We start from the raw sequence: 57,671 nt of genomic DNA on the forward strand, positions 1-57,671 counted from the left end.
GCGGCGGCTTCACCTACATGTTCGGCGACTTCGGCGGAGGGGGCGGCCTTGCCGTCGAAGCGTTCCGCTCGGTCGTCCGCGCTTGGGACGGACGGGGAGAGCAGACTCTGCTGACGGGACTGGTTTTGGAGCAGCTCGGCTACGAAACGGTCGGAGACATGTTCCACGATTTTCTCGACCATAACAAGTCCGTTCCGCTGGAGCTCGCGAAGCTGCTCTTCACGGCCGCAGGCCAGGGCGATCAGGTTGCCCTCGATATTTTGAAGGAGCAGGGCGAGGAGATCGGCCTTTCGATCAAAGCGATCGTAAACAAGCTCGGCATGGCCGAAGAAGAGTTCGATGTCGTGCTCGCCGGCAGCGTGCTGATGCGCGGAAACGGCGACTTCATCGAGAAGTACATCGTAGACGCGGCGAAGAAGGCAGCTCCGGCAAGCACGATCCGCCGTTTGGATGCCGAGCCGGTAGTGGGCTCCGTGCTGCTTGCGATGGAGCGCGGCGGCATGACGGTCAGCGAAGAAGTGAGCGAGAAACTGAAGCAGTTAAGCATGTAAACCAAATCGGGGAGTGAGAGAGATGGACAAAAGTTTGAAAATCGTCGTCATCGGTGGAGGTTCCTCTTATACGCCGGAAATCGTAGAAGGATTTATTCTGAATTACGACAAGCTGCCGATTCGCGAGATTTGGCTCGTCGACATTCCGCAGGGCGAATGGAAGCTGAACATCGTGGGAAGCCTGGCGAAGCGCATGGTCGAGAAATCCGGCCTGCCGATCCAGGTTCATCTGACGCTGGACCGCCGGGAAGCTCTGCCGGGCGCAGACTTCGTCTCGACGCAAATGCGTGTCGGCATGCTGGAAGCCCGCGCCTGGGACGAGTCCATTCCGCTGAAATACGGCGTTATCGGCCAGGAAACGACGGGACCGGGAGGCATGATGAAAGCATTCCGGACGATACCGGTTCTGCTCGACATCTGCCGCGACATGGAAGAACTGTGTCCGGACGCTTGGCTGCTTAACTTCACGAATCCGGCCGGCATGGTGACGGAAGCTATCTCCAAGCACAGCTCCATCAAATCGATCGGCCTGTGCAACGCTCCGATCGGCATGCACAAATGGCTGATGAAAGAATACGACGTTCCGGCGTCGAGCATTTATACCGAGTTTGTCGGTCTTAATCATCTTCACTGGATCACGCAGATCACTGTGGACGGGGAGTCGAAGCTGGAAGAACTCGTCGGCAGCGGCAGCGGATATTCCGCCAAGAACGTGCCCCAGATGGAATGGAACGCAAGCTTTATCCGCGGTCTGGGTGCGGTGCCTTCCTACTATCTCAAGTATTTCTACCTGAAGGATGAAATGCTGGAGGAGCAGATCGAGGCGTCGAAGAAGGACGGCACGCGCGCCGAGGTCGTCAAGCGGGTCGAAGACGAGCTATTCGAGCTGTACAAAGATCCGGATCTGGCGGAGAAGCCGAAACAGCTGGAGAAGCGCGGCGGAGCCTACTATTCCGAAGCGGCGGTTAACCTGATGTGCTCCCTCTACAACGACACAAAGGATATCCAGACCTTGAACGTGCGCAACGACGGCATTCTGGATTTTATTCCGAACGAGTCGAGCATCGAGGTAAACTGTGTGGTGACCCGACAGGGACCGATCCCGCTTTCGGTGACACGCGTGCCGGAGGCTGTTAAAGGCCTGATCCAAGCCGTGAAAACGTATGAGATCCTTGCGATCGAGGCGGCCGTTACGGGAGACAGAAGCATCGCCCTCCAGGCGCTTGCCCATCACCCGCTTATTTCCTCGGTCAATACGGCCGAAAAAATGCTGGACGAAATGCTGGAGCAGAACCGCGCTTATCTGCCTAATTTCTTTCCCGCCGCGGAACATTCGAACGTTTAACGGTTTACGGCCCTAATCATTTCCGCGCACAAGAAAGACCGACAATCGAAGAAACAATTCCGCTGATGGAATGGAACGAAAACGAACCGCCGGGATCTCCCGGCGGTTTTTTGTATGCGCGAAGCGGAGTTTCCGCACCGTGCGGTCACAGGCGTTACATGACAGCGATCTTGCCGGAGGGGCGAATGAAGAAGGTGTCTGAAAGGGGTTGCTTCCAGGCCCATGTTCCTATGAAACTGCTGGAAGAAGAAGGACATTTTAGGCGAAAAAAAGCACAAAAAGTCATGTAAACGCTTCCTATTAAGCGCTTTCAAGAGATTTATTAAGAAAAGCTAGTGTTTTTTGAAAAAAAGGGAGGATTTTCGGCGTTTTTTGTCGTAAAATTATTTTTACACCGAAAAATTGAATTGTGGGAGTGGACCTCATGCGTGTTCGTTCTTTTCGATTGTCTGATTACAGCCTGATCTCCGATCTGCTTCAGGAAGCGCTAAGCGATCCTTGTTACAAGGAAACGATGCAGGCGTTTGCCAAGCAGCTGTCGTGGGACGGCGAATTAGTGTTGGTTGCGGAAGAGCAGGATGAGCTGGTTGGTATGGTAATCGGAACCATTGATGACAACAAAGGTTACTATTACCGTCTGGCAGTTGCACCCGGGCATCGCCGCAAGGGAATCGGCAAGGCTTTGATTGAAGGAATGAAGCAGCGTTTTATGCAGCGCAAGGTTAAACGCATTCTTGTCACAGTCGATCATCACAATGAATTGGTGCTGCCTGTTTACGAGTCGGCGGGATACAATCACTCCGATTTTACGAGAACGGCAAACCGACTCAGCATTGTAAAGAAAGCAAGCATGTAGGGGTCAATTATAGTATAATGAAGGCATATCTTTTTGTCGCTGGCGGACAGGCTCCGCTCCCGGGAGGAAGGTATGCTTTTATTGTAACCACTTCTTTTATGCCGGGAAGAACGGGCTCCGTAGGGAGCTTTTTTAGTCGCTGCGATTTGTTTTTCTACGCGGGTTCCGGTGATTTCGTTTCAACCTGATCGAATTTCGAATGAACCGACAATAACTATGAAGTCATGAGCATAAGCTGCATTAGCCGGATGAGACGGTCTATATAGAGGGGCAATTTTAATGGAATCTTTCGAGCATTTTGTCATTAAGAGCTTTAAGCACGACGGTCATCTGCACCGGATGTGGCTGGAGAACTGGAAAGTGCCCCAGCACGAGCTCCATCCCGAACATCAGAGAGAAAACATGAACGTGTTTATCAACAACCAGACGAAAATCCAGGAAGCGGACGGGAAGGAATGGACAAGCCGGATTCCGGGTGTCTCTTTTTTTATACCGGGGGAATGGTACAATATCGTCGCTCTTCTCGAAGAGGGGGGCGTGCGCTACTACTGCAACGTAGCCTCTCCGTTTTACCGGGCGGGCAATGTCATTACCTACATCGACTACGATCTGGATGTGATCCGGATGGCCGGAGGCGACGTTCATGTCGTGGACCGGGAGGAATACGAGCATCATAAGGCGCTGTACCGGTATACTCCGCTGGTCGAGTCGAAAGTAAAGGCGGGGCTGGACGCCCTGCTGAAGCGAATCGGCAAACAGGACGCCCCGTTCGGGGACGAAAGCGTCCGCCGATACTATGAGCTGTGGAAGGACAGGGAAACGGAGGCGTGAGGTGACGGATTCCGGGCGGGAACCCCGGTCGTCTTCCACACCCGTACCGGAGACGGGCGGAGTGCAGGGAGGCGGCCGCATTTCCGGGAGAAGAAACTGGAGCAGGCTGGGAACGTTCGTGGTAATTATATTGGCTGCTGCCGTTATTCAGCGGTACGGATTCAACATTTCCGCCGTTCGCGGAGTATCGATGGAGCCGACCCTGCATGAAGGGCAGCGGCTTTTTGTGAATAAAACGGCTGCTTGGACCGGGAGTTTCAGCCGGGGAGACGTCGTCGTCCTGAAAGAGCCGGATGGAACGGGTACGGAGAAGACCCACCCCTATCTGGTCAAAAGGATCGTGGCTGCGGCCGGTGACCGGATTGAAATTACGGACGGCCGGGTATTTGTAAACGGGGAGGAACTGAAGGAGCTCTATACGGACGAAAGGATCGAGGACGGCGATTACGGTCCTTTTACCGTAGGAAAAGATTACTGCTTCGTCATGGGCGACAACCGGCGCGGCGGAGCGAGTCTGGACAGCCGGAGTTTCGGTCCGATAGCCGTTAGATCGCTGGTCGGACGGGCAGAATGGATAGTATGGCCGCCAGAGGCTCTAAAAGGTCTCTAGGGAGGCTTTGAGGCCACGATAAGCTTGAGAGAGCAACTGGCAATTTAAAGGGCGCATACGCAGGAAGAAAGGCCCTTGATACGCTGTCCGTCGGCAGAGCTGACTCGGATGGTTCAACTCAGATCATACGGAAGGAGGGATAGAGCATGCGGATAACACTTGCGGATGCTTCCGAAAGAGACCTGCTCCTGCTGAAGCAGGAAATCATCCAGGCGGCGCCGTCGCTCGGAATCGACAAGATCGGATTCGCTTCTGCGGAGCCTTTTCACGATTTGAAGGATATTCTTCTTCGGCATCGTGAGAAGGGGTACGAATCGGGCTTCGAAGAACCGGATATCGACAAGCGCGTCCATCCGGACCGCAGCTTCGAGGGGGTCAAATCCATCCTGGCTATCGCGGTCGCCTATCCCTCCAAGCTGGCAAACCCGCCCCGTTCGGAGGCGGGAGCTTACCGGGGCATGCTCGCCCGGGCCGCCTGGGGCGACGATTACCACCTGGTTCTGCGGGAACGTCTGAAGCGGCTGGGCGCGTTTCTGGAGGAACGCGTCGAAGGGGTCCGGTTTATGGACATGGTGGACACGGGCGCACTCGTGGACCGCGCTGTGGCCGAGCGTGCGGGAATCGGCTGGATCGGCAAAAACTGCGCCGTCATAACTCCCGAGTGGGGTTCCTGGGTTTACCTCGGCGAATTGCTTACAAATCTTCCTTTCCCCGCCGATACTCCTATTATGGACCAGTGCGGGGAATGCCGGATCTGCATCGATGCCTGTCCGACGGGAGCACTTGTCGGGCCCGGGCAGCTGAACTCCAGCCGGTGCATCTCCTTCGTGACACAGACGAAGGGAATGATTCCGGATGAGTTCAAGGAGAAGATCGGGAACCGGCTGTACGGATGCGATACGTGCCAGATCGTCTGCCCGGTGAACAAGGGCAAGAACTGGACGCACCACGAGGATCTCCAGCCGGATCACGAGGTCGTGAAGCCGCTGCTGATCCCGCTGCTCACCATGGGCAACCGGGAATTCAAGGAGCGCTTCGGAAGAAGCTCGGCGGCTTGGAGAGGGCGTAAGCCCATCCAGCGCAATGCGGTGCTCGCGCTGGGCAATTTCAAGGACCGGTCGGCCGTTCCGGTGCTCGCTTCCCTGCTCAAGGACGATCCGCGTCCGGAGCTTCGGGCCACGGCGGCCTGGTCGCTCGGCAAGATCGGAGGCGAGGCGGCGCTGGAAGCCGTGCTCCGGGCGCAGCGCAGCGAGCGCGACGAAGCGGTGCTCGCCGAGCTGGACAATGCGGCGCGGAAGCTCGGCGGGCTTACGCCAAGCGGCGGCGGTGTGGCCGCGGTAGAAGCCGGCGGGCCGCAGGCGGACGGCACCGGAGCGGCACCGGCTGCGGAGTAGCCGACGTGCGTTAAGCCCGGGGCGTGCTGCCGGATATGCCGGGAGCCAACTATGAGAAGCGGAGGGATGCGTGATGGACGACAGCGGCAGAGGAACGGTCGCGACGACAGGAGAACCTGTTCTTATAGAAACCGATACGCTGGAAGATTCCCCGATCGGCCCTCTGCTTCTCGCCAGGACGGAGAGGGGACTCTGCGCGATCGAATTCGGGAGCGGGCCGGAAGCGGCCCGCAAGCTGGAACAATGGACGAACCGCTGGATTCCGGGCGGCACCATTGTTTCGAGTCCCGCAGGACTCCGGGAAATCAGAGAACAGCTTGAAGAGTATTTCAGCGGACAGAGAAGCTCGTTCGACCTCGCATTCGATCTGCGGGGGACGGAGTTTCAGCTCAGGGTCTGGAAGGCGCTGCTGTCCGTTCCGTACGGAGCTACCGCTTCTTATAAAGATATCGCCGCCGCCATCGGATCGCCTCAGGCGGTCAGGGCGGTCGGCGGGGCGAATAACCGCAATCCGGTCCCGATCGTCATCCCGTGCCACCGCATTATAGGCGCAGGCGGGCAGCTGGTAGGATACGGGGGCGGACTTTCCGTCAAGACGGCCCTGCTTGAGCTGGAGGGCCGGTCGCCGGCGGATGTCCGGCATACATCGAAGAATCGGGAGTGGAAAGCATGAAATATGTTCCTATTGATTCCATAGAACCGGGACAATATCTGGGAAAGACGATCTTTACGGCGTCCGGGGCGGTTATGCTGGCCGAGGGGGTTCAGCTTACCGTTTATATGATTAATACGCTGAGGCGCATCGGGGTTTCCATGCTTTATATCCAAGATCAGGAGACGAGCGACATTGAGATTCCCGAAGTCGTCAGCGAGGAAACGAAGCGGATCGTCATCCGGCAGATGCTGGACACCTTCGATTCCATCCGGTCCGGTAAAGATTTCAATACACGCCACATGAGCAAAAACGTGGATACGCTGCTGGACGAAATTTTAAAAAACAAGGACGTTCTGGTCCAGTTGACGGATATCCGCACGAAAGACAATGACATGTATCTGCATGCCCTTAACGTCTGCATGATTTCCACATTGATCGGGATCAATATGAATCTGAATCCCCAGCAGCTTAAAGAGCTGGCTATCGGGGCGCTGCTTCACGACGTAGGCAAGCTCGACGCGATTACGGACGACGAATCCAAGGACGATCGGCTTCATCATACGTGGAGAGGTTTCGAGATGCTGAAAGCCAAGCGGGAATACAGCCTGCTCATCGCGCATGTCGCGTTCCAGCACCACGAAACGCCCGACGGGCTCGGCAAGCCGCGCAGACTCCTGGGTGAGCAGATTCATCTGTACGCGAAGATTGTCAGTGCGGCCAATACCTACGACAATCTGCTTCAAGGCAGCGGCCTGAACGCGGGGCTGCTTCCCCATGTGGCGATCGAGCATATGATGGCTATGGCGGGCACGAAGCTGGACAGGGACATCCTGATCCACTTCCTGCGCACCGTATCGGTCTATCCGACGGGGATTTCCGTTCGTCTGTCCACCCGCGAAACGGGTGTCGTGGTCGGCCAGCACCGGGGCCTGCCGGGTCGTCCGGTGGTCCGCATCATCAAGCAGGACGGCGGCAAAGAGTACGATGTGAAGGAAATGGATCTGGCGAAACACACGACGCTTTTTATCGAACACGTGTTGGCCTGAGAAGCTTGGATTTTCGGCTTTATAATGCTATGATGAGTTTGACTGAAAACAATCTTTGAACGCAGGGGGAAAAGCAGGATGTGGCAAATTATCATTCCGATTCTGACCTTGATCGTAGGACTGGTCGGAGGCTTTTTTATCGGGGTGTTCTATCTCCGTAAGCAGCTCGAATCGATGCAGAACAATCCGGAAATGATCCAGAAGATGGCTAAACAGATGGGCTACAACATGAACAAGCAGCAGATGAACAAAGTGCAGACCATGATGAAGAACCAGAACCTGACCAACAAAAAGCCGAATAAAAATGCAAGATCCAAATAAAAAATCCGCCATGAAAGCGGCCGGGAATCCTGTTTCACAGGCTGCTCGGCCCTTTGAGTAGAACGGACCAGTATTATCCAGAGGTGGTTGGCTTATGCCCAGCAACAAAGACAAGATTATCGCTGCTGCCATGGAACTTTTTCACGAGCAAGGCTTTCAGGCTACGGGACTGGAAGAAATTCTCTCCCGGTGCGGCGTGGTGAAAAGCAACTTTTATTACCATTTTAAGAGTAAGGAAGAGCTCGGCCGGCAAGTCATTCAGCAGAAGATTGCGCTGATGGAGGATCAGATATTCGGGCCGTCGCTGGGCAACCGTACGCTCGGGCCGAAAGAGAGGCTGGGACGGCTGTTCCGCCTCATGCAAGTCTCGGCGGAAGAGCATGATTGCCGCAGGGGATGCTACATCGGCAACCTGGTTGTTGAATTGGGGGACCGGTACGAAGAACTGCGCCGCTTGCTGGTGGATTTTCTCGAAGACATAGAGAGTAGAATCGAAGCCTGCCTGCAGGAAGGGGCAGCTAATCAAGAGATCAACCTTCATGGCATGAAAGCCAGGGAAACGGCCGTTGCGCTGACGGCACTGCTGCAGGGCGGCATGCTTCTCGGCAAAGCCCACCGCAGCAGTTTCGCGCTGCAGTACGGCGGCAAGCTGGTAAGACATATCATAGGGAACGGATGGGAAGGAGAGCAACATGCCGGCTAAAGAATACAAAAACACCAAGGTCGCGGATAACCGCGAAGAGATTGAAGGGCATATCCGGGAAATACTTCGCCTGATCGGCGAGAACCCGGAACGCGAGGGGCTGCTGGATACTCCCGCGCGCGTAGCCCGTATGTATGAGGAAATTTTCGCCGGATACGAAGCGGATTTCCACGATGTGCTCGGCGTAACCTTCGATGAGCAGCACGAAGAGCTCGTTATCATCAAGGACATCGTCTATTACAGTCAGTGCGAGCATCATATGGCGCCGTTCTTCGGCAAAATCCACGTGGGCTACATTCCGAGCGGCAAAATCGCGGGCTTAAGCAAATTCGCCCGTCTGGTTGAAGCCATCACCCGCAAATTGCAGGTGCAGGAGCGGATTACTTCCCAGATCGCCAACACGCTGGACGAGGTTCTGGAACCGCACGGCGTCATGGTCGTCGTAGAAGGCGAGCATCTGTGCATGTGCTCCCGCGGCGTGAAGAAGCCCGGCAGCAAAACCGTCACGTCGGCCGTACGCGGCTCGTTCCGCACGGATTCCGCTCTGCGGGCGGAGTTTTTGTCGCTGATTAAGTAAACGGAACCCGAGATCCAACCAACTGCAACGAAATCAAAGTGAAAGACAGCCTTTATGGCTGTCTTTTTTTGTGCCAACACGATTGAAACACAACTAAAAACAATTAAATAAAATTAAACACACAATCTTTACTTGTATTTAATCGTGAGTTTACAAAACTCATTTACCATAAGAACTGTAAGAAAAACGAATTTAACTGCAGCTTATTTCATTTTACAAATTCGAGAGGATGAACGACGGTCATGAAAAAAACAGCTTCATTATGCCTGACTCTTCTTATGGCGATTTCCCTTCTGGCAGGCTGCGGCAAAAGCGGCAGCGAAGCGGGCGCCGCGACCAAACCCCCGGAAAAGGCCGGCGGCAGTGAGGGCACTTCCCAAAACGCTGCTCTGAAAGGCGACCTGACAGTGTACACCGCACTGGAAGACGACCAGATTAAAGCTTACCTCGAATCGTTCAAAAAAACGAACCCGGATGTAAAGGTAAATATTGTACGGGATTCGACGGGCATCATTACGGCCAAGCTGCTGGCCGAGAAGGATAACCCTCAAGCGGACGTCGTCTGGGGCTTAGCGGCGACAAGCCTGCTTGTGCTCGATCAGAACGGCATGGTGGAAGGCTACTCCCCTAAAGGAATCGAGCGGGTTTCCCCGATGTTCAAAAGCACCGGCGCTCCTGCGAAATGGGTCGGCATCGACGCTTGGGAAACGGCTTTTATCGTAAACACGAAGGAACTCGAGAAAAAGAAGCTTCCGGTTCCGAAGACTTACCAGGATCTGATCAAGCCCGAGTATAAAGGCATGATCGTGATGCCTAACCCGGCTTCCTCCGGAACGGGATTTTTCGATGTGACGGGCTGGCAGCAGCTCTACGGCAAAGGACCGTCTTGGGAGTACATGGACAAGCTTCATGACAATATCGCGGTCTATACGCACTCGGGTTCCAAACCGGCGAAGATGGCGGCTGCCGGAGAATACCCGATCGGCATCTCGTTCGGTTACCGCGGCATTCAGGAGAAGAAGAAAGGCGCGCCGGTTGAGGTTGTATTCCCGCAGGAAGGCTCCGGCTGGGATGTGGAAGCGAATGCCTTGATGAAGAAAGCGACGATCAAGCCGGAAGCGAAGGCGTTCCTGGACTGGGCGATCGGCGACGAGGCGATGAAAGCCTACAACAAGAACTATGCGATTATCAGCGTGAACGACGGCTCCGGCACGATTCCGGAAGGCTACTCCAAAGACCCGCTCAGCCAGCTCATCAAATATGACCTGAATGATGCGGCGAAGAATAGAGACAGCATTTTGAAAGAGTGGGAAAAACGCTACAACGCCAAGAGCGAGCCCAAATCCTAAAATAAAGCGGTCATTCCGCTTGCGGCAACAAGTCCGAACCGTCAAGCCGGCAGCCGGGAGGAGAGAAACACACATGAATCAGGCTCACTTATCGATCCGGGGCATCCGCAAAACATTCGGTTCTTTCACGGCCTTGGACAGCATTCACCTGGATGTTCGCAAAAACGAATTCGTCTGCCTGCTCGGCCCCAGCGGTTGCGGCAAAACGACGCTGCTCCGCATCATCGCCGGGCTGGAGCACCCGGACACGGGCACGGTATCGGCAGGAGGAAGGGACATTACCGCTCTCCCTCCGGCCCAACGGAACTTCGGCATGATGTTCCAGTCGTATGCCTTGTTCCCGAACATGACGGCAGCGCAGAACATCGCGTTCGGCCTGAAGAGCAGGAAGCTCGGCAAACGCGATATTGCCGAGAAGGTGAGGGAATCGCTGGACCTGGTGGATCTCTGGGAGATGAGGGATAAGTATCCGTCCCAGCTCTCCGGAGGCCAGCAGCAGCGTATCGCGTTGGCGCGCGCCGTCGCGCTATCCCCGGACTTTCTGCTGCTGGATGAGCCGCTGTCGGCGCTGGACGCCAAGGTGCGGCACAAGCTCCGCGGAGAAATCCGCGCGCTGCAGGAGAAGATCGGCGTCACGACGATTATGGTGACGCACGACCAGGAGGAGGCGCTGACGATGGCGGACCGCATTGTGGTGATGAACAATGCGGAGGTCGCACAGATCGGCACGCCGAGAGAGGTTTACGAACGGCCGGCTTCGCCGTTCGTAGCCGATTTCATCGGCGCGATCAACTTCCTGGACGGAGCCGAGCTCCAGGAAAGCGGAGTGCGCGGCGCCGGCGGCATGATGGCGGTCCGGCCCGAGCATATCGGCGCCGAAGAGCCCGGCCCTGGCGGCGGCATACCGGCCGTCGTCCGCGGCATCGAATTCCGCGGACCTTTCTACCACGTCATGCTGGACGTACTGGGCAGCGGCGGGGAGCCGCTCGGACGCCCGATGACGATTCACGTGTCCGCCCAGCATTACCAGCAGTTGGGCCTCGAGAAGAATAAGAAGCTGTCGCTCCGCCTGCCGGAAGAAAGACTGATCGCCTTCGAGCCCCAGGCCGCGGCGAAGTAAGAGAAAGGAGTCCTTGTCATGATGATCGTACGCAGGGTGCAGGGCGCGGCCAGAGACCTTCGTTCCAGTCTTACGGGAACGGGAGGAAGGATCAGGCGCCGGCACGGCAAAGAGGAGCGTATGCAGCAGGCTCTGATCGCCCTCATGATCGCGGTGCTGGCCGTTACGGTGCTGCTGCCCCTGATCGGGTTATTTTCCAAAGCGTTTTACGATAAAACGGGGCAGTTCTCGGGTCTGGAAAACTTTGTCGTATATTTCACGACTCCGGCCCTTCTCCGTTCGCTCCTTCATACCCTGAACGTGTCTTTACTCACTACAGTCATCTCAGTCGGTCTCGCGTTCTTGTATGCGTATGCGCTGACCCGCACGGATATCAAAGGCAGGACGCTTTTCCGCTATATCGCGCTGCTTCCGCTTTTTGCCCCGACGATGATGCACGGGATCGGCCTTATTTATTTGTTCGGCAACCAGGGGCTGGTGACGACCGGTTTGTTCGGTCTTCTGCCCGCAGGGCTGGATATCGGCCTGTACGGCCCGGTCGGAATCGTGCTGGCGGAAGTGGCGTACACTTTTCCCCAGGCGATGATGATCATGCTCGTGTCGCTGGCTGTCACCGACAACCGGCTCTACGAAGCGGCTGAAACGCTTGGCGCGGGGAAGTGGAGAACCTTTCTGAGCGTGACGCTGCCCAGCGTGAAATACGGCGTTATCAGCGCTTTGTTCGTCTGCTTTACGATGAGTTTTACGGATTTCGGCGCCCCGAAAATCGTCGGGGGCAACTACAATGTGCTTGCTACGGATATTTACAAGCAGGTGATCGGCCAGCAGAACATGACGATGGGGGCGGCCGTAGGTATTCTGCTTACATTGCCGGCTATTCTGGCCTTTGCGGTGGACCGTTTCGTGGAACGCAGGCAGAAGACGCTCGTTTCGTCCAAATCGATTCCCTATCGGATTCAGAAGGGAAGCTGGCGTAACGCCGTGTTTTACGTGATTTGCAGCTTGATCGGGGGCGCTATCATGCTCCTGCTCGGCGCAGTCATTTTCGCTTCCGTGATTAAGGTGTGGCCCTATGAATTGTCGTTTACGTGGAATCATTTCGATTTCACATCCGTGGCCGGTGAAGGGCTGGCTCCTTTCTGGAACAGCATGCAGGCGGCTCTCTATACCGCTTTGATCGGTACGGCGGTTACGTTCGTTTTCGCTTATCTTATTGAAAAAGTTCGCCACTGGCACGCTTTGCGGCAGTTTGCTTATTTTTTATCCATTCTACCGCTCGCGCTGCCGGGAATGGTGATCGGGCTGGCCTTTATTTTCTTCTTTAACCGGCCGGACAATCCGCTTAGCGGGATTTACGGTACTATCTGGATTGTCGTTCTGGCCAACATCGTGCATTTCTATGCCGTTCCTTTTATTACGGCGACAGCGGCACTCAAAAAACTCGACAAAGAGTTCGAGACGGTTTCGGAATCGATGCGGGTTCCGTTCTACCGGACATTCGCACGGGTCACGGTCCCAATGTCCCTGCCGGCTGTGCTGGAAATGTTCGTTTATTACTTTGTGAATTCCATGGTAACCGTGTCGGCAGTCGTGTTTCTGTACTCGGCCGATTTCAAGCTGGCTTCGGTAGCCATTGTCAATATGGACGATGCGGGGGATACCGCCCCGGCCGCCGCCATGTCCGTCCTTATTTTACTGACGAACATTGTCGTAAGGATCGGCTATGAGCAGCTTACGAAAGTGATGAGAAACCGGGCTTCCGCCTGGCAGCGGAAATGATTTTTAACAGGATTGACCGTTAACATGCTCTACTATAAACGTCCTTACTTCTTACTTCATCAAACCGAAAGCGGAACCGGATAGGCGGATGAGCCGCCACGGTCCGTTACCAGGAGGAGATTTCACATGATCAAAGCCGTCATTATGGACTGGGCAGGCACGACTGTAGATTACGGCTGCTTCGCTCCCTTGAACGTTTTTATAGAAATATTCCGCCGCAAGGGCATCGAAATTACGCAGGAGGAAGCGCGGGAGCCGATGGGGCTTCTGAAGTGGGATCACATTCGTGAAATTACGAAAATGCCCCGCGTGGCCGCCCTTTGGGAACAAAAATTCGGCAGCCGGCCGAACGACCGTGACGTGGATGCCCTGTATGCGGATTTCGAGCCGCTTCTGTTCGCCTCGCTGCGCAATCACTGTGAGCCGGTTCCGGGCATCCTGGAATTGGTCGGAAGACTTCGCGAACGGGGGATCAAAATCGGGTCCACAACCGGTTATACCGAGGAAATGATGGACATCGTTGTGGAGGAGGCAGGCAGAAGAGGCTACCGTCCCGATGTGCTCGTGACGCCTACGGAGATGCCCGCCGGCCGTCCGTATCCGTGGATGATCTACGAGAACTGCATCCGTCTCGGAGTGTACCCGCTGCATCATGTCGTGAAAGTCGGGGATACCTTGAGCGACATCCGGGAAGGCCTGAATGCAGGCGTCTGGACGGTCGGGGTTGTGCTCGGCAGCAGCGAACTCGGAATGAGCGAAGCGGAGGTATCCGCCTGCCCGCCGGAAGAATTGAAGCGCAGATGCGAAGAAGTGCGCGGAAGATTTTATGAAGCCGGAGCCCACTATGTGATTGAATCCGTAGGCAAGCTGGATGCGGTGCTGGAATTAATTGAAGCGAGTTTGAAGGCCGGTGCAGGCGTACCTGCGGGGGCGGCTGCTTCTGCATCTGTGCCGCAAGGTGCGCGCCATGCATAAGGGGGAAGCGGAGATGGCACAGACGGACACCATGTACTCGGCGATGCCGGACAACGAATACCTGCTGCTGACGCCCGGACCTTTAACGACGACGAAACGCGTCAAAGCGGCCATGCTGCGGGACTGGTGCACCTGGGACCAGGATTATAACGGTCTGGTCCAGGATATACGCGCCCGCCTCGTCACTTTGGGGGCAGGGCGTGCGGAAGGCTACACCTGCGTGCTTATGCAGGGCAGCGGAACGTTCTGCGTGGAGTCCGTTATCGGCTCCGTTATCCCGCAGGGAGGCAAGCTCGCGGTGCTGACGAACGGGGCTTACGGCGACCGTATCGTCCAGATGGCGCGCGTGCTCGGCATCGAGACGGCCGTTCTCGATTCGGGAGAGCTCAGCCCGGTCAGTCCCGGCGAGCTGGAGGAACTGCTTCAGCGGGATGAGGCGATTACCCATGTGGCGGTCGTTCATTCGGAAACGACGACGGGCATGCTGAATCCGATAGCCGAAGTAGGCGCCGCAGCCAAGAAATACGGCAAAACCTTTATCGTGGATGCCATGAGCTCGTTCGGCGGCATTGAAATGGACATGAGCGGGCTCCATATCGACTTCCTGATCAGCAGCGCCAACAAGTGCATTCAGGGCGTTCCGGGCTTCGGTTTCGTGCTGGCCCGCACGGAGGAACTGAAGCGCTGCGAAGGGCAGGCAAGGTCCCTGTCGCTGGATCTGTATGACCAGTGGGACACGATGGAACGGCAGTCGGGCAAGTGGAGATTTACCTCTCCCACGCACGTGGTCCGAGCTTTTCACGAAGCGCTGAAAGAGCTGGAGGACGAAGGAGGCATAAAGGTCCGCTTCGAACGTTACACCGAGAACCAGCGCACGCTGTCCGAAGGAATGGAAGCGATCGGGTTCCGGCCGCTGCTGGACCGGTCCGTGCAGTCTCCTTTTATCACTTCTTTCTACTATCCCGATTCGCCGGACTTCACGTTCCTTGCCTTTTACGAGGAATTGAAAAAGAACGGGTTCGTCATTTATCCCGGTAAAATATCCGCCGCCCAGACTTTCCGTATCGGCTCGATCGGCGATATTTATCCGGCTGATATGCGGCGTCTTGTACGCACAATAACGGACGTTGCAGGAAGCACTGCGGCAACGGCGGCGGCTGCCCGGAACTGAGGCGGGAGAGCGCGGGATTTAAAGCGAACGGGACAAGCGGAATGATCACTTGCCGAGGAGGACTGCGTCATGAAAGTATTTTGTCTGGGCGGAGCGGGCCGGATCTGCAGGGAAGCGATCCTGGATCTTGTCCAGTATTCCGGATTCGAGCAAATTACGGTCGCCGATTTTAACGAAGAGGAAGGACGCAAAGTCGTGCGGGAGCTGCACGATCCGCGTGTGGATTTCATAAAAGTGAACGTCTATGACAAAGAAGCGACCGTCGCGCAGATGCGGGGCTACGATATCGTCATGGACGGTACGGCGATCACGCTCAACGGCTTGTCAACGGCGTGTATAGCGGAAGCGGGCTGCCACGGCATCAACCTGAACGGCTTCGGGGACGAAGACGCTTCGGCGGCTCTGTTCGAGCGGCACGGCAAAACCTGCGTACCCGGCTTCGGCATGACCCCGGGCGTCACCCAGATGATGGCGATGCACGCCGCTTCGCAGCTCGATACGGTAGATACCGTCCGCGTCAGCCACGGGTCTTACCGTCCGATTGCTTTTTCCAGATCCATTACGGAAACGACGACTTATGAATACGATCCGAACCTTCCGGGCCGGGTCGTGTACGAAAACGGGGCGTTCATCCAGGTGCCGCCGTTTGCGCGTCCCCGTGAAATCCGGCTCCCCGAGCCTTACGGCACGTCGGTTCAATATATTATCCCGCATGCCGAAACAAAAACGCTGGCGAAGGCTCTGGCCGGCAAAGGCGTGCGTCTGATCGAAGTCCGCGGTACATGGCCGCAGCCGAACATGAGACTCGTCCAAGCTCTCTACGAGTATGGGTTTATGCGAAACGACAGGATCCGGGTCAACGGATCGAAAGTCGGCATCATGGATTGTATCAGCGAATATTTGTACCACTCCCGCGAAGGTTCGGAGACGGAGCTGTACGGCTACGCGCTGCATATCGAAGTCACCGGCGTCCGAAACGGCGTGCCGATGCGGCTGACGCTTACGCATACGCATCCGGCCTCCGACGGCTCCGTGCCGGGCTGGGAAGGGCTTCGCGCCTACACCCGCAACGTGGGCATCCCGATGGCCATTGCGGCCGTCATGATCGCGGAAGGCCGGGTCAACGGCGCGGGCATCCTGACGCCGGAAGAAGCTTTCGAGCCGCAGGCGGTCTTCGCCGAGCTGGAGAAGCGGGGCATCCGCATCCATCAGGACACGGAAGTGTTGACGGAACGGGAGCCGGTCCAGGCGTGAGCGCAGCCATATCTTTCTGGCCCTGTTCAGCTCGGCTGCGCAGTTCCGATAATTCAGCGGCTGACCGTATTGATTTATTCGTCCGGAACTCATCATGGCTGGCGTAATCATAAAAGGCTGTCGCCCTTCCGCAAGGTTGGGTATAATGTATCCGGAAGCTATCACAGAACCGAAAGAACGGAGGCGGGCATGTGTCTCTAGTTGGGGAAGAACGCAAGGAACACATCCTCCACTTGCTCAATCTTCACAATAAAGTCCGGACACACGAACTGGTGGAGCATTTCGAGGTTTCCTCGGAAACGATCCGGCGCTACCTGGAGGAGCTGGAGCAGGAAAACAAGCTCAAGCGCGTGTACGGCGGGGCGGTCAAGTTTGACCTGATGAGGGAAGAGCCTTCCCCCTTTAACCGGGAAGTCACGAAAGCGGAGGAGAAGAAGAGGATCGGCCGGGCGGCCGCCGCCATGGTCCGTGACAACGACGTGATCGTCATTGACGACGGAACGACGACCCTGCAGATGATCAATTATTTGGCGAATAAGCGGAATCTGACCGTTCTGACGCCGTCGGTGCCTGCCTTGTCTCTGCTTATCGAATACAAGAACAAAGAGATGTTCGCCGGGGACATTTATTTTATCGGGGGCAAAATCAACGCGAAGCATTACCGTGCATCGGGCTCGGTAGCCGAAAGTATGATGGAATCCTTCTACGTGGACAAAGCGTTCGTCGCTGTCGACGGGCTTCACCCGCAAAGCGGGTTAACGAGCTACGATGCCGAGCGGGGGCTTCTCGTCCGGAAGTTTATGGAGCATGCGGCCCAGACAGTCGCGCTGATGGATCATACGAAGAACGGCAAGACGCACTTCTACAAAATTTCGGATCTGAAGGAAATCCATGCGGTTATTTGCGATGCGGAGCATCCGCCCGAGTGGAACGGAGATTTCGAGGCGATAGACACGAAGTGGATTGTGGCGGAATAACCTGCCAGGGCTTTATCTCCAATGGAAAATGAAAAGATCTCAAACCCACCATAAGGTGGAGTTGAGATCTTTTTTTAATAAGGAAGCCAGGTGAGCTTGCTGGCCGGCTCGAATCGTTCGTTGACATGATCCCAGTTGACGACTTGCCACCAGTCTTCGATGTATTTGGCCCGGTTGCTTTTATGTTTGAGGTAATAAGCGTGTTCCCACACGTCGAGCACCAGCAAGGGAATGACGTCCCACTGGGACAGATTCTGGTGTTTTTCCGCCTGTAAAATTTCAAGCCGGTGACTGCGCGGGCTCCAGACCAGAATAGCCCATCCGCCGCCTTCCACTTTCTTGGCGGCTTCGGTGAACTGCTTCTTGAACCGGTCGTAGCTGCCGAACGATTTGTTGATTTCAGCGGCAATGGGACCATAGGCTTTCCCGCCGCCGTTCGGTTTCATGATGTTCCAGAAAATCGTATGCAAGTAATGGCCCGCGCCGTTGAAAGCCAGCTCCCGCTCCCAATGCTTGACGAGAGCGAAGTCTCCGCTGTCGCGGGCTTTCGCAAGCATCTGCTCGGCTTTGTTGAGATCGTCGACATAGGTTTTGTGATGCTTGTCGTGATGTTCGCGCATGGTAGCCTCGTCGATATGAGGCTCCAGAGCGTTGTAGGCGTACGGCAGGGGAGGAAGCTTATGCCCGCCTATCGGCACGGGCTTATAAGGTGACAGAGCCGGAACGGTCTGTCCCTGCCCCGGAGTGTGCCCGGAAGCGTGGGCCGGCGGCGGAGCGACGCCGCTCTGCGCCGCCATATCGCTTAGGGGCGGACGATCGCCTTCCGTGCGCGTATCCCAGGGGCCTCCCGGCCCGACAGGCCCGATTCCCGCTCCGGGATAGGCGGATGGCCCCGGCGTGTAGCTCGCCGGAGGACCGGGCGCCCCGACGCCGAAGCCGGGAGGCGCGCCCGGTCCGGGGCCTACGCCCGTCTGCGGGACGGCGAAGCCCTTGCCGCCGGAGGAATACCCCGGCAGTCCTCCTCCGGGTACGGGCGCGGGACCGTCGGAATCGTGACCGGGAACGGGGACGCTGTAAAGCCCGTACTGCCCGGGCCCGGTCCCTCCGCCGGCTGTCATCGGCGTGCTGACGCCTTCCAGCGAGCTGCCGGCGCTGCCGATGGATGTGCTCGGCGAGCCGGCGCCGCCGAGGTTGTAGCCCGGCCCGTCGCCGAAGCCCGACCCGGGCAAGATTACGCCGCCCGGGCCGTAATAGCCGGGCGCTCCCCACGCTCCCGGAGCTCCTGGGGCGCCCGGAGCTCCACCCGGACTCCCGGGCGCCCCGAAAGCGCCCAGACCGCTGTCCCCGGCTTGGCCTGTGTAGCCGCCAAGACCGGAATGAGCGCCCGGCGGCCAATGACCCGGTACGCCGAAGCCCCAGCTTCCCGTACCGTAAGGGCTGCCCTTCTGGGAGGTTTCCAGGCCTTTGAGCGTGCCGAGGAAATACTCCGACTCGCGGATAATATGCTCGATGACCGTTTTGACAACGGGATTCGAGCTGACGGGTTTGCTTTCTTTTTCGATAATCTGCAGAAATTCGATAAATTGAACCGATTGTTTGGTGGAGACATCAATGAGCTGCCGCAGCTGCTGCTGAAGGAAGGGATCGTTGGGATTTTGCGTGCGGATCGCCCATTCCACCCACTGAACGGCTGCCGCCTCCGTCTTGGCGAAAACTTCCTCCCACTCTTTGAGCGCCTGTACATAAACGGGCTCCAGCGCAGGGACCAGTTCGCGGATAACGACGGTATGCTCCTTCTCCTGGGTTTTCCAGAAACGGATTTCTTCTAAAATCCTAAGCGGCATCAAGCTGCCGTAGACCGAAAGCATCAGGACTAACCTCCCCGGAATCAACGTTATTCCTATTTTTATTCCAGGGAGGGGTTGGCCTATTCTATTTACATTTCAACAAAACCGGATTCCGGAAGCTGAGGACGGGAGATCGTTTTCAGGAACCCGAAGGTGCGGGTGATGTATTCGTCGGGTTTCGCCGAGTAGATCAGTTCGTGTTTGCCGGTAGGAAGCATCCAGTAGTTGCTGAACACGTTGTGCTGATTTTTATAGACCCCTTCGGCAATTTCATGGGGGGCCCGTTCATCTTCATCGCCGTGAATGAAATAAATCGGCATCGGATATTCATGAGTCGTGACGGCCTGATACGGAATCTGATTCATGTTAACCCCGTTAAGAAGCGGGAAAAATACACGGACAAGAGGGAGTGAAGGGAATTTAGGAATATTTACATACTGTTTCATATTATGATAAAGCGTATCCGGATTGAGCAGGAATGTGCTGTCCAGAATCATACCGTCGATATCTTTGGTCTGCAGGGCGGCCTGGAGGGCTGTGCCCGCTCCCATGGAGAAGCCCCATACATAGACGCGCTCGGAGCCTTTTTCTTTAATATAATTAACGGCCCCAAGAAGTTCTTTGGATTCCTGGATACCGGCCGTAACGATCCGGTCGTTTTCGGGATGAACGTAGCCGTAATCGAACATCAGCACGTTGTATCCGCTGTCATGAAGCTTTTTGGCAAGAGAATAGATGGGGACCCACAGTTCTTCGCGGTTGCCGCCGTACCCGTGCGAGAAAATGACCGTCTGGGAGGAAGCTTGTGCCGTCGGAATGTACCAGCCGCTCAGCGTGCTGCTGCCGTTCGAGCTGGGAAACGTAACGTTCTGATATGGCAGACCGACCGCTTTCGCAGGGTTCGAGCTTAACGGCGCAATGGTAGGCCGGGCCAGCGTCCAGGCGATAAAACCGTGGAAGCCGAGGATCAGACTGGAACAGAGCACGAAGAAGCAGAGAAGAGAGAGCAGGACAACCTTCTTGCGCCGGGAAATCGATTTAACCGGAATATGGTCCAGCGGTGCGGGTTGTAGGGGAGTCGAGTTAACGGGATTCATGCTCATATAGGTTCCCTCCTTTGGAGAATGGGTCTTTGTTAGGAGAATTTAGTTAGTAGGAACCTGAATAATCAGAAGGTTTATAATTAACTAAATATTCTGAAAAGGACCTCGTGGTACTCTTATATTATGTCAACTTACACGCTTCGTCAATATGTGCAACACAATGTTAATTGTCTTGTAATCTCGCTGTAATACAAGGCTTTCGAGCGGTTTTTTCCTTTGCCTTTCGAGGGTTCATCAAGTATAATAAAAGAAACAGAGTTTCACTATGTGAAACAAAAATAGGCGGTGGTGAAACCCGATGGAGGAAGCAAAATCGACCGTCCGCGCCGTGGAACGGGCACTGGATGTACTCCTGTGTTATACCGACGCAACCGAACTGACGTTAACGGAGATTTCATCCAAAGTCTCTTTGCATAAAAGCACGGTTTACCGTCTCCTTGCGTCCCTGGAGGCGAAGGGATTCCTTGTGAGGGAGTCCGACGGAGACAAATACAGGCTCGGCTTCAGCATCTGGGAACTTGCCGCGCACATGTCCCAGAGCGACGACCCCGGCATGATCCTGCTGCCGGAGATGGAACGCTTGCGCGATCAGGTGAACGAGACGATCTCGCTGTACGTGCGAGACGGCCGGGAACGCGTGCGCGTCCAGGCCGTGCAGAGCAACCACGCGATCCGGCGGGTCGCGCCGATCGGTGCGAGAATGCCCCTGTTCGTCGGGGCATCGAGCAAGATCCTCCTCGCCTTCGGCGAGGCGGAGGTGCAGGAACAGGCGATGCTGGAGGCCGAGCTTGCGGGCATCCTGCGGGAACCGTTCCTGCAGCAGCTTCACGAGACGCGGAAGGCGGGCTACGCCACCAGCGTCGAGGAGCGCGAGCCGGGAGCGGCGGCGCTTGCCGCTCCGGTGTTTAACCGGGCGGGCAAGCTCGTGGCCGCTCTGGCGGTGTCGGGGCCGTCCAACCGGCTCACGCTGGAGGCCATGCTGGAGCAGGCTCCGGTCGTGATGGAGGCGGCCCGGCGGATGGGCACCATGCTGAGATAGCGCGGCATGGGGATGTGCGGGCCTATGAGGCAATCCGGGGAAGGATGGCTGGGGAACTGCCGGAGAAGCATCCGAGATGAGTACCGGAGAAGGACCGGGAGGCGCCGAAGAACAGCCGTCCAACCGGCTGCCGGAGGCGTTCCTCAGCCGAAGCGCCCCTGTCCGGCATCCGGTGCGGGCTAGGCCCGCTGCAGGTCCGTTGTTTTAAATCTTCCGCGGAAGCGTATCAATACATAAGGCCAGCTGAGCCCTCGCCAGCTGGCCTTCGCTTGCCCGCGCGGGAAGGGGAGCATAAGCAGTTTCCCTTTCCGCGATGCCGTTTTCCCCAATATTCGATTGAGGAAGACATGTTCAGGCATTTTTTTCCACCGCGGGGGCAATACTAGATCGGAACATACGGAAGGGGAAGGGTTGATGGAACAGCGCAAGTCGATGATTGCGATCTGGATCAGCCTGATTAGCAATGTCGTCCTGACGGGCATCAAGCTGGTCGTCGGCTGGTTGTTCGGCAGCCAGGTTCTGATTGCAGACGGAATACATAATGCCGGAGACGTGATCGCCACGGCAACGGCTTACAGCTCCATGCGGATTTCCAACCGCCCGGCCGACCACGATCATCCTTACGGGCACGGCAAAGCGGAGGTGCTCGGTTCGGGGGCCGTGGCGCTTTTGCTGGGCGCCGCGGCAATCTATATGGGGTATCATGCCGCTATGGCGCTTCTGGAGCCGCCGGGGGAAGCTCATGTCCTCGCTCTGATCGCGGCGGTTATTTCCCTGGTCTGGAAGCAATGGCTGTACTTATATACGATGAGGCTGGGCAGGGCCGTGAACAGCAAAGGCCTTATTGCCACGGCTTACGATCATTTGGCTGACGTTTATGCTTCTATAGCCGCATCTGCGGGGATCGCACTGGCCCTGGCAGGGGATTACTTTGATGTTCCTTTCTTGGCCTACGGGGATCCGGCTGCCGGAATTATCGTCTCTTTCCTCGTCATCAAGCTCGCGTATACGATGGGGATAGAAGCCGTCAATATTCTGATGGAAACGAACGTTGAAGACGCCAAGCTGCAGCAGTATAAAGAGATCATTGAGTCGTTCCCAGACGTCAAACGCATCGACCGGCTGCGTGCCCGCGAACACGGCCATTACATACTCGTGGATGCACGGATCGGTATCATGGGAACGTTAACGATTCAGCAGGGGCACGATATCGGGCGCAGCATCAAGGAAGCGATCCGGGCCAAGCATCCCGAAGTGGACGAGGTGCTTGTACATCTGAATCCTTGGTACCCGGATGAGGAGCTCAACCCGGATGCCGGCCCCGGAATCACTCATGCAAAAGCGGGGACTAACCCGGGTAACGGAAATAAGTGAAAAGTAACGAAGGCGGCTTTCCTGCGGAAGGAAATGCCGTCTTTTTCTATGCCATGCAAAGAGGAACTTAGGAACGCCGGAGCTTGATTTTAAAAATTAAGTTTTGTACGGTCTTTTACTAAAATTTATAGGATTGCTGCGCCTTTAAAGGTTTAGAAGATGTCTGTATGCGGCGGGTTTTCTTCTATACACTGAAGTTAGATCATCGCATGGAGGATCGAATTCATGTTAAAGGGGATAGGGATATGGGTCTTGCCATGAAAAAGGATTGCCAGATTTGCGGGCACACGCTTGACGCTCAGTCGGAAGCTTACATTTGCGTGCATGAATGCACATTCTGCAAAAATTGCACGGAAGAGAGGGGGCACATCTGCCCTAACTGTTCGGGAGAACTGGTGCGGAGACCACGCACGCCGTTAACTACGGCAGCAGCTTGTCCACTGGGCTAGGAAGAGCGGGAAAGGGAAGCACGCGAGATAGATAAGGTTCTTGATTATCGAGCTTTACTGGAAAGAAACAGCTTCACCGGAAAAGAACCGCACTTTAAACAGAAAAAAGAGAGCCCCGAGGGGCTCTCTTTTATTACATGCTTCTATTAAGCGTTGTACATCATTTGACGGAGTACGGTTTGCAGGATACCGCCGTTACGGTAGTAATCCACGTCCACCATGCTGTCCAGACGAACGATAGCTTTGAAGTCGAACGACGTGCCGTCTTCACGGGTAGCCGTTACGGTTACTTGCTCGCCCGGCTGCACATCATTGGACAAGCCGGAAATTTCGATTGTTTCGCGGCCGGTCAGACCAAGCGTTTTCCATCCTTGACCTTCCAGGAATTGAAGCGGAAGCACGCCCATACCTACCAGGTTGCTGCGGTGAATACGTTCGAAGCTTTCTGCGATAACGGCTTTGACGCCCAGCAGAAGCGTACCTTTGGCCGCCCAGTCACGGGAGCTTCCGGTTCCGTACTCTTTACCCGCGATAACGACGAGGGAAGTATTTTTATCCTGATAGTTCATCGAAGCATCGTAAATCGACATTACTTCGCCTGTCGGCAGGTAAGTCGTTACGCCGCCCTCGGTGCCCGGAGCCACTTGGTTACGGATGCGGATGTTCGCGAACGTACCGCGCATCATGACTTCGTGGTTACCGCGGCGGGAACCGTAGGAGTTAAAGTCTTTTTTGTCCACGCCATGCTCGATCAGGTATTTGCCCGCAGGGCTGTCTACCTTGATGTTACCGGCAGGAGAGATGTGGTCCGTCGTAACGGAGTCGGCAAGAAGCGCAAGCGTTTTGGCGCCGCGGACGTCTTTGATGTCGTCCAGGGACTGGCCAAGGTTTTGGAAGAACGGAGGCTCTTGAATGTAAGTGGAGTTTTTGTCCCACTCGTACAGTTCGCCTTCCGGTACCGCGATTTGGTTCCAACGCTCGTTGGCACGGAACACGTCTTTATATTTCTCGCGGAAAGCTTCGGCCGTAACGGCAGTTGCGACAGCTTCCTCGATTTCTTTGTTGCTCGGCCAGATGTCTTTCAGGTAGACAGGCTCGTTGTTCGTGCCGTAGCCGATCGGATCTTTCGTCAGGTCGATGTTCACGTTGCCTGCCAGCGCGTAAGCGACAACCAGCGGCGGGGAAGCGAGGTAGTTCGCTTTAACCTGCGCGTGAACGCGGCCTTCGAAGTTACGGTTACCGGACAGAACGGCAGCGACCGTCATGTCGTTGTCGGCAACGGCTTGGCTCACTTCGTCCGGGAGCGGACCGGAGTTACCGATACAAGTTGCGCAGCCGTAACCCGCTACGAAGAAGCCGAGCTCTTCAAGCGGTTTAAGCAAGTTAGCTTTTTCCAGATAGTCGGTAACGACCAGGGAACCAGGAGTCAGGGAAGTTTTCACGTAAGCCGGCGTTTTCAGGCCGCGCTCGACGGCTTTCTTCGCGAGAAGGCCCGCACCAAGCATAACGTTCGGGTTGGATGTATTTGTACAGCTCGTGATCGCTGCAATTACAACGGCGCCCGTGCTCATTTTGGCTGTTCTGCCGTCCGCGTATTTCACTTCGACTTCTTCGGCGATTTTTTCGTCGGACAGACCGTATCCGCCTTTGTCTACAGGCGTACGCAGGATGTCGTTGAAAGATTCTTTCATCGCCGTCAGCTCGACGCGGTCTTGAGGACGTTTAGGACCTGCAAGGCTCGGTACAACGGTGGACAGGTCGATTTCGATTACATCGGAGTAGATCGGATCTTCCATGTCTTTCGTACGGAACATGCCTTGGGCTTTATAGTAAGCTTCAACGAGAGCGATCTGCTCTTCGCTGCGGCCCGTGTTTCTCAGGTATTCCAGCGTGCTGTTGTCAACCGGGAAGAAACCGACGGTTGCGCCGTACTCTGGAGCCATGTTGGCAACCGTTGCACGGTCGGACAGGACGAGGTCCTCAAGGCCGGGACCGAAGAACTCGACAAATTTACCGACAACGCCCTTCTTACGAAGAGTTTGAGTGACGGTGAGGGCAAGGTCGGTCGCCGTTGCGCCTTCCGCGAGCTTTCCGGTCAGTTTGAAGCCGATAACTTCAGGCGTTACGAAGTACAGCGGCTGTCCGAGCATACCGGCTTCGGCTTCGATACCGCCAACGCCCCAGCCTACGATACCGAGACCGTTGATCATGGTGGTGTGGGAGTCGGTACCTACCAGGGAGTCCGGATATACGGTCGTTTCGCCGTCTACGGTTTTGGTAGCCGCAACGGAAGCGAGATACTCCAGGTTTACCTGGTGAACGATACCGGTTGCCGGAGGTACGGCACGGAAGTTATCGAATGCGGTTTGCGCCCAGCGCAGGAAGCGGTAGCGTTCTTCGTTACGCTCGAATTCAAGCTCCATGTTGGTTTCAAGCGCCATACCGTTACCGAAAGCGTCGACCATAACGGAGTGGTCGATTACGAGGTCAACGGGTACGAGCGGGTTAATGCGTTTAGGGTCTCCGCCTGCGCGTGCAACGGTGTCTCTCATTGCCGCGAGGTCAACTACAACCGGTACGCCGGTAAAGTCCTGCAGGACGATACGGGCGGGAATGAAAGGAATTTCTTTATTGTGGTCGGCGTTTTCGTCGCCCCAAGTTGCGATTTGCTTCACGTGTTCGTCCGTGATGGCGCGGCCGTCGTATTGGCGGATCGCGGCTTCAAGGAGAACTTTAATGGAGAAAGGCAGTTTGGAAATTCCGGCGAACTGCTGCTGAAGATCCTGCAGGCTGTAGTAGTGGTAAGATTTACCGCCTACCGTCAACTGCTTGCGTACGTTAAAAGCGTCTTTTTGCGGCATTGCAAAGCCTCCCTTATGATCTTTGAAATGGCGAATTGAAATTTGTCCGGGTCTTACGTTTGATTGGTTGGTGGTGTTTCATCTGATGAAACTCAATTTCATATTTCGCTATATCCATAGTATACCGTGTTCCCCCTGCCGCGTAAAGAATAAAATGACTCATTTTTATTTGAAATTTTTCATATATTTAAGCGAATATCCACGCGTATTACCCATGCGTATAAGGCCGGTCCCCGCAGCGGACTGTAGGCTCTTGGGAGGGAAAGGCATGTCCTGGAAAACAGCGCTGTACGATTATCTGCACGCACGCAATACGGCGGAAACGGAAGCGTCGGCCGGAGTGCTGGCAAACGTGGTGGAAGACGAACGGTTCAACCGGGAAACCGAAGCCCGGTATCGCCGGCTGACCGAAAGCCGCAAAGAACGCGGAGTCAAGGCACTGCGCGGAGAAACGCGGCTTAAGCTTCAGCATGTGCGCGAACACGAGGAAGGCGTTACCGCGGATGTCGAGTGCCGGCGGCAGTTTTTTTACGAACAAGGGGGCAGGGAGCACAAGGAATGCATCGTCATCCGGGAACGGGTCGGCTTGATCCGTAAGGGACCGCGCTGGAAAATCGCGCAAATTTCGGCCCGGGAGAGCGAGCGGGAAAAAACGAGACAACCGTACTCCTGGCTGGCGGAGGAAGGAATTTACACGCCCGAAGGTGAAATCTCCTCGTCGCAGCCCTACCTGAATTATAGTATACTGAACCATGTCGGAACTTACCCCGAAACCCGGAAGAAGCTTTACGATCGCGCACGAGCGGTCAAATATGCGGACACCTGGTGGAACGGGTACAACCCGGCTTTTATTGAATTCGAAGTGGATTGCACGAGCTACGTCTCCCAGTGTCTCTTTGCAGGGGGATCACCGATGAACTATACTGGGAAAAGAGGCGCCGGCTGGTGGTATTCGGGCAAGCAGGGCAGCCGGGAGCTTTGGAGCTACAGCTGGGCGGTCGCCCAGGCTCTGCAGCTTTACGTGCCCGCTTCCCGCAGAGGCTTGACGGGAACGCTCGTTTCCTCGGCCGCCGAACTAAGGCCCGGCGATTTTATCAGCTATGACTGGGACGGGGACGGACGGTTTCAGCACAATACGTTCGTGACCGCACTGGATGCGGGCGGCATGCCGCTCGTTAACGCGCATACCGTCAGCAGCAAACACCGCTACTGGGATTACAAGGACTCGTACGCGTGGACGGATAAAACCCGGTATGCCTTTGTCCGTGTTTCGGATGAAATGGATGGATAAATAAAGATTATGGAATCAGGCGGAGGGGAAACATGAGCCGGAAATTGCGGATAGGACTGATCTATGGCGGTAAATCCGGGGAGCATGAGGTATCTTTGCAAACCGCGCATGCCGTCATTGGAGCATTGGACGTATCGAAGTATGAAATTACTCCTTTCTATATTACAAAGCAGGGAGAATGGCGCCGGGGAGCGGCTCTAAACGGCCGGGTGGAGCGCAAGGAGCTGCTAGCTTTCGACGCTTCCGAGGGCGAAGCGGCCGGTGCGGCACTGGCTCCCTTCTTCTCCGGTCTTACGAGTCAGGCGGACGGGGTACTGGCCGAAGTGGCCGCCGCGGGCGAAGCCGCCCGGGAGGAAGCCGTCGATGTCGTGCTGCCGCTGCTGCACGGTACTTTCGGAGAGGACGGCACCATCCAGGGGCTGCTTGAGATGGCGAACATTCCGTACGTGGGAGCGGGCGTGCTCGCCTCGGCCGTCGGAATGGACAAAGTCGCCATGAAGAAAATGTTCGCGCAAGAGGGGCTCCCGCAGTGCGTGTACCGGCATTTCACCCGCTCCCAGTGGGAGAAAGATCAGCCGTTCTTCTTGATGGAAACCGAAATTTCCATCGGCTATCCGTGCTTCATCAAGCCGGCCAACCTGGGTTCGAGCGTAGGCATTTCCAAAGCCCGTAACCGGCAGGAGCTGATTGAAGCGGTGGAGTATGCCTTCCAGTTCGACCGGAAGGTGATTGTGGAAGAATTCGTGGACGCGCGGGAGATTGAAGTCGCCATCCTCGGCAACGAAGAGCCCCTGGCCTCCGTTCCGGGCGAGATCGTGTCTTCCAGCGAATTTTACGACTACAAGGCCAAATATGTCGACGGCAAATCGACGATGGTCATTCCGGCGGAACTGCCGGAAGAAACCGCCGCGCAGATTCGGGAACTCGCCATCCAGGCGTTCCAGTCCATCGACGGATCGGGCCTGTCGCGGGTCGATTTCTTCCTGACCCGGACGGACGGCCAGATTTATATCAATGAGATCAATACCATGCCGGGCTTTACCCCGTTCAGCATGTATCCGCTTCTTTGGAAGGAAACCGGCAAACCTTACGCGGAGCTGCTGGACGATCTCATCCGGCTTGCGCTGGAACGCCACGCGGCCAAACAGCAAATCAAATATACGGTGGAGTAACGGCTTTGCCGGATACCGATTTCGCATGCAGGGGAGCAGGTGTGCCGTCCGCAGGTACATCATCGCGGGCCCGGGAAACCGGAGGCTGGCGATGATGCCGGAGAGCGGCTTTCCCGCATGAGCTTTTAGCAACGACTACTATTTCGATCAGCCGGGAGGGCGCTATGGGCTTTCAAACCGAATTTAATTCCGTATGCAAATTCAAATCCGAACAGGAACTGTACGAGCTGTTGGAATACGGGCGCTGTAAAATGCGCAAAAGCGGGTTCCGCGTGTATCCGACCGGCCAGAAAGTAATCGCCTATTCACCTGCCAACGAGGCGGTGGCTATCGTAAAGATCAGCGCGTCCATCGCGGAAATCACTTTTCAGGGGGATGAAGTTACCCTTGTGGAGATGGATCTGGTGCGCAAGCTGACCGAGGAAGAGGCGCGCGTGCAGACGGCGCTGGCCGACGAGATGTTTTTCGGCGAACAAGGAAGGAAGTAAGAAGAGGCGTTTCGGACAAGGACACTCCGTTTCGTTTTATACCATTTAATATGAAAAGCAGCTTTGATCTCGGCTCCGGTTGAGAAAACGGCTGCTTTTTGTTTTGGGCCGCTGAAATTTCGGATCGTTAAAATTTTGCCTCCATAACTATAGTAGCGCCTTTTATTCTGGGCATCTTATCATTAAAGACCAATCAGGAGCAAGGATGTGACCAACGGCCATGATCGTACGCCTGGGGTATGTGGCGATGTCCACGGAAGTGAAGAATGCGTCCCCGTCCAAGACGATGACGGCAACGCTGTTCAGCCAGTTGAATGACCGAGAAGCCGCTGTCCGCAAGCTGGAGAGAATAGGAGCCGAGAACCTTCACAATACGCTCCGGCTGCTTAGGCATAACCGTGCTTACGATATTAAGGTGTACCGCTATTCGTCCAAACTGATTCCCCTGCTGGGCCATGACATGCTGGAAGGCTGGGATCCGATCCCGGCTCTTGCCGCGGAATTTAAAGAGGTGGGGGATTACGCCAAGCTGCACGGTATGCGGACGAGCTTCCATCCCGATCACTTTACGGTTCTCAGCACCCCCCGCAAAGATGTCCTGCTCAAGTCTTATGCGGACCTAGAGCGGCATGCCGCGATGCTGGAGGCAATGGGACTCGGAGAGGACGCCAAGCTGAACATCCACGTAGGCGGAACTTACGGAGACAAACCGAAAGCGGCCAAGCGGTTCGTGGCTCATTTTGCCGATTTGAACGAAAGCGCCCGGCGCCGCCTCACTCTGGAAAACGACGACAAAACGTTCACCGCCCGCGAAACGCTGGAAATCTGCGAGAAGGTCGGAGTGCCCATGGTGCTTGATGTCCACCATCATCAAGTGAATAACGAGGGAGAGGACATTCTGGAGCTGTGGCCCCGAATCCAGGCGACGTGGGAAGGGCAGCTCTGCGTCTCGCTTCCGGATAGCGCGGATCAGCCGCTGCCGCCAAAAATCCATGTGTCGAGCCCCAAGAACGATAAAGACATCCGAAGCCATGCGGATTATGTGGAAGCCGGTCCTTTGCTGGAATTTTTCAGAGGCATTGCCGGAATCACTCCGCGGCTCGACGTTATGATTGAAGCCAAAATGAAGGACGCCGCTCTGTTTCGTCTAATGAAGGATCTGGAACCGGAAAAAGGCGTAGACATCCTGACAGAGGCTTCCGTGCAAATAAACGTTCCGTAGGTTCGTGCCGGAAACGGTGAAGGCAAGGGAATCGGACTCTGCGGGATGATGGCCTACATAGGCCGTGTTTTTCCGCTTAAACATGTAAAAATCTCGGGAATTCCGGGTTAATCCGGTAAAGCCGCATGTTTTTGCCGTGTTCTTCTTGTCTTTGCGGGTCAAATGGGGTACCTTGTTAAAGTGAAGGATTGTCCAATTCGAACCGAGAGGAGATTGTCGAATGACGACATCGGGTTTATTGAACGGCAAGAACATTCTGGTTATGGGGGTTGCCAACGACCGCAGCATCGCATGGGCGATTGCGCAATCTTTGGCGGCTCAAGGCGCGCGCCTCGCATTCACTTACGAGAGCGAGCGTGTGGAAGAGCGTGTACGCAAATTGGCCGGTAATATTCCGGATTCGCTTATTTTGCCCTGCAACGTAACGGTAGATGAAGATCTCGTACGCCTGGCTGATACGCTGAAAGGCGAGTTCGGTGTTCTGCACGGAGTGGTGCACAGCATCGCGTTCGCACGCACGGAAGAGCTGGAAGGCATGTTCGTGGATACGTCCCGAGACGGCTACGCTCTGGCACAGGACATCAGCGCATTCTCGCTGGTTGCGGTGTCGAAGCACATGTATCCGCTGATGACGGAGGGCGGCAGCATCATGACGATGACCTACCTCGGCGCGGAACGCGTTATGCGCAACTACAACGTGATGGGCGTGGCTAAAGCGGCGCTGGAAGCAAGCGTACGTTACCTGGCTGCCGATCTTGGCCAGCACGGTATCCGTGTGAACGGCATTTCGGCCGGTCCGATTCGTACCCTCGCCGCCAAAGGCATTAAAGATTTCAACTCCATCCTGCATCAGGTGGAAGAAAAAGCGCCGCTGCGCAAAACGACGGAAACGGCGGAAGTCGGCGATACGGCCATGTTCCTGATGAGCCATCTGTCGCGCGGCATTACCGGCGAAATTATTCACGTAGACGGCGGTTACAACATCGTAGGCGCGTAAAACCGCGCTGCCTGCAAGGAATAGTCCTTCCGAAAATTTGCAATTCCATACATACACGAAAACCCCTTTGGGCGGTTACACCTTGAGAGAATGGGAAGGTGCGCGCCGTTTGCGGGGGGTTTTTGTGTTTTTTGTGGTTGTGAAGAGGTCCGATATCAGGTAAAATTTATGAAAATCAAGCTTATATTGCAAAAAGAGAGGGCCCTCCATGACGCGTTTTATAACCCGGATCGGAAATGAGCGGATCGGCATTGAAACGGACTCTCCGGTACTCGGGGAGTGGTTGAGAGAATCATTTGACAGAGGCTTCGGAGACGACGGGGAAGAACCGCGTCTGCGGCTGAATATAAAAGGCGGCTACGGCGTGCCGTTTGTCGATTTCGACGTTGCCGCGGAGAAGCGCGGCGGTAAGGTTATCTATACCCGGGCCGATTACCGGATCGAAGCGGACGAGGACCTCAGGGCGGCTTCCGTAGCGGTTCAGGACGAGTTCGCGCTGAAGCATGCGCTGATGAACGTCTACAGCGCTTTCCTCATCCGCAACGGGCTGGGCCTGCTGATGCACTCTTCGTGCGCCGTTCAGGACGGCAGGGGCTACTTGTTCGCCGGGCCTTCCGGAGCAGGCAAATCGACGGCCGCGCTGCTGTCCAGGCCGCGTGTCCTGCTCAGCGACGAGGCGACGGTGATTGCTCTCCCCGAAGCGGGACCGGGCGGCGGAGCGGAAGCGTTGGCGCTGGCGCACAATTCGCCTTTCCGCAGCGATTCGCGCTGGGATATCGGCGAGGGTATCCCGGCTGCTCCGCTGGAGGGAATGTACGTGCTCAGGCAATCGGAGGAAGTCCGGACGGAGCCGATGAAAGCGGCGGACGCCCTGCCGATCGTCATGAGCCAGGTCTTCTTCTGGACGACGGGGGCAGAGGAGACGCGCGCTGTGATGCAGTTGTGTATGCGCTTCCTCGAGCGGGTACCGGTGCAGGAGCTTTTCTTCCAGAAGAACGCTCTCTTCTGGGATGTCATTGCTCCCCGGAAGGCCGGCGTCTGATGGGCGGAGAGGTCCACAGCGGCCTCGGCAGCGGAGGATTCGGCGCCGAGGCGCTTGTCGTGCGGCGCGCCCTGGAGCTTAAAGGCCGCGTGGAGATCCCGTCGCGCGGCACGAGTATGCGGCCGCTGATCCGCGAGGGCAGCGTCTGCGCGTTCGTGCCGGTGGCGGCCGCGGATCTCCGCAGAGGCGACATCGTCCTCTTCGAAGGCGAAGAGGGCGGGCTTATCGCCCACCGCCTGATCCGGCGCGGAGGAGAAGGCCCGCAGGCTCCGCTGCTCTGCAAGGGCGACGCGAACATCGGCTTCGACCCGCTTGTGCCCGCCGCGAAGGTGCTGGCCCGGCTGGAGACGATAAGCCGGGACGGCCGCGTATCGTCGAGGCTGTCGCCCGGCTTCCGGATCTGGGGCCGGATTATGACGGCTTTTCCGGCACTGTCGCGGGGGTTCCGTCTGGCTTCGCGGGTTGCGAGGAGGCTCCGCGGACAGAGAAATTGACCGGCGGATGAATATGCCGCGCGTGCGGCTTTACTTTTTGGCAGATCCTACGAGGAAATTTGGGTGAAACGATGTGGCACGGAATTCGTTTCATTTACTATACTAGAACTATACTAGATTGCGAGAGAAAAGAGTGATATCCAATGACGACTGTAAATCAGGAACCTTACCGTGTCGGCGGCAAAAGCTTTACGGCCGTCGCTATCAATACCGCCGCGAAGGCAGGCGAATGGATTAAGAGCCGGGTGGGTGAAATCCGCCGGGTGGATGTGAAGTATTCCTCCCACGATCTGGTGACGGAAGTGGACAAGGGATCGGAGAAAATGATCCGCAATCTGATTCTGACGCATTTTCCCCATCATGCGTTTCTTGGCGAGGAAGGTGTGGAGCCGGGTCCCGAGGCGTCGGCAGCCGCCCTGGAGAACGTGAGCGATGCCGAATACTTATGGATCGTCGATCCAATCGACGGTACGACGAATTTTATACATGGATTTCCGTTCTTCAGCGTGTCCATTGCGCTTGCTTACAAAGGCGAAGTAATTGTGGGCGTGGTCTACGATCCCATGCGCGACGAGCTGTTCGTGGCGGAAAAAGGCAAGGGCGCTTACCTGAAAGCCGCCAAGCTTGGCGTATCGGGTGAGTCGGCGCTGTCCGAAAGTCTGGTCGGAACGGGTTTCCCCGCCGACCGCGAAGGAGCTCTTCCGATCAACCTGGCCGGTATCAACGCTCTCATGCCGAAGGTGCGCAATCTCCGCAATGCGGGTTCGGCGGCGCTGCATCTGGCTTACGTGGCGGCGGGCCGTCTGTCGGGCTTTTACGAAATCGGGCTGAATGCCTGGGATATAGCGGCGGGCGCGCTGCTCGTCCAGGAGTCGGGCGGCCGTGTCACCGATACGGCGGGACAGCCTTATACGCTTGGCGTACGCCATGTGATGGCGACAAACGGTCTCATTCACGAGGAGCTGCAAAACGAGCTTCAGCAGGCCGGCGCTACCGGGTTATAGGCTTTTCGGACTTGTTGGCGCGAGGCGCCGCCGTAACCCGCTTAGGTACCTGGACGCAAGGAAATGCGAAGGTTTAGGTCAAAGGCCCCGAAGGATACTTCGGGGTTTGTTTTTTTTGCGCGGAGGAAGTAACATGGACAAAGAGAGAAACGGAGGGGGAGCGGATGAATAGAAAAAAGTGGCTGATCGGGCTCATTTTGTTGTGTCTGGTTGCCGGAATATATGCGGTGATCCGTTTTAACATAGATCCGACGCTGGCGCCCGAGGACGTTAAACTCCGTGCCCGGATTGTGCCTGCGGCGGAGAAGCCTGCGGAGGTGCCGTCCCAGGCATCCGCTGCGTACGCCACGGTGGTCGAGGTAGAGCTGGAGAGCACCGGTGGTAAAGCGCTGAAACAGGAAGGATACAGCTACAAGGTGTATCCTTACGTTCAGAACGGCACCGTGGCCGCCTGGGAGCCCGCGCCTGACGCGCTCGGCAAAGGCCAGAAGCCGGAGAGCTACACCTTCGGTCCCGATGCCGTAACGATGCCGCGTGCGCTGGAGATGATCGAGCGGCTTACGGGCGCTTCTACGAACGAAGAAGAAGCGAAGAAGGCGGGCATGTCCGGCGGGTTCGTCTACAGCGGCGAGACTTTCCCGGCGAAAGTGCGCTATTACGCGAAGGAAGCGGGAGCAGGTTCAGGCGCGGATGCGAATGACGGGCGCACCTATATCCTTTTCTCGTACCATGAGAAAAAATGGGGCAAAGACGTCAGCTGGGTCAAAGCGGTGAAAGTCGCTCCTTAGCTGTCGGCGGAGCCGTTCGGGGGAAGGCAGGCGGGGCCGCGCCGCTTATGAGCAGAGCGGAATGAACGGCTTGACGGTGCATCTGCCACGAGCAAGCACGGGGGGCGCCCGCCGTATGGGCGCTGCGTCTTGATGCACGGAGCTTCGGATAGCAGCGCCAAAAGATACGGCGGCGCAGCAGGAAAAACAGCCCTTGTCCGGGAGAGGACAAGGGCTGTTTTTGTTTGGCCGCTGCTTTGGCCGGTACCGCGCAGCCGAAGCGGCTATGCCTGGCAGCGCTGACGTCGTAGCAGCGCTGGCGCCGAGGCTGCGTCAACGCCGTAGCTGCGCTGACGCCGAGGCTACGTCAACGCCGTAGCCGCATCAGCGTCTTCGCTGCCGCAAGGCGCAAGGCAGGGCCCGCCCGCTTATGCGGACCCGAACTCGCCTGCGCGGCATAAAGCAGGCCCGCATCGCGCCTCCGCTCGGCCAAATCGCGTGCGCTGCCGTTCCGCCTCAAGTCACGCCGTGTACTTGAGGCTTCTCCAGGTTGCCGAGCTTGCCGTCTCGGTACTCGCGGGGAGAGAGGCCCATTCGCGCCCGGAAGGTGCGGTGGAAATACGAATAGCTGTGGAAGCCGCAAGATTCCGCAGCCTGTTCCAGCGTCATCGCGCCGAAGCGGATGCGTTCGCATGCCATCGAGATCCGGACCTCGATGGCGTAATCCATGACGGACTGGCCGAACGTCTCACGGAACAGGTGACCCGCGCGCGAGGTGCTGAGTCCGACGTGGTCGGCCAGATCCTGGAGCGTGAAGGCCTCCGAGGCATTCTGCTCGATGTACGTTTTCATCCGCTGGACCATGTAAGAGAAGCGCGGCTTCTGGGGAAACGATCCCAGATCCGCGAGATCGCCGATGACTCGGTCCAGCGACAAGCAGAGCACGCGAACCAGATAATCGCCGATTTCCTGAAGGTTATCGTGCAGCCGGCGGCGTTCGCGGAAAATTTCCCGCCAGATGTTCAGCCAGCTGTCGTCCAGGCCGACCCGGATAATGCCGGGCCTCTTGAAGCGCTCCCACCAGGCATCCATCCAGCTCCCGCTGCACATCAGGTAATAATCGCCGCTGTATACGGTATCGGCGTCCGGCGGTAAAGCCTCGTGCTGGCTGCCGATGCGCAGCTCGTAGGCGTCACCGGGACGGTACAGCAGCAGATCGCCCGGCTCTGCGGTTACGTAGCGGCCTTCCTGCCAGACCTGGCAGGTGCCCTCCGTTTGAAGACGCAGCAAATAATATTGGATTCCGTCCCGCTGATTGGAGACGAAAGGCTTGCGGTGCACCGAATAACCGGCGGACAAAATATGGACCTCATCTTTAACGGCTGACGCCGGGTCCTGAATTCCTGTCACGAGGCATCGTTCCTTTTTGATAATTTAGCAAAATAGTTCATGTTCTGCGTGGATCATTCATTCTCATTATAAACGAGGTATGGTATCAATAGAAGGAGAGGTTTTTTGGCGAAGGGAAGCGTTTCCCTTCCGACATCCCACAACCCAGGACAGAGGAAAGGTGATCGTAGATGACAAAGATCGGAATTGGCGTGCAGTTATACACCCTGCGTTCGGAAACGGAGAAGGACTTCAAAGGCTCTTTGAAAAAAGTGGCGGAGCTTGGTTATGAAGGGGTAGAATTTGCCGGTTACGGAGGACTTTCTCCCCGTGAATTGAGTGAACTTCTGAAAGAACTGAACCTGACTTCCGTCGGCAGTCATGTGGGGATTCACCGTCTTCAGGAAAACCTGGACGAGGAAATCGAAATGAACGTGGCCATCGGCAGCAAGTATGTCGCCTGCCCGGGCTGGTTTCCGCCTGAGCGTACGGAGGAAGGCTTCCGTGAAATCGTGGAGATTCTCAAGGAGAGCAGCCGCCGTTTCGCGGAACACGGAATCGCTTTCGGGTATCACAACCATTCGTTCGAGTTTGAAGAAAAAATCGGCGATCAGACGATGTTTGACGCATTTTTCTCCGCGCTTCCCGAGAATGAGCTGTTCGTGGAATTGGATGTGTGCTGGGCTCATAACGCCGGCCTCGATCCGATAGGGGTTATGAAGCAGTATGCGGGCAGAACGCCGCTTCTTCACGTGAAAGACCTGCGCAGGGAAGATGGCAAGCTGCTCACGGTTGAGCTGGGCACGGGCGAAGTCGACCTGAAGCCGGTGCTGGAAGCCGCCGAAGAAATCGGTACGAAGTGGTTTATCGTCGAGCAGGACGAGTGCCAGAATCCGCCGTTTGAAAGCATTGCCGCAAGCCGGGAATGGCTGCGCCAAAACTATCGGTAAACATTTAACCCGCCGGGGTTCCGGCGGTTCTGGAAGAGCATTTCCCCTCGGGGAGATGCTCTTTTATTTGTGAGCATTAAAGGGGAGGGGCAGCTTTTAGGAATCCCGGACCCGGAAATAACTTCCCGCGAGGGCGAAATGCTGGTACAATAAATTTAATTGTAAACTTTAAATTTATTTATATGGTTAACAATTAACAAGGAAGTGGGACTTACAAACCGAAAAACCGGATGATGGTTTACTTTTTTATGGCAAGAAAGGACGTGCTGAGCATGCATAAGGAACAACAAACGGCTGGCCGGACAGAAACCCTGTCCAGATGGGAGCACTACGCGGACAAGGCGCTTCGGGGGGACCGGCTTGAGATGGAAGAGGCGCTGACCGTACTCCGGGCCGACGACGACGAGCTGCTGCCTCTTATGCAGGCGGCTTTCCGTGTACGCAAACATTACTACGGACGCAAAGTTAAGCTCAATCTTATTATTAACGCGAAAAGCGGGCTGTGCCCCGAGGACTGCGGCTACTGCTCTCAATCCATCGTGTCCAAGGCGCCCATTACCAAGTACCCGCTTCTGGAGAAGGATGTCCTGATCGAGGGGGCGCGAAAAGCGCTGGAGATGAAAGTGGGCACCTACTGCATTGTGGCCAGCGGCAGAGGACCGACTAACCGCGAGCTGGATCAGGTGATTGAAGCCGTGCAGACGATTAAAGGGGAAATGCCCCTGAAAATTTGCGCCTGTCTGGGCATCTTATCGGATGAGCAGGCTGTGCGCTTGAAAGAAGCCGGGGTGGATCGCTACAACCACAATCTCAACACGAGCGCTTCCCATTTCGCCAAAATTACGTCCACGCATACATACGATGACCGGGTCCGGACGGTAGATCAGGCGAAGCGGGCGGGAATGTCGCCCTGTTCCGGAATTATTGCGGGAATGGGCGAGTCGGAAGAGGAACTGGCGGAGATGGCTTTCGCGCTGCGGGAGCTGGATGCCGACTCCATTCCCGTCAACTTCCTGAACCCGATTCCCGGCACGCCGCTGGCGGAACAGCGGAGCCTGAATCCGCGACAGTGCCTCAAAATTCTAGCGCTCATGCGGCTGATTTGCCCGTCCAAGGAAATCCGTATCGCCGGCGGCCGGGAAGTGAATCTGAAATCGCTGCAGCCGCTGGGCCTCTATGCGGCCAATTCCATTTTCCTGGGAGATTATCTGACCACGGAAGGCCAGGAAGCCGGTGATGACCACCGGATGCTGGAGGATCTCGGCTTCGAGATTGAACTGTGCGCCTTATAGGCGGCCTTTTATGCGGACCGGCACATCGGAAAAGCAGAAGAAAAAGAGCGGAGGACCTTCTGCTCTTTTTTGCATTTTTATACGAACCAACGCGAATTGCATTGAAAAGTATTAATTTTCGTTGTTCCGTCAAATGGGCGGATAAAGCGAAAGCGGATACAATTAGTCTAACGGCTTAAGGCCGGAAAGGAGGGGAGACCAATGGCACAAGTTGCAGTAGAAACCAGCGTAAGTAAAGAGGCGAAAAGCCCGTCGATATGGAAGCGTTTTTTCAAACAGTGGGATATTCAGCTCATGGTACTTCCAGGAATTGTTTTTCTTCTTATCTTCCATTACATTCCGATGTACGGAGTGTTGACCGCATTTAAAGATTATGATCTTTTCAACGGGTTTTTCGGAAGTCCTTGGGTAGGACTCAAGCATTTCAAAATGTTTTTCGAGTCTCCTGATTTCCCGAGAGTCATGAGGAACACGATCATGATCAGCTTGTTCAAGCTTCTGATCGCATTCCCGGCGCCTATTATCCTGGCCCTCATGCTGAACGAGGTCCGGAACAAACTTTTCAAAAACGTCGTACAAACGGTCACGTACCTGCCTCACTTCTTGTCCTGGGTTGTCGTAGCGGGATTCGTGATGTCCTTCCTGTCCACGGACAACGGAAGTTTGAACATCGCTCTGCAGAAGCTGAGCATGATCGACGAACCGATCAACTTCCTGGCGATTCCGGAATATTTCTGGACGATCCTGATCTCCACGGGGATATGGAAAGATATCGGTTTCGGCTCGATCGTATACTTGGCGGCTATCGCGGGAATCGATCCTGCTTTATACGAATCCGCCTCGATCGACGGAGCATCGCGTTTTAAACAAATCTATCTGATCACACTGCCTTGCATTTTCCCGGTCATCATGATTTTCCTCATTCTGCAGATCGGAAGTATGATGAACGCGGGTGCCAACGGCGGCTACGAAGATATCCTCCTGCTCAGTGCGAATCCGGTTCTCAGGGAATACTCGGATGTCCTCGATACGTTCGTTTACCGGACCGGTATTCAGAACCAGTTGTTCTCATATGCGACGGCAGTCGGATTGTTTAAAGCGGTAATCAGTATTGTTCTGCTGAGCGGTGCCAACCTCCTTGCCCGCAGAACGGGGCAAAGTCTATGGTAGCTGGAGAAAGAAAGGCGGAAACAACATGTTGAGAGCAAACTTGGGGGACCGGTTCTTGACGGTCGTCATCTATACACTGCTGATATTTCTGGCCTTCATTACGCTGTATCCGTTCTGGAACTCGGTCGTCATTTCGTTCAACAGCGGCAAAGACACGATGATGGGCGGAATCACCTTCTGGCCTCGTGAGTTTACATTGGAAAACTACAACGTCGTTTTCGAAGACAAGCGGATCATTCAAGGCTTTCTGATCACGATCAGCCGTACCGTTATAGGAACCGTTGTAGGCATTCTAGCGACTTCTCTCTTTGCCTACGGGTTGTCCAGACGAGGGCTTATCTTCCGCAAGTATTATATGGTGTTGGCCGTGGTCACGATGTATTTCACCGGCGGTCTGATCCCGAACTTCCTGTTAATCCGCGGACTTGGCCTGATGGATACGTTTTGGGTCATGATCCTGCCGGTTATGATCAACGTCTGGAACATGATTATCTTCATGACGTTCTTCCGGAGTATTCCGGCAGGGCTTGAAGAAGCGGCTAAACTGGACGGCTGCGGAACCTGGTCGGTATTTTTCCGGATCGTGCTTCCTTTGTCCGGCCCCGTTATCGCCACGCTGGGACTGTTCACGGCGGTTCAGCACTGGAACGAGTGGTTCCTGCCCAGCATCTATCTGAACAACACCGATTTGTACCCGGTGCAAACGCTGCTGAGACAAATTTTGAACTCCAATATTATGTCGGAACAGCTTTCCAATCTGGACTCTGCGGCATTGACCCAACTGTCCAAGATGCAGTCGATTACGACCAAATCGTTGTCGATGGCCACAATGGTCGTTTCCACTCTGCCAGTCATGCTCATCTATCCGTTTGTTCAGAAATACTTTTCGAAAGGCGTTATGATCGGCTCCCTCAAGGAGTAGATCTTCGCTTTTCAAACGGAATGTAAGCGTAACCACATGCAACACGATTGACCACATAGATTATAATATCGATTAAGGGGAGTGTCACAAATGGCAAAATGGAAAAAAGGGGTCTCGCTCACGCTCATTACCGTTCTGTCTTCCATCGCGGTGCTTAGCGGCTGCAGCAGCGACGGCAAACCGGCTGCTTCAGATCCCGGCAAACAAGGTACCGCTCAAACGACCGGAGTCAAGTTCGGCGAGCAGCAGCTGGATATCAGCTTCTACGGCAACTACGACTGGTTCACTATGCCGGTCTGGGGCCAGGATCTTGCTACAAAATGGGTGAAAGAAAACAAGAAAGTCAACGTAACGGGCGTACCTAACGGCGGGAACTCCGAGCAGAAGTTCAACACGCTGATGGCTTCCAAAGAGCTGCCGGATGTCATCTGGCTGGAGCGCGGAGCCCAGGTAGAGAAACTGCGTGCGGCAGGCATGCTGGTTTCTTTCGACGAATACCTCGACAAATATCCTAACCTCAAGAAGTGGGCGGGAGAAGCGACCCTTAATATGCTGCGCTCCAGCGACGGCAAGCTCTATCAGTTCCCGAACTGGTATACGCAGCGTCCTGCAGGCAACGCGGGTTATATGATCAACCTGAAAATTTACAAAGAGCTGGGCGAACCGAAGCTCGAAACCTACGATGATCTGTATGCTTATCTGAAACAAGTAAAAGCCAAGTATCCGGACGTGACTCCGTTCGATTCCGGCGTGCAGGCTCAAAACGTTGAAATCATGTACCCGGGCTTCGCCAACGATCATCCGGTCACGAACATCTCCATGCGTGCCGTTCCGGAAGGCAACGAACTGAAATCGATCTTCGCGGATCCGGTTTACCGGGAGTCTCTGACTTACTCGAGCAAGCTTTTCCGCGAGAAATTGATTACTCAAGACGTATTGACTCAAACGAAAGACCAGATCGACGAGAAAGTTAACAACGGCAAAGTTGCGGTTATGGCCGCTTCCAGCGTGACGGAATTCGGCTCCAAAGGTACGACGGCTCTTCAAACGAAGGATCCGAGCCACCCGGGCTACCAAATGATCTGGCCGATTCATAAAGAAGGCGTGGACAAAAACAAAGTATTCCCTGGCCACTACGCAACACTTGGCTGGAACGTAAACGTTATTACGAAGAGCGCCAAAAATCCGGAAGCGATCTTCGCCTTCCTCGATTGGATGACCGGAGAAGAAGGACAGCGCGTTATGTTCTGGGGTCCTGAAGGCGAATACTGGCAGGGCGTAGACGAGAAAGGCACACCTAAATTCACGGATAAATACTACAGTGACGCAACCGGACGCGCCAAGCTGATGGATTCTCTCGTCAACCTGCAGTGGGTCGGCAATACGACTTACATCGATACGGCGAAGACGGATATCGAGCTGAAGCTTCCTGCTGAAAAACAAAGCTGGGAAACGCGCAATCAGACGCAAGTGGCATGGAAAACCGTATTTAACCGTACGGAGTTCGTAAACCTCGATCCGCCTTCCAACACGGAAGAAGGTATGGTGCAGCAGCGCATTAAGGATATTTTCACCGAATCCCGCGCCAAAGCTCTCTTCGCGAAAAGCGATGCGGAAGTGACATCCATCCTGGACAAAGCGGAAAAAGACGCTCAGGCTGCCGGATACGCCAAGCTGCTGAAATATCAAACGGAACGCTGGCAGGAAAACAAGAAGAAAATCGGCAAATAAGAAGTTCATTGGAAATTTAATGCCGCCTAGGCGGGCAGAAGAGGTATACTTGGGGTATACCTCTTTTGCTATTCGCCGGGAAAGGAGAACAACATGTACAACGTGCTGCTGGCAGATGATGAAATATTGGACCTGGAGGGCATGCAGACTTTTATCCCCTGGGAGCGTCTCGGCCTTCATGTGGTCGGGGCTGTCAATAACGGCTTCGACGCCGTAAGGGTGATGGAACAGGAGAAGGTCGATATCCTCGTGACGGACGTACGGATGCCGAGCATGACCGGTTTGGAGCTGGCCCGTAAGTCGCTGGAAAGGCATACGGGACTGCGGGTTATTTTCGTGAGCGGGCACCAGGATTTCGGCTATGTTAAGGAAGCGCTTTCTCTAAAAGCGTGCAGCTATGTGCTAAAGCCCATGGATGATAACGAACTGATCCAATCGCTGGAAACGATTATTGGCGATCTTAACCGGGAGCAGAAGCGCCGCAAAACGGAACGGGCCTTCGAGCAGATGAGACCGATTGTGCACAATGAATATGTGTTTCGTTTGCTGGAAGGTACGGCAGGCCGGCAGGAACTCGATGACCTGTTGACCGAGGAAGGCTTGGAACCGATCCGGTATCCCATCCGGGCCGCGGTTCTGGAAACCGACGATCTGTCGTGGAAGCTGAATCCTTATACGGCGAAGGAACGCCAGGATATGCTCAACGATTTCGGCGGACAAATTATGGATTTGTGCCGGCCGCGCGGAATCACGCATATGTGCCGGATCTCGAAGCAGCGCCTGGGCCTGCTGGTTACGGCCGATGAGAAAGGGACCAAAGAGCTTCAGGAAGTGATCGCTTACGTGAAGGAACATTTTCCTTTTACGATCACGATCGGGCTCGGCAATCCGGCTGACGATCCGTCGGCTCTGCAGGAGTCTTACCGCGAAGCGCTTGCGGCACTTGATGCCAAGATGTTCTACGGCAAAGCGAAAATCATCGAGACCCGTGAAATTCCGAAAGAAGAAATCGCCGACGCCAAGCAGTTGGAGTTCCGGCTTGACGCCTTGTTCAACGCGATGGTCCAGTATGACCTGGTCGGCATTCATGATGAAATCGACCGGCTGTTTAACGTGGCGGTTTGTCTGCGGTCGCGTTTTACGATCCATAACTTCGCCACCTACCTGATCGTCAAGCTGGACGGCTATCTCCAGACGAGAAACGAGCAGTTGTTCACGCTGCTGGGGATGGAGCTGCAAAACCTCGATATTTTGCTGCAATTCGAAACCATTGAGGATATCAGAAGCTGGATGCGGCGCATGCTGTTCGAAATTTCCGAGAAACTGAACATGGGGAATCAAAGCAAAAACCGTAAGCTGATCCGCGATATGATGGAATACATCAAGGAACGGCTCCATGAGAACGTGACGCTGCGCGATGTGGCGGACCGCTTTTCTTTCTCTCCCAACTACCTCGGCCATGTGTTCAAAGAAGAAACCGGCCAAAATTTCAGCGATTACGTGATTGCTCTGCGTATGGAGAAGGCCAAGGAGCTTCTGGGAGATCCCACGCTTAAAATTTATGAAGTGGCGGACCGGATCGGTTACCGGTATCTTCCCTATTTTAGCCGGCAGTTTAAGGAGACGTTCGGTATGACCCCCATGCAGTTCAGAAGAAACCATTAAGCCCGCGTTGGGGACGAATCCCCGGATGCAGGAAAGGAGCCGGAACGGATGAAACCGGAAGAGCGCCGGCGGTTCGTTCCGTTCGGCTACAAGCTGATGCTCTCGTACGCGCTCTGCATTCTCGTGCCGGTGATCATTGTAGGCTCTTTTGCGGTGTCTACGCTGGTCAAATCCGTGCGTGAACAGGCCGAGAGCAGCGTGCAGGGCACGATGAGGCAGATCAGGGACAATATCCAGTACAAAATCGAGGATATGAGACGGCTGACGGATATGCTCTACGGGGATACGACGTTGGCCAAGCATTTGAAACATTACGACGAAGGCTGGGTCAGCTACGAAGCGACGACCGGCTACCTGCTTCCCAAAATGATGCAGACCATTCAATCGAGCAGCCTCCGGCTGTGGCTTTCGGTTTATCTGCACAACGAGACCCTGCGGGAAGTGTACTATAACCACGACAATATCGACCCCCTAATGACGGTGGGAAAGCTTTACGAGCTCTACCATATGAAACGGATCGAGGATGCGGACTGGTACAAGAGCTTCCCGCCCGAGCGCTACGGCACGACGATGCAGTGGCGGCAGATTGAGGACGATGCCAAGTTCAGCCGGCTTTCTTTGCTGCGCCGCATTGTAGACACGACGAACGGGATAGAGCTGAGAGAGATCGGCTTTATACGGGTGAGCGCCCATCTGCAGGATCTTTTTGAAAGCGTGGATTACACGAAAGTCGGGGAAGGCGGCGCCATTTACATCGTCGGTCCCCAGGGCGACATCCTTTATTCGTCGGCGGCCGACCCAAACATGACGGGCAAGACATGGAATGAATCGTGGGCCCGGAATCATCTCGTGCTGCGCCAGCCCCTCGAAGGTCTGGACTGGAGCGTGGTTTCGCTCGTTCCGACGGCGATCATGGAAAAGGACGCGGACAAAGTGCGGATGCTGACGGCGATCGTGTGCCTGATTTCCGTGCTGGTTATTTTTTTCGTAGGCTGGATGTTTTCGAGGTTTTTCTCCAAAAGGGTGACCAAAATCGTCTCCGTCCTGCATGCGTTCAGGGAAGGGGAATTCCGCAAGCGGATGGCATACGAAGGGCGGGACGAATTCGCCCAGATCGCGGCCGCGCTGAACGATATGGGACAGCACACGGAGGGACTCATCCGGGAAGTCTATCTCACGAACCTTCAGAAAAAAGAGGCGGAGCTGGAATCGCTGCAGGCGCAGATCAACCCGCACTTTCTGTACAACACCTTGTCGTCGATCAGCCGTCTGGCCCGGTTCGGCGATATCGACAAGCTTCACCGGATGGTGATCGGACTGGCGAAGTTTTACCGGCTGACGCTCAACGACGGACGCACCTTCATCCCGCTGAGCAAGGAGCTGGAGCAGGTCCAGGCTTATGTGGACATTCAGTCGATCAAGTACGGCGACCGGATGGAAGTCCTCTTCGATATCCAGCCGGAAGTGAACCGGTACGATACGGTGAAGCTCATCGTGCAGCCTTTTATCGAGAATGCGCTTCAGCATGCCTGGTGCGGCGATCATATTCACATCCGGATCAGCGGAGAAATCATCGGCGGCGACATTCATCTGAAAATCATCGATGACGGCAACGGCATCCCGCAGGACCGGTTCCGCAAGCTTTTCGATCCGCTGGACGAGGTGGAATCCGGCTACGGCATCCGCAATGTGGATCAGCGGATCAAGCTTCATTTCGGCAAAAAGTACGGCGTCTCGCTGGCCAGCCGGCCCGGAATCGGCACCGCCGTGCTGCTGCGCATACCGACCTACAAGCACAAGAAGAACCGAGAGTGACCTTACTAAAAAAGCTCCCGTCCTGCATAAGCAGAGCGGGAGCTTTTGGTATAGGGGCTGCTTCGCAAGCGAAGAGGACTTTGTGAACGGCAGGGGCTGGCTTCGCACGTCGGTTCACGTGTCCGTTTGCATCAAGGTCGGACAGAGGCCCGGCCTCTCACTGCGATGCGCGCCGAAGCAGGCGTAAGGCGACGCTTACGGCGAGGATGGAGCGGCCGCTTGAGCCGATGTCCGGCTTTTCGTGCACGCGAATACGAAGCTCCGGCTTCCGCCGGCATCACAATGCGACGGACAAGAGACGGGGTCAGGGCTGCGAGGAGACGCCATAAGAGCGCCTCTTCCACCCAGAAGCATCAGCCCAGCAGGCGGAAGGCCTCGTCGGCCGCCTGCAGCGTGCGAGCTACGTCTTCGTCGGTGTGCGCGGTGGTCAGGAACCACGCCTCGTACTTCGACGGCGCGAGATTGATGCCGCGCTCCAGCATGAGCCGGAAGAAGCGGCCGAACCGCTCGCCGTCCGTGTCCTGCGCCTCGTCGTAGTTCGTGACCGGATGGTCGCAGAAGTGCGTCGAGATCGCCCCGGCGATGCGGTTCACGGTCAACGCGACGCCGTGGCGGGAGGCCGACTCGCGGAGTCCGTCCGCCAGCTTCGCGCCGAGCTGCTCGAGGCGCTCGTACGTGCCGGGCTGCCTCAGCACCTCGAGGCAGGCGATGCCGGCGGAGATGGAGGCGGGGTTGCCCGCCATCGTGCCGGCCTGATACGCAGGTCCGAGCGGAGCGACCTGCTCCATCACTTCCTTACGGCCGCCGTAAGCGCCGATCGGTAGCCCGCCGCCGATGATTTTGCCGAGCGCCGTAAGGTCGGGCTCGATCTCCTCGGGCCGGCTGTTCAGGCCCGAGTAGGTTTGCGCCGTTCCGTAGTGGAAACGGAACGCGGTAATCACCTCGTCGTAAATGACGAGGGAGCCGTTTGCGCGCGCGGCGGCGCAGAGCCCTTCGAGGAAGCCCGGCTTCGGCATCACCATGCCGAAGTTGCCGACGATGGGCTCGACCATTACCGCGGCGATGTCGTCGCCCCAGCGCGCCAGGGCTTCTTCCAGTGCCGGAATGTCGTTGAACGGCACGGTGATGACCTCCTGCGCGATGGAAGCGGGCACGCCGGCGCTGTCGGGCGTGCCCAGCGTGGACGGGCCGGAGCCGGCCGCGACGAGCACGAGATCGGAATGGCCGTGGTAACAGCCGGCGAATTTGATGATCTTCGTGCGGCCGGTGTAAGCCCTCGCCACGCGGATGGTCGTCATGACGGCTTCCGTGCCGGAGTTGACGAAGCGGACTTTGTCCAGCGACGGGATGGCTTCTTTCAGCATCCGGGCGAAGGTAATTTCAAGCTCCGTGGGAGTGCCGTACAGCGTACCGCTGCGGGCGGCGCGGATGATCGCTTCGGTAACGTGCGGATGGGCGTGGCCCGTAATAATCGGTCCGTAAGCGGCGAGATAGTCGATGTACCGGTTATCGTCCTCGTCCCAGAAGTAGGCGCCTTCCGCGCGTTTCATAAAGACGGGAGCGCCGCCTCCGACCGCTTTGAACGAACGGGAAGGGCTGTTGACTCCGCCGACAATGTGCTGGAGCGCTTCTTCGTGGAGCTTTTCGGAACGTGTATGATTCATGGATTTGTATCTCCTTTGTTTATGTAGTTAGATCGTGTCCTCTATAGCCTATCACCGAATGGCGGGGGCCGGGAAGAAAAATAACGTGCCGTCTCCCGGGAGGAGACGGTCACGTTAGAAAGCTTTACTGCCTGGTGTTCTTGCTGGTGCCGGTGGTTCCGGCAGTTCCGGAAGACGAGCTTCCCGAATTGCCGCCGGACGGGCTGCTTCCCGAGCCAGAGCCGGTGCCGGTTCCCGTGACTGTGCCTGCTGCGGGAACGTCCGTCATGCCCTCGAATACATCGTCAATGTAACGCTTGAGCTTCGTTTTGTCGACGGAGAGGACCTGTGCCCCGCTGATTCTGCGTTCGACGACCAGGTTTTCCGGCGGCAGCTGAATGCTCTGAATGCCTTTGGCTCTCGCGTCGAAGGCAAGCCCGCCGAGTTTGACCATATCTCCGAACGACATGTTCGTATTGATGTAAGGCTCCATGCTCTTCAAAATGGAAGGTAGTTTAAGAATGGACTGCGTGCTCTGCATCTTATCGGCTACGGCGGTCAAAAATTTCCGCTGGCGTTCCGTTCGGGCATAGTCCGACTGGGCGTCGTGGCGGAACCTGACGTACTGCAAAGCGGTCTGGCCGTCCAGATGCTGCATGCCCTTTTTCAAATTAATATCGAATACGTGTCCGTCCGCGGCATCCGTGTACTTCATGTCCTTCTCGACTTCGAGGTCGATTCCGCCGACGGCGTCCACAAGGGCGATAAACCCTTTGAAATCCGTGTACAAGTAGTACTGGATCGGAATCCCGGTCAGCTCGCTGACGGTTTTCATCGCCAGATTGGGTCCCCCGATAGTAAAGGCCGAGTTAATGCGCCCTTCATCGTTGCCGGGGATTTTGACCCAGGTATCCCGGAGAATCGACATCAGGGAGGCTTTTTTGGTCACGGGATCGATGGAGGCGATCATGAGGGTATCGGAGCGCGGCGGCTCCCCGTTCTCTACGCCCCTGGAGTCCGCGCCGAGCAGAAGCACGTTCACACGCCCGGTTCCTTCCCAGACCGGAGGCTTATAGTCGTCCCCCTGGTACTTCTCGTCAAATCCCTTGATTCCGTCTTTATTGTTAATGTTATCGGCGAAGCTGTATATGCTGTAAGCAAAATAGCCTGCGGTGCAGATCAGGGCGAACAGGATGCCGACAAAGAGCATCCGCCACGGTCTGACCCGTCTTTTTTTGGCTTTTGGCATGTGAGTTCCTTCCCTTTCCTTAAATAAAAATAGGCGTTATCTGTACATGATTAACTGGATATCCGGCTGCTGAAACAACGCTTTCCGATTCCCGCTTTTTTGTATCCTGACGGCGCCCGGGTGTGTTTACAAAAAGCTCATTTGTTGTATGATGAGGGGTGGGGAACGGCGAACTCATGTATTTCATTATAGGGGCAACTTCTTCTCCGCCGCAAGTTACACATGATTTCACAGGGTTTTAAAAATTTTCCATTCCATCAAAACAGCAGGAGGAAAACATGCCAGCTATCGAAGTGAAAGATCTCCGCAAAGAGTTTCGCGTGCAGAAAAGCAGAAGCGGGCTCAAAGGAGCGTTTCGCGATCTGTTCGACCGTGAATATAACCAGGTTACGGCCGTTAAAGATATCAGTTTTGAAATCCCCGAGGGAGAGATTTGCGGCTATATCGGAGAGAACGGCGCCGGCAAATCGACGACGATCAAAATGCTCACGGGCATTCTCGTTCCCACTTCGGGCCATCTTCAGGTGAACGGATATATCCCTTACAAGGACCGGGAAGCTTTCGTCAAAGGCATCGGGGTCGTCTTCGGCCAAAGGAGCCAGCTGTGGTGGGATATCGGCGTCATCGAATCGTTCCAACTGCTTAAGAAAGTATACCGGGTTCCGGAAAACGACTTTAAAGCGCGGCTGGACGAGCTGTCCGACCGGCTCCAGCTCGGCGAGCTGCTCAGCCGGCCGGTCCGGAAGCTGAGTCTCGGTCAGCGGATGCGCTGCGAGCTTGCGGCTTCGCTGCTGCACAACCCCGCGATCGTTTTCCTGGACGAGCCTACGATCGGGCTCGATATCGTCGTGAAAACCGAGATCCGCGAGTTCCTGAAATCGCTGAACCAGCGCTACGGGACGACCATCCTGCTTACGACGCACGATCTTCAAGATATCGAAGCCCTTTGCTCGCGGGTTATTATGCTGGACGACGGGCGCATCATTTACGATGGCGGGCTCGATCAGCTGAAGGAAACGTGGGGCAAAGGCAAGGAAGTGGTGCTGCAGTTCAACGACCCGGTGCCGCTGGAAAATCTGAAGCTGCTCACGGAAGGCCTGGACGTGACCTGGGAGCAGGACAGCGCGCTGGACGCCCGCGTGTTTATCCCTCAGCGGAGCGCGAACGTGTCCGACGTTCTGGCGCGGATCGTCGGTGTCGTCCAGATTGCGGATATACGCATCCTGGAGACGAATACCGACGATATCGTCCGCGAGATTTACAAATCCGGTTCGGCCGAAGCCCGGAAGCCGTCCGCGCCGGAAGCGGGGGAGCCGGGCGGCGGGGCCGAAGAGGATAAAGGAGCGGTGCCGCATGTATAAGGCTTATGTGGAGCTGATCCGCATCCGGTTCATAACCATGCTCGCCTACCGGGTGAACTATTACAGCGGCATCCTGGTTTACGCGCTCAACATCGGTTCCTACTACTTCCTGTGGAAGGCCATCTACGGCAGTCAGGAAACGCTTGGCGGACAGACATTGGGACAAATGACGACGTATATCGTGGTGTCCTGGATGAGCCGCGCTTTTTACTTCAATAACCTGGACCGGGAAATCGCGAATGAAATCCGGGACGGGAGCGTCGCGATCCAGTTTATCCGTCCTTACAATTATGTGGTGTACAAAATGATGCAGGGCCTCGGAGAAGGCTTGTTCCGGTTTCTTCTGTTTACGACGCCGGGTCTCGTGATCGTCTCCCTTTTGTTCCCGGTCGAGCTGCCGACGGATATTTCCTTGTGGCTCGTCTATCTGCTCATGCTGCTGTTTGCTTTCTTAATTAATTCCCAGATTAATATTATGACGGGATTGTCCGCGTTTTTCCTGGAAAACAGCGAGGGGATGATGCGGATGAAGCGGGTGGCCGTCGATCTGTTCTCGGGGCTGATTCTGCCGATCACCATGTTCCCCGGCTGGACGGCGAAGCTGCTGGAATGGCTGCCGTTCCAAGCCATTACGTATTTGCCCGGTTCGGTGATTACCGGCAAACTGACCGGAAGCGCCGTATGGCAGGCGGTTTCGATTCAAGTCATCTGGTTCGTCGCGCTTCTTGTGCCGATTGCCTTCATGTGGCATAAAGCAAGAACCCGGCTGTTCGTGCAGGGGGGTTAACGCATGTTCTATTTATCGCTTATTCTGGATTACTTGAAAAATTATTTGAAAACCAGATTGACCTACCGTTCGGATTTCTGGATCGAGGTCGTTTCGGATTTGCTGTTCAACGGGTTGAACCTCGTGTTTATTCTCGTCGTTTTCCAGCAGACCGCGCTTCTCGGAGACTGGAACCGCGATCAAATTTTGTTCATATACGGCTTCTTTATGGTCCCTTACGGATTATTCTCCACAATCTTCAACCTATGGAATTTCAGCGAACGCTATATCGTCAAAGGGGAAATGGACCGTATTCTGACCCGCCCGGCCCACAGTCTGTGGCAGGTTATGCTGGAGAACATGGACCCGGCTTCCCTGTTCAGCGCTCTCGCAGGACTGGTCGTGATGATCTACTCGTGGGCTCAGCTCGATTTGCCTGTTCACTGGAGTGATCCGTTAGTGATGCTGATGATGGTCGTGTCCGGCGTGCTGATTTACGGCGGCATTTACGTCTCGCTGAGCGCGCTTGCGTTCTTTTCCGATTCGCCGACAGGCATCATGCCTCTGATCTGGAACATCCAGAACTACGGGCGGTATCCGGTTACGATTTACAACAAACTGCTGCGCGGCATTCTGACCTGGATCTTGCCGTTCGCTTTCGTCGGCTTTTATCCGGCGGCTTATTTCCTGGACCCGCTCAACTGGAAGGGGTTTGCCCTGCTTACACCGGTTGTGGGCATTGTTTTCATTACGATCGGCCTAAGCGTGTGGAACATCGGGGTCAAGCGCTACCGGGGGGCAGGGTCCTGATTCGGCCGGTGAAAAGAAGGCTCCCACAATTTTCAGGTTGCTTTCAGCAAAGTTTTAGGTTCCGCTAAGCTTCGCGTAAAAGTTCCGTCATAACTTCTGCCTATACTTGGGGTGTAGCATAAACAAGCCCCCCATTTGAAAGGTGGAAATAAGAATGAATAAAACCCGCAGCAAATTGATGGTATCCACGTTGGCCGCAGCACTTCTGCTCGGCGGAGGAGCGGCTCTTTCCAGTCAGGTGTTCGCTGCCGACAGTACGGATTCGGGTCAAACGTCGACTCAGCAGTCGGCGCCGTTCAAGCATGACGGCAAGAACCGCAAACCTTTCGGACAATTCGGCGGTCCGGGATCTTATCTGAAAGACGCGGCAACGGTCCTCGGTCTGGAGGAAAAGGCCTTGATCACCGAGCTGAAAGCGGGCAAGTCCCTGGCTCAGCTTGCCGAAGCTAAAGGCATCAGCCAGGCGGATTTGGTGAAGAAGCTGGTGGAAGCCTCCACGAAAGAGATTGACGCCAAAGTAACCGAAGGCAAAATCGACAGCACAAAGGCAGCCGAACTGAAAGCCAACCTTGAGAAGCGCATCGAGAAAGCCGTTACGGTTACCGGCATGCAGAACTTCAAAGGCGGCAAACACGGCCGTGAAGGCGGTTTTGTAAACCCGGAAAAGCTGGCGGCTATCCTCGGCCTAACCAAGGAAGAGTTGAAAACGCAGCAGGAAGCCGGTAAAACCGCCGCCGAGATTGCGGCGGCCAAAGGCATCACCAGAGAGCAGCTGCTTGAAAAGCTGAAAACGGAGCTGACTCCTTCGCTGGAGAAATTTATCGATGCGAAGAAGGGCGATAAGCCTCAGAAGAAAGATCAGAAGCAAGCCCAGACGGAGCAGGCCGAGTAAGAACGGCAGTATAGGATGCTTCGACAGGCAGGGAATGAAAGGAAGACCGGCAGCGGACAACGCTGCCGGTCTTTTTGCGTAACAGGCTAGAACTCGATTTCCAATGCATCCGCCAGATGAGTATAATGGTAACTAATGCAAAAAAGATGAACCGAAGGAGGCGCACGAGATGAGTATAAACACGGGGCAGCAAGCACCGGATTTCGAACTGCCGGCGAACAACGGGCAGCAAGTGAAATTGTCCGATTTTAAAGGAAAAAAAGTGGTCTTGTATTTCTATCCGAAGGATATGACGCCGGCGTGCACGACCCAGGCTTGCGATTTCCGGGACAAGCATCGGGAATTCGAGTCTTTAAACGCCGTTATTCTGGGCGTCAGCACGGATTCCCTGAAACGACACGAGAAATTTATCGACAAGTACAGTCTGCCTTTCCTGCTGCTGGCCGATGAAGACCATGCGGTATCCGAGGTCTACGGGGTCTGGAAAGAGAAGAGCATGTACGGCAAGACGTTTATGGGTATCGAACGCTCGACGTTTCTCATCGACGAAGAAGGCGTCCTTGTCAAAGAATGGCGCAAGGTTAAAGTCAAAGGTCATATTGAGGAAGCGCTGACTTATCTGAAGGAACACTAAAGCGGTTTTGAAGAAACCCGCTTACATACTTAGACAACGGGAGCGGAGGAAAGGACGGAAATTTACACGTCCACCCACCGCTGGCGCTCATGGCTTTGCAGAACCGCTTCGACAATTCTCATGACACCGCAGGCCTGATTGAAGGAAGCGAACTTCGAACTGGTTTCGTCCGTCTTCCGCGCTTTGCGTCTGCCGATGAGAGAGTAGTAGTCGAGCAGCAGGTTTTTAAGCGCATCGGGCCAGCCTTCTTCATGCCCCCCGGGATAATGGGTGATGGAGGCGGCCTGGGAGCTCATCAGGCTGGCATCGCGCATCTGGATCTGATTGGGCACATCACGGGAGCCGATCCACAGCCGGTTCGCTTCCTCCTGGTCCCAACGCAGGGCGCCTTTTTCGGCGGAAATTTCGAAATACAGCTTGTTTTTGCGGCCGGGACTGACCTGGGAGATGCAGAAGACGCCTTTGGTGCCGTCCTCGAACCGGACCAGAATGGACCCGAAATCCTCCGTGTCCACCTCAACGCGTTCGCAATCCTCCGGCTTGGGCGCCGCGTTCGTGAACGTGGCCTTCTCGTCCTTGGGCTTATACCGTACGGGATGGACAATTCCGAGGTCCGCGAAGACCGACACGATCCGGGTGCCTAGTACGTACTGGACGGTATCGCACCAGTGGGAGCCGATGTCCGCCACCGCCCGCGAAGGCCCGTTCAAGCGCGAGTCCATGCGCCAGTTATAATCCGTCTCGTACAGCAGCCAGTCCTGGAGGTAGCCGCCCAGCACATAGTGCGGCTTGCCGTATGTCCGGGAAGCGATCTGCTGCTTGATTTCCTCGACGAGGGGATAGTGGCGGTAGATGAACGCCACGCCGGCGACGAGACCTTTTTCCCGCGCAAGCTTCTGCAGTTCATCCGACTCCTCGACGGTAACGGAGAGCGGCTTTTCGGACAAGACGTGTTTGCCGGCAAGCAGGGCCGCCTTATTGAACGTGTAGTGCAGATGATTGGGCGTGCAGTTGTGTACAACCTCGATATCCGGATCCTGGATAAGCTCCATGGCATCCCCGTAATACATGGGAATCCGGTAGCGGGCCGCCGCTTCCTCCGCATGCGACAGTCTGGCAGAAGCAACCGCGACGACTTGAACCGAAGGCACCCGCTGGAGGGCCTCGATGTGGGCCATGGCCGAGAATCCGGTCCCGATCACGCCGACTTTAATATCTCCCATTCGTTTCACCTCTTTAATTAGTCTGGTATTCATCTGGTTTGCGGTTAACTGCGCTCATGTTTAGCTCCTTGGAACAGGCAGCAGGTTACAGATTAAGCTTTTAATCTGCTTTTACCCCAAAAAGCGCCGGATTGATTGATAAACTGAAAAATTTCGGAAACCGGAGGACTTTTATGGAAGCGGTCATACGTAAAAAATTAAAAGAAATCGAAGAGAACGAGGGGGTAAAAGTCTTGTTTGCCGTCGAGTCGGGAAGCCGCGCCTGGGGATTTCCTTCCAAGGACAGCGACTATGACGTCCGGTTTGTTTATGTCCGCAGACCCGAGTGGTACCTTTCCATCGACGAAAAAAGAGACGTGATCGAAGTACCGATCAACGACATGCTCGATATAAACGGCTGGGACATCCGGAAGGCGTTGAAGCTGTTCCGCAAGTCGAATCCGCCCCTTATGGAATGGCTGATTTCGGATATCGTTTATCAGGAAGCTTACGGATTCAAGGAAGAGATGCTGCGCCTCCGCAGTGAAGTGTTCTCGCCCAAGGCTTCCCTTCATCATTACCTGAGCATGGCGAAGGGCAATTTCCGGGAATATCTCCAGAGGGACCAGGTCCGGATCAAAAAATATTTCTACGTGCTCCGTCCGATTCTGGCCTGCAAATGGATCGAGGAGAACGACACGAATCCGCCTATTCTTTTTCAGGAGCTGGTAGACAAGCTTTTGCCCGAATCCGGGTTGAGAGATCAGATTAATGAGCTTTTAAGGAGAAAAATAGCCGGGGATGAGCTAGACCTGGAAACGCGGGTCGAAGAGATTCACGCCTTCATCGGCAAAGAGATCGAACATCTGACCGGGGTGGCCGCGGCAAGCAAAACGGAGCTGGCGGACCCGACGCCCCTGCTTGACGATGTATACCGCCGCTACCTAACCCTCGTCTGGAAATAAAATGCTAGAGTTTACGAATCCGCATATCGCTTTTTACAAGAGCTTGGCGTTAGCCGGGCTCTTTTTTGCGCGCAAAAGCATACCCTCGGCAACTCTCTCATATACTCTATCAGCAGCCAAATGATTGTAAAATGCGGAGGGATTGTCATGCTGAAAACGAAGTTCTCCCACTTTCGCTTCACCCGGATCGTTCTCATCCTTCTCCTTATTTTCGTTGTATTCCCGTCCATACAGCCTGCGTACAAAGCTTATGCGGCCGATGCGGACAGCGGCCCGGCAGAGAGTATTTACGAAGCGCTTATAAGCGGCGATAAGGTCGCCTCGGACCGGACCTACGCTGTTCCCGATAAACCGACGGTCTATTTGACGTTCGACGACGGACCGAGCAAATATACACCGGAAGTGCTGGATATTTTGCGAAAAGAGGAAATCCCCGCCACATTTTTTGTCGTCGGAGAGCATGTGGAGGGAAATCCGAAGCTGGTCAAGCGGATCGTCTCCGAAGGCCACGCGCTTGGCAACCACAGTTATGATCATTCCTACAAGAAGCTGTATTCGGATTACAAAGGTTTCTGGAAGCAGGTCGAGCAGACCGACCGGGCTATCGAAAAAGCGGCCGGTTTCCGGACCGGTTTGATGCGGGCACCCGGCGGAACCGCCGAGAATTTCGATGTCTTCTACTTCTACTACATGAAGGAAGCGGGCTACACGCTATACGATTGGGATATCGACAGTGAGGACTCCAAACGGACGGGCGTTCCCGCGGCGGAAATTATCCGCTCGATCCGTAAAGCTCCGCTCAAGCACGAGCTGACGGTTTTGTTTCATGACGGGACCGGGCACAAGGAAACGGTAAAAGCGCTTCCGGAAGTTATCCGGTACTTCAGGGACAAGGGCTACGCTTTCGCGAAGCTGGACGATGGGGTGAAGCCCGCGCAGTTCCCCGTCCGCAAAGCCGGGCGTTGGCACCGGAGCGCACCCGATGAAGCGGAATTCGCCCGGACGGCTGCGGCGATGAGAAACTGGGCCGCTTCCGTTTCCGTTTCCGGCGGGCGCACGCCGGTTCCGTCCGGTGAAGAAGCGGCCGTGGGAGCGGGCTCCGTCCGGCCTCGGCAGGCGGCACCCCGGCTTCCTCTGACGCTGACCGTAGACGGCAGAAGAACGGTGCTTCCCCCCGAGCAGGCGCTTTTCCGGGAGGAGCGGCTCGAGGTGCCGCTGCGGGTGCTTGCTCAGCAGATGGGGGCCAAGGTCAGCTGGGACCAGTCGGCTTTGACGGCTAGCGTCGACTACGGGTTCACCCGGCTGGACTACAATCTGCGCGACTACACCTTGTCGGTGCGTCTATGGGCCGGGGTTACGGCCGTCTATCATCTGCCCAATATGCGTCTTCTCGAAGGGAGTCTCTATGTCCCTTTGAGGAAGACCGTAGAGCTGCTGGGCGGCGGCATACTAGACTATCACGCGGACGAAAGCGGGAGAGAAGTGACGATTTTCGGCGGGACCGCTCTTTTTTCTAGCAAACTGTAAGTCTATTTCCATAGAGAACGGGGAACACTGGGAATATATCATTTCACTAGGAGGCTTTCCCCGTGATTTCCAATCGGACGTTCTTATTTGACCAGCCCCATACTCTTCTTCAAAAAGTAGTCGATCAAGTCGCCAAAGTCGTTGTCGGCAAACGGGATGCCATCGAGAAAAGCGTCATTGCCATGCTGTGCGGAGGCCATGTTCTTCTGGAAGATGTGCCGGGCGTTGGCAAAACGCTGCTTGTGCGCAGTCTGGCGGCCACTATAGGCTGCGGCTATAAAAGAATTCAATGCACGCCGGATTTAATGCCGTCGGATATTACGGGAGTTTCCGTATTCCAGCCGCAAACCGCCGCATTCGAATTCAGACCGGGACCGATTATGAATCCGGTCGTTCTGGCCGATGAACTGAACCGCGCGCTGCCGAGGACACAGGCGGCCTTCCTGGAAGCGATGGAGGAGCGCAGCGTAACCGTGGACGGTGTCACCTACGAGCTTCCGAAGCCCTTCCTGCTGCTGGCCACGCAAAATCCGCTCGATCATGAAGGAACGTATCCCATTCCCGAAGCGCAATTGGACAGGTTCCTGATGAAGCTGTCGCTGGGCTATCCGGAGCACGGGGACGAAGTCGGCATGCTGGAGCAGCAGCTTCAGCGGCGTTCGGAGGGCAGCTTGAGGCCTGTTTTAATGCAGGAAGAGTGGGTGCAGCTGCAGAGCGAGGCCGCCACGGTCAACGTCGACGAGTCCCTGCGCGAGTATATCGTAAGCCTCGCCGGGGCCACGCGGAGGCATCCCGATCTGCGGCTCGGGGCCAGTCCGCGCGCATCGGCGGCTTTGATGCGGGCCGCTCAGGCCAGAGCGCTGATGCAGGGCCGCCGCTACGTCGTGCCCGACGACATCAAGTGCCTGGCCGTGCCCGTTTTCGCCCATCGGCTGCTGCCCTCGACCGACGCGCTTATCGGCGGCAGGACCCCGCAGGCTGCGGTGGAAGCGGCCGTCGCTTCCGTGCCGATCCCCGTGCTGCG

At 55.8% G+C, this 57,671-nt stretch carries 54 protein-coding genes (2 of these 54 running past the window's edge); 46 read left to right on the forward strand and 8 right to left on the reverse strand.

All coding sequences use genetic code 11. The annotated features are described in order from the left end of the window. From KVT34_RS22675 to KVT34_RS22760, 18 genes are all read left to right on the forward strand, one after another. Window positions 1–551, forward strand: the 3' portion of a protein-coding gene (locus tag KVT34_RS22675) for an N-acetylglucosamine kinase (RefSeq protein ID WP_217561343.1). 412 nt of this gene lie to the left of the window's left edge; the window shows 551 of its 963 coding nt (coding positions 413–963); its start codon lies off the left edge, out of view; its stop codon occupies window positions 549–551. A gap of 22 nt (window positions 552–573) precedes the next feature. Beyond that, window positions 574–1,896: a 6-phospho-beta-glucosidase gene (locus KVT34_RS22680; RefSeq protein ID WP_217561345.1), complete on the forward strand. Its 1,323-nt coding sequence runs from the start codon at window positions 574–576 to the stop codon at window positions 1,894–1,896. Between the two features lie 424 nt (window positions 1,897–2,320). After that, on the forward strand, window positions 2,321–2,752 hold the full coding sequence (locus KVT34_RS22685) for a GNAT family N-acetyltransferase (RefSeq protein WP_217561347.1): 432 nt from the start codon (window positions 2,321–2,323) through the stop codon (window positions 2,750–2,752). 279 nt (window positions 2,753–3,031) lie between these two features. Further along, window positions 3,032–3,583: a DUF402 domain-containing protein gene (locus KVT34_RS22690; protein WP_217561348.1), complete on the forward strand. Its 552-nt coding sequence runs from the start codon at window positions 3,032–3,034 to the stop codon at window positions 3,581–3,583. A gap of 1 nt (window position 3,584) precedes the next feature. After that, window positions 3,585–4,193: a signal peptidase I gene (gene lepB, locus KVT34_RS22695; protein ID WP_217561350.1), complete on the forward strand. Its 609-nt coding sequence runs from the start codon at window positions 3,585–3,587 to the stop codon at window positions 4,191–4,193. 146 nt (window positions 4,194–4,339) lie between these two features. Further along, the gene (gene queG / locus KVT34_RS22700; protein WP_217561352.1) at window positions 4,340–5,587 is read left to right on the forward strand and encodes a tRNA epoxyqueuosine(34) reductase QueG; all 1,248 of its coding nucleotides are present in this window, start codon (window positions 4,340–4,342) and stop codon (window positions 5,585–5,587) included. A gap of 73 nt (window positions 5,588–5,660) precedes the next feature. After that, window positions 5,661–6,260 (forward strand): methylated-DNA--[protein]-cysteine S-methyltransferase, encoded by a 600-nt coding sequence (locus KVT34_RS22705; RefSeq protein ID WP_217561354.1) that lies wholly within the window; start codon window positions 5,661–5,663, stop codon window positions 6,258–6,260. After that, complete coding sequence (locus tag KVT34_RS22710; RefSeq protein ID WP_217561356.1) at window positions 6,257–7,288, forward strand: HD-GYP domain-containing protein; 1,032 nt, start codon at window positions 6,257–6,259, stop codon at window positions 7,286–7,288. The genes KVT34_RS22705 and KVT34_RS22710 overlap by 4 nt, the downstream gene beginning before the upstream one ends. A 78-nt stretch (window positions 7,289–7,366) precedes the next feature. Then, the gene (locus KVT34_RS22715; RefSeq protein WP_217561358.1) at window positions 7,367–7,609 is read left to right on the forward strand and encodes a YneF family protein; all 243 of its coding nucleotides are present in this window, start codon (window positions 7,367–7,369) and stop codon (window positions 7,607–7,609) included. Between the two features lie 94 nt (window positions 7,610–7,703). Then, window positions 7,704–8,312, forward strand: a complete 609-nt coding sequence (locus KVT34_RS22720; protein ID WP_217561360.1) for a TetR/AcrR family transcriptional regulator — start codon at window positions 7,704–7,706, stop codon at window positions 8,310–8,312. Next, window positions 8,302–8,889: a GTP cyclohydrolase I FolE gene (gene folE / locus KVT34_RS22725; RefSeq protein WP_042234902.1), complete on the forward strand. Its 588-nt coding sequence runs from the start codon at window positions 8,302–8,304 to the stop codon at window positions 8,887–8,889. Before KVT34_RS22720 ends, folE begins: the two co-directional genes overlap by 11 nt. Before the next feature lie 242 nt (window positions 8,890–9,131). Further along, window positions 9,132–10,238, forward strand: coding sequence for a putative 2-aminoethylphosphonate ABC transporter substrate-binding protein (locus KVT34_RS22730; protein WP_217561362.1), 1,107 nt, complete (start codon window positions 9,132–9,134; stop codon window positions 10,236–10,238). Between the two features lie 73 nt (window positions 10,239–10,311). Next, window positions 10,312–11,358, forward strand: a complete 1,047-nt coding sequence (locus KVT34_RS22735) for a putative 2-aminoethylphosphonate ABC transporter ATP-binding protein (protein WP_217561364.1) — start codon at window positions 10,312–10,314, stop codon at window positions 11,356–11,358. Between the two features lie 18 nt (window positions 11,359–11,376). Next, on the forward strand, window positions 11,377–13,137 hold the full coding sequence (locus KVT34_RS22740; RefSeq protein ID WP_483311451.1) for a putative 2-aminoethylphosphonate ABC transporter permease subunit: 1,761 nt from the start codon (window positions 11,377–11,379) through the stop codon (window positions 13,135–13,137). A gap of 126 nt (window positions 13,138–13,263) precedes the next feature. Further along, window positions 13,264–14,112 (forward strand): phosphonoacetaldehyde hydrolase, encoded by an 849-nt coding sequence (gene phnX / locus KVT34_RS22745; protein ID WP_217561366.1) that lies wholly within the window; start codon window positions 13,264–13,266, stop codon window positions 14,110–14,112. Window positions 14,113–14,155: 43 nt separating this feature from the next. After that, window positions 14,156–15,283 carry a 2-aminoethylphosphonate--pyruvate transaminase gene (gene phnW / locus KVT34_RS22750; protein WP_217561471.1) on the forward strand — a complete coding sequence of 376 codons (1,128 nt, stop codon included), beginning with the start codon at window positions 14,156–14,158 and terminating at the stop codon, window positions 15,281–15,283. Between the two features lie 69 nt (window positions 15,284–15,352). Continuing rightward, window positions 15,353–16,537 carry a saccharopine dehydrogenase family protein gene (locus KVT34_RS22755; protein WP_217561368.1) on the forward strand — a complete coding sequence of 395 codons (1,185 nt, stop codon included), beginning with the start codon at window positions 15,353–15,355 and terminating at the stop codon, window positions 16,535–16,537. Window positions 16,538–16,728: 191 nt separating this feature from the next. Further along, complete coding sequence (locus tag KVT34_RS22760) at window positions 16,729–17,514, forward strand: DeoR/GlpR family DNA-binding transcription regulator (protein ID WP_217561370.1); 786 nt, start codon at window positions 16,729–16,731, stop codon at window positions 17,512–17,514. Window positions 17,515–17,588: 74 nt separating this feature from the next. Here the strand turns inward: KVT34_RS22760 and KVT34_RS22765 are convergent, their stop codons facing one another. Together KVT34_RS22765 and KVT34_RS22770 are read right to left on the reverse strand one after the other, a co-directional pair. Continuing rightward, window positions 17,589–19,382: a Fe-Mn family superoxide dismutase gene (locus KVT34_RS22765; RefSeq protein WP_217561372.1), complete on the reverse strand. Its 1,794-nt coding sequence runs from the start codon at window positions 19,380–19,382 to the stop codon at window positions 17,589–17,591. A gap of 68 nt (window positions 19,383–19,450) precedes the next feature. Further along, window positions 19,451–20,464 carry an alpha/beta hydrolase gene (locus tag KVT34_RS22770; RefSeq protein ID WP_217561374.1) on the reverse strand — a complete coding sequence of 338 codons (1,014 nt, stop codon included), beginning with the start codon at window positions 20,462–20,464 and terminating at the stop codon, window positions 19,451–19,453. 298 nt (window positions 20,465–20,762) lie between these two features. Between KVT34_RS22770 and KVT34_RS22775 the strand changes: the two genes are divergently transcribed. The 4 genes from KVT34_RS22775 (at window position 20,763) to KVT34_RS22785 (ending at window position 23,326) form a co-directional block, all read left to right on the forward strand. Continuing rightward, window positions 20,763–21,503, forward strand: coding sequence for an IclR family transcriptional regulator (locus KVT34_RS22775; protein WP_009676919.1), 741 nt, complete (start codon window positions 20,763–20,765; stop codon window positions 21,501–21,503). A 76-nt stretch (window positions 21,504–21,579) separates the two neighbouring features. Next, entirely contained in the window at window positions 21,580–21,711 is a 132-nt protein-coding gene (locus KVT34_RS32470) for a hypothetical protein (RefSeq protein WP_302695551.1), read from the forward strand. A 206-nt stretch (window positions 21,712–21,917) separates the two neighbouring features. Further along, the gene (locus KVT34_RS22780; protein WP_217561376.1) at window positions 21,918–22,877 is read left to right on the forward strand and encodes a cation diffusion facilitator family transporter; all 960 of its coding nucleotides are present in this window, start codon (window positions 21,918–21,920) and stop codon (window positions 22,875–22,877) included. A gap of 245 nt (window positions 22,878–23,122) precedes the next feature. Next, window positions 23,123–23,326: a DUF1272 domain-containing protein gene (locus KVT34_RS22785; protein WP_217561378.1), complete on the forward strand. Its 204-nt coding sequence runs from the start codon at window positions 23,123–23,125 to the stop codon at window positions 23,324–23,326. A gap of 146 nt (window positions 23,327–23,472) precedes the next feature. Here the strand turns inward: KVT34_RS22785 and acnA are convergent, their stop codons facing one another. Then, complete coding sequence (acnA, locus tag KVT34_RS22790; RefSeq protein ID WP_217561380.1) at window positions 23,473–26,187, reverse strand: aconitate hydratase AcnA; 2,715 nt, start codon at window positions 26,185–26,187, stop codon at window positions 23,473–23,475. Between the two features lie 268 nt (window positions 26,188–26,455). On the opposite strand from acnA, the gene KVT34_RS22795 reads away from it, so the two are divergent. From KVT34_RS22795 to KVT34_RS22835, 9 genes are all read left to right on the forward strand, one after another. After that, window positions 26,456–27,478: an amidase domain-containing protein gene (locus tag KVT34_RS22795; protein WP_217561382.1), complete on the forward strand. Its 1,023-nt coding sequence runs from the start codon at window positions 26,456–26,458 to the stop codon at window positions 27,476–27,478. A gap of 32 nt (window positions 27,479–27,510) precedes the next feature. Further along, the gene (locus tag KVT34_RS22800) at window positions 27,511–28,650 is read left to right on the forward strand and encodes a D-alanine--D-alanine ligase (RefSeq protein ID WP_217561384.1); all 1,140 of its coding nucleotides are present in this window, start codon (window positions 27,511–27,513) and stop codon (window positions 28,648–28,650) included. Window positions 28,651–28,814: 164 nt separating this feature from the next. Further along, window positions 28,815–29,138 carry a hypothetical protein gene (locus KVT34_RS22805; RefSeq protein ID WP_217561386.1) on the forward strand — a complete coding sequence of 108 codons (324 nt, stop codon included), beginning with the start codon at window positions 28,815–28,817 and terminating at the stop codon, window positions 29,136–29,138. 220 nt (window positions 29,139–29,358) lie between these two features. Next, entirely contained in the window at window positions 29,359–30,360 is a 1,002-nt protein-coding gene (uvsE, locus tag KVT34_RS22810) for a UV DNA damage repair endonuclease UvsE (protein WP_217561388.1), read from the forward strand. 220 nt (window positions 30,361–30,580) lie between these two features. Continuing rightward, on the forward strand, window positions 30,581–31,357 hold the full coding sequence (gene fabI / locus KVT34_RS22815; RefSeq protein WP_009676877.1) for an enoyl-ACP reductase FabI: 777 nt from the start codon (window positions 30,581–30,583) through the stop codon (window positions 31,355–31,357). A gap of 208 nt (window positions 31,358–31,565) precedes the next feature. After that, window positions 31,566–32,399, forward strand: coding sequence for a hypothetical protein (locus tag KVT34_RS22820; protein WP_217561390.1), 834 nt, complete (start codon window positions 31,566–31,568; stop codon window positions 32,397–32,399). Continuing rightward, a complete protein-coding gene (locus KVT34_RS22825) occupies window positions 32,399–32,893 on the forward strand; it encodes a S24/S26 family peptidase (protein ID WP_217561393.1) in 495 nt (164 codons plus the stop codon). Before KVT34_RS22820 ends, KVT34_RS22825 begins: the two co-directional genes overlap by 1 nt. Window positions 32,894–33,036: 143 nt before the next feature. Beyond that, window positions 33,037–33,897, forward strand: coding sequence for an inositol monophosphatase family protein (locus KVT34_RS22830; protein WP_217561395.1), 861 nt, complete (start codon window positions 33,037–33,039; stop codon window positions 33,895–33,897). 164 nt (window positions 33,898–34,061) lie between these two features. Then, entirely contained in the window at window positions 34,062–34,685 is a 624-nt protein-coding gene (locus KVT34_RS22835; protein ID WP_254635063.1) for a hypothetical protein, read from the forward strand. Here KVT34_RS22835 and KVT34_RS22840 read toward each other — a convergent pair. Both KVT34_RS22840 and KVT34_RS22845 read right to left on the reverse strand, forming a co-directional pair. Next, window positions 34,660–35,001, reverse strand: a complete 342-nt coding sequence (locus tag KVT34_RS22840) for a hypothetical protein (RefSeq protein WP_217561397.1) — start codon at window positions 34,999–35,001, stop codon at window positions 34,660–34,662. The genes KVT34_RS22835 and KVT34_RS22840 overlap by 26 nt on opposite strands. Before the next feature lie 179 nt (window positions 35,002–35,180). Beyond that, window positions 35,181–36,074, reverse strand: a complete 894-nt coding sequence (locus tag KVT34_RS22845; RefSeq protein WP_217561399.1) for an AraC family transcriptional regulator — start codon at window positions 36,072–36,074, stop codon at window positions 35,181–35,183. Between the two features lie 170 nt (window positions 36,075–36,244). Between KVT34_RS22845 and KVT34_RS22850 the strand changes: the two genes are divergently transcribed. From KVT34_RS22850 to KVT34_RS22880, 7 genes are all read left to right on the forward strand, one after another. Further along, a complete protein-coding gene (locus KVT34_RS22850; protein WP_217561401.1) occupies window positions 36,245–37,003 on the forward strand; it encodes a sugar phosphate isomerase/epimerase family protein in 759 nt (252 codons plus the stop codon). Window positions 37,004–37,275: 272 nt separating this feature from the next. Next, complete coding sequence (bioB, locus tag KVT34_RS22855) at window positions 37,276–38,295, forward strand: biotin synthase BioB (protein WP_217561403.1); 1,020 nt, start codon at window positions 37,276–37,278, stop codon at window positions 38,293–38,295. Window positions 38,296–38,496: 201 nt separating this feature from the next. Continuing rightward, the gene (locus tag KVT34_RS22860) at window positions 38,497–39,465 is read left to right on the forward strand and encodes an ABC transporter permease (RefSeq protein ID WP_217561405.1); all 969 of its coding nucleotides are present in this window, start codon (window positions 38,497–38,499) and stop codon (window positions 39,463–39,465) included. Between the two features lie 25 nt (window positions 39,466–39,490). After that, a complete protein-coding gene (locus tag KVT34_RS22865) occupies window positions 39,491–40,387 on the forward strand; it encodes a carbohydrate ABC transporter permease (protein ID WP_217561407.1) in 897 nt (298 codons plus the stop codon). 90 nt (window positions 40,388–40,477) lie between these two features. Then, window positions 40,478–42,118, forward strand: a complete 1,641-nt coding sequence (locus KVT34_RS22870) for an extracellular solute-binding protein (RefSeq protein ID WP_217561409.1) — start codon at window positions 40,478–40,480, stop codon at window positions 42,116–42,118. Between the two features lie 93 nt (window positions 42,119–42,211). Continuing rightward, a complete protein-coding gene (locus KVT34_RS22875) occupies window positions 42,212–43,783 on the forward strand; it encodes a response regulator (RefSeq protein WP_217561411.1) in 1,572 nt (523 codons plus the stop codon). A gap of 48 nt (window positions 43,784–43,831) precedes the next feature. Beyond that, entirely contained in the window at window positions 43,832–45,598 is a 1,767-nt protein-coding gene (locus KVT34_RS22880; RefSeq protein WP_217561413.1) for a cache domain-containing sensor histidine kinase, read from the forward strand. Between the two features lie 353 nt (window positions 45,599–45,951). Here the strand turns inward: KVT34_RS22880 and KVT34_RS22885 are convergent, their stop codons facing one another. Beyond that, window positions 45,952–47,262 carry a glutamate-1-semialdehyde 2,1-aminomutase gene (locus KVT34_RS22885; protein ID WP_217561415.1) on the reverse strand — a complete coding sequence of 437 codons (1,311 nt, stop codon included), beginning with the start codon at window positions 47,260–47,262 and terminating at the stop codon, window positions 45,952–45,954. Window positions 47,263–47,386: 124 nt separating this feature from the next. After that, a complete protein-coding gene (locus KVT34_RS22890) occupies window positions 47,387–48,490 on the reverse strand; it encodes an LCP family protein (protein WP_483311452.1) in 1,104 nt (367 codons plus the stop codon). A gap of 278 nt (window positions 48,491–48,768) precedes the next feature. Between KVT34_RS22890 and KVT34_RS22895 the strand changes: the two genes are divergently transcribed. The 5 genes from KVT34_RS22895 (at window position 48,769) to bcp (ending at window position 52,953) form a co-directional block, all read left to right on the forward strand. Continuing rightward, on the forward strand, window positions 48,769–49,851 hold the full coding sequence (locus KVT34_RS22895) for an ABC transporter ATP-binding protein (RefSeq protein ID WP_217561417.1): 1,083 nt from the start codon (window positions 48,769–48,771) through the stop codon (window positions 49,849–49,851). Further along, the gene (locus tag KVT34_RS22900) at window positions 49,844–50,638 is read left to right on the forward strand and encodes an ABC transporter permease (protein ID WP_217561419.1); all 795 of its coding nucleotides are present in this window, start codon (window positions 49,844–49,846) and stop codon (window positions 50,636–50,638) included. Before KVT34_RS22895 ends, KVT34_RS22900 begins: the two co-directional genes overlap by 8 nt. 3 nt (window positions 50,639–50,641) lie before the next feature. Continuing rightward, window positions 50,642–51,427, forward strand: a complete 786-nt coding sequence (locus tag KVT34_RS22905; protein WP_217561421.1) for an ABC transporter permease — start codon at window positions 50,642–50,644, stop codon at window positions 51,425–51,427. 154 nt (window positions 51,428–51,581) lie between these two features. Then, entirely contained in the window at window positions 51,582–52,319 is a 738-nt protein-coding gene (locus KVT34_RS22910; protein WP_217561423.1) for a hypothetical protein, read from the forward strand. Between the two features lie 169 nt (window positions 52,320–52,488). Continuing rightward, window positions 52,489–52,953 carry a thioredoxin-dependent thiol peroxidase gene (bcp, locus tag KVT34_RS22915; RefSeq protein ID WP_217561425.1) on the forward strand — a complete coding sequence of 155 codons (465 nt, stop codon included), beginning with the start codon at window positions 52,489–52,491 and terminating at the stop codon, window positions 52,951–52,953. Between the two features lie 62 nt (window positions 52,954–53,015). Here the strand turns inward: bcp and KVT34_RS22920 are convergent, their stop codons facing one another. Next, complete coding sequence (locus tag KVT34_RS22920) at window positions 53,016–54,176, reverse strand: Gfo/Idh/MocA family protein (protein ID WP_217561427.1); 1,161 nt, start codon at window positions 54,174–54,176, stop codon at window positions 53,016–53,018. Window positions 54,177–54,349: 173 nt separating this feature from the next. Between KVT34_RS22920 and KVT34_RS22925 the strand changes: the two genes are divergently transcribed. The 3 genes from KVT34_RS22925 to KVT34_RS22935 form a co-directional block, all read left to right on the forward strand. Further along, window positions 54,350–55,120, forward strand: coding sequence for a nucleotidyltransferase domain-containing protein (locus tag KVT34_RS22925; RefSeq protein WP_217561429.1), 771 nt, complete (start codon window positions 54,350–54,352; stop codon window positions 55,118–55,120). Between the two features lie 147 nt (window positions 55,121–55,267). Continuing rightward, entirely contained in the window at window positions 55,268–56,647 is a 1,380-nt protein-coding gene (locus KVT34_RS22930) for a polysaccharide deacetylase family protein (protein ID WP_217561431.1), read from the forward strand. A 62-nt stretch (window positions 56,648–56,709) separates the two neighbouring features. Further along, on the forward strand, window positions 56,710–57,671 hold the 5' portion of the coding sequence (locus tag KVT34_RS22935) for an AAA family ATPase (RefSeq protein WP_217561433.1). The gene runs 19 nt beyond the window's last position; the window shows 962 of its 981 coding nt (coding positions 1–962); it begins with the start codon at window positions 56,710–56,712; its stop codon lies off the right edge, out of view.

This window comes from Paenibacillus sp. GbtcB18 (assembly GCF_019091125.1).
GTDB classification, from domain to species: domain Bacteria; phylum Bacillota; class Bacilli; order Paenibacillales; family NBRC-103111; genus Paenibacillus_F; species Paenibacillus_F chitinolyticus.

Excerpts from the sequence above, each read along its gene's own strand:
- KVT34_RS22680 (WP_217561345.1), top strand. The coding sequence starts at position 574 with ATGGACAAAAGTTTGAAAATCGTCGTCATCGGTGGAGGTTCCTCTTAT.
- KVT34_RS22685 (WP_217561347.1), top strand. The coding sequence starts at position 2,321 with ATGCGTGTTCGTTCTTTTCGATTGTCTGATTACAGCCTGATCTCCGAT.
- KVT34_RS22690 (WP_217561348.1), top strand. The coding sequence starts at position 3,032 with ATGGAATCTTTCGAGCATTTTGTCATTAAGAGCTTTAAGCACGACGGT.
- queG (WP_217561352.1), top strand. The coding sequence starts at position 4,340 with ATGCGGATAACACTTGCGGATGCTTCCGAAAGAGACCTGCTCCTGCTG.
- KVT34_RS22705 (WP_217561354.1), top strand. The coding sequence starts at position 5,661 with ATGGACGACAGCGGCAGAGGAACGGTCGCGACGACAGGAGAACCTGTT.
- KVT34_RS22710 (WP_217561356.1), top strand. The coding sequence starts at position 6,257 with ATGAAATATGTTCCTATTGATTCCATAGAACCGGGACAATATCTGGGA.
- KVT34_RS22715 (WP_217561358.1), top strand. The coding sequence starts at position 7,367 with ATGTGGCAAATTATCATTCCGATTCTGACCTTGATCGTAGGACTGGTC.
- KVT34_RS22720 (WP_217561360.1), top strand. The coding sequence starts at position 7,704 with ATGCCCAGCAACAAAGACAAGATTATCGCTGCTGCCATGGAACTTTTT.
- folE (WP_042234902.1), top strand. The coding sequence starts at position 8,302 with ATGCCGGCTAAAGAATACAAAAACACCAAGGTCGCGGATAACCGCGAA.
- KVT34_RS22730 (WP_217561362.1), top strand. The coding sequence starts at position 9,132 with ATGAAAAAAACAGCTTCATTATGCCTGACTCTTCTTATGGCGATTTCC.
- KVT34_RS22735 (WP_217561364.1), top strand. The coding sequence starts at position 10,312 with ATGAATCAGGCTCACTTATCGATCCGGGGCATCCGCAAAACATTCGGT.
- KVT34_RS22740 (WP_483311451.1), top strand. The coding sequence starts at position 11,377 with ATGATGATCGTACGCAGGGTGCAGGGCGCGGCCAGAGACCTTCGTTCC.
- phnX (WP_217561366.1), top strand. The coding sequence starts at position 13,264 with ATGATCAAAGCCGTCATTATGGACTGGGCAGGCACGACTGTAGATTAC.
- phnW (WP_217561471.1), top strand. The coding sequence starts at position 14,156 with ATGCCGGACAACGAATACCTGCTGCTGACGCCCGGACCTTTAACGACG.
- KVT34_RS22755 (WP_217561368.1), top strand. The coding sequence starts at position 15,353 with ATGAAAGTATTTTGTCTGGGCGGAGCGGGCCGGATCTGCAGGGAAGCG.
- KVT34_RS22765 (WP_217561372.1), bottom strand. The coding sequence starts at position 19,382 with ATGCTTTCGGTCTACGGCAGCTTGATGCCGCTTAGGATTTTAGAAGAA.
- KVT34_RS22770 (WP_217561374.1), bottom strand. The coding sequence starts at position 20,464 with ATGAGCATGAATCCCGTTAACTCGACTCCCCTACAACCCGCACCGCTG.
- KVT34_RS22775 (WP_009676919.1), top strand. The coding sequence starts at position 20,763 with ATGGAGGAAGCAAAATCGACCGTCCGCGCCGTGGAACGGGCACTGGAT.
- KVT34_RS32470 (WP_302695551.1), top strand. The coding sequence starts at position 21,580 with ATGAGTACCGGAGAAGGACCGGGAGGCGCCGAAGAACAGCCGTCCAAC.
- KVT34_RS22780 (WP_217561376.1), top strand. The coding sequence starts at position 21,918 with ATGGAACAGCGCAAGTCGATGATTGCGATCTGGATCAGCCTGATTAGC.
- KVT34_RS22785 (WP_217561378.1), top strand. The coding sequence starts at position 23,123 with ATGGGTCTTGCCATGAAAAAGGATTGCCAGATTTGCGGGCACACGCTT.
- acnA (WP_217561380.1), bottom strand. The coding sequence starts at position 26,187 with ATGCCGCAAAAAGACGCTTTTAACGTACGCAAGCAGTTGACGGTAGGC.
- KVT34_RS22795 (WP_217561382.1), top strand. The coding sequence starts at position 26,456 with ATGTCCTGGAAAACAGCGCTGTACGATTATCTGCACGCACGCAATACG.
- KVT34_RS22800 (WP_217561384.1), top strand. The coding sequence starts at position 27,511 with ATGAGCCGGAAATTGCGGATAGGACTGATCTATGGCGGTAAATCCGGG.
- KVT34_RS22805 (WP_217561386.1), top strand. The coding sequence starts at position 28,815 with ATGGGCTTTCAAACCGAATTTAATTCCGTATGCAAATTCAAATCCGAA.
- uvsE (WP_217561388.1), top strand. The coding sequence starts at position 29,359 with ATGATCGTACGCCTGGGGTATGTGGCGATGTCCACGGAAGTGAAGAAT.
- fabI (WP_009676877.1), top strand. The coding sequence starts at position 30,581 with ATGACGACATCGGGTTTATTGAACGGCAAGAACATTCTGGTTATGGGG.
- KVT34_RS22820 (WP_217561390.1), top strand. The coding sequence starts at position 31,566 with ATGACGCGTTTTATAACCCGGATCGGAAATGAGCGGATCGGCATTGAA.
- KVT34_RS22825 (WP_217561393.1), top strand. The coding sequence starts at position 32,399 with ATGGGCGGAGAGGTCCACAGCGGCCTCGGCAGCGGAGGATTCGGCGCC.
- KVT34_RS22830 (WP_217561395.1), top strand. The coding sequence starts at position 33,037 with ATGACGACTGTAAATCAGGAACCTTACCGTGTCGGCGGCAAAAGCTTT.
- KVT34_RS22835 (WP_254635063.1), top strand. The coding sequence starts at position 34,062 with ATGAATAGAAAAAAGTGGCTGATCGGGCTCATTTTGTTGTGTCTGGTT.
- KVT34_RS22850 (WP_217561401.1), top strand. The coding sequence starts at position 36,245 with ATGACAAAGATCGGAATTGGCGTGCAGTTATACACCCTGCGTTCGGAA.
- bioB (WP_217561403.1), top strand. The coding sequence starts at position 37,276 with ATGCATAAGGAACAACAAACGGCTGGCCGGACAGAAACCCTGTCCAGA.
- KVT34_RS22860 (WP_217561405.1), top strand. The coding sequence starts at position 38,497 with ATGGCACAAGTTGCAGTAGAAACCAGCGTAAGTAAAGAGGCGAAAAGC.
- KVT34_RS22865 (WP_217561407.1), top strand. The coding sequence starts at position 39,491 with ATGTTGAGAGCAAACTTGGGGGACCGGTTCTTGACGGTCGTCATCTAT.
- KVT34_RS22870 (WP_217561409.1), top strand. The coding sequence starts at position 40,478 with ATGGCAAAATGGAAAAAAGGGGTCTCGCTCACGCTCATTACCGTTCTG.
- KVT34_RS22875 (WP_217561411.1), top strand. The coding sequence starts at position 42,212 with ATGTACAACGTGCTGCTGGCAGATGATGAAATATTGGACCTGGAGGGC.
- KVT34_RS22880 (WP_217561413.1), top strand. The coding sequence starts at position 43,832 with ATGAAACCGGAAGAGCGCCGGCGGTTCGTTCCGTTCGGCTACAAGCTG.
- KVT34_RS22885 (WP_217561415.1), bottom strand. The coding sequence starts at position 47,262 with ATGAATCATACACGTTCCGAAAAGCTCCACGAAGAAGCGCTCCAGCAC.
- KVT34_RS22890 (WP_483311452.1), bottom strand. The coding sequence starts at position 48,490 with ATGCCAAAAGCCAAAAAAAGACGGGTCAGACCGTGGCGGATGCTCTTT.
- KVT34_RS22895 (WP_217561417.1), top strand. The coding sequence starts at position 48,769 with ATGCCAGCTATCGAAGTGAAAGATCTCCGCAAAGAGTTTCGCGTGCAG.
- KVT34_RS22900 (WP_217561419.1), top strand. The coding sequence starts at position 49,844 with ATGTATAAGGCTTATGTGGAGCTGATCCGCATCCGGTTCATAACCATG.
- KVT34_RS22905 (WP_217561421.1), top strand. The coding sequence starts at position 50,642 with ATGTTCTATTTATCGCTTATTCTGGATTACTTGAAAAATTATTTGAAA.
- KVT34_RS22910 (WP_217561423.1), top strand. The coding sequence starts at position 51,582 with ATGAATAAAACCCGCAGCAAATTGATGGTATCCACGTTGGCCGCAGCA.
- bcp (WP_217561425.1), top strand. The coding sequence starts at position 52,489 with ATGAGTATAAACACGGGGCAGCAAGCACCGGATTTCGAACTGCCGGCG.
- KVT34_RS22920 (WP_217561427.1), bottom strand. The coding sequence starts at position 54,176 with ATGGGAGATATTAAAGTCGGCGTGATCGGGACCGGATTCTCGGCCATG.
- KVT34_RS22925 (WP_217561429.1), top strand. The coding sequence starts at position 54,350 with ATGGAAGCGGTCATACGTAAAAAATTAAAAGAAATCGAAGAGAACGAG.
- KVT34_RS22930 (WP_217561431.1), top strand. The coding sequence starts at position 55,268 with ATGCTGAAAACGAAGTTCTCCCACTTTCGCTTCACCCGGATCGTTCTC.